At 28.5% G+C, this 57671-nt stretch carries 54 protein-coding genes, 1 rRNA gene and 2 pseudogenes (1 of these 57 running past the window's edge); 32 read left to right on the forward strand and 25 right to left on the reverse strand.

The window, feature by feature from the left end; genetic code table 11:
* Positions 1-10 precede the first annotated feature (10 nt).
* Positions 11-127: ribosomal RNA gene (gene rrf, locus HV819_RS09195) — 5S ribosomal RNA — on the forward strand.
* A gap of 367 nt (positions 128-494) precedes the next feature.
* A complete protein-coding gene (locus HV819_RS09200; protein WP_154542151.1) occupies positions 495-662 on the forward strand; it encodes a hypothetical protein in 168 nt (55 codons plus the stop codon).
* A 754-nt stretch (positions 663-1416) separates the two neighbouring features.
* Here the strand turns inward: HV819_RS09200 and HV819_RS09205 are convergent.
* The 3 genes from HV819_RS09205 to HV819_RS09215 all read right to left on the reverse strand — a co-directional run bounded on the left by HV819_RS09205 (position 1417) and on the right by HV819_RS09215 (position 4653).
* Complete coding sequence (locus HV819_RS09205) at positions 1417-2703, reverse strand: dicarboxylate/amino acid:cation symporter (protein ID WP_154542150.1); 1287 nt, start codon at positions 2701-2703, stop codon at positions 1417-1419.
* Between the two features lie 1471 nt (positions 2704-4174).
* Entirely contained in the window at positions 4175-4363 is a 189-nt protein-coding gene (locus tag HV819_RS09210) for a helix-turn-helix transcriptional regulator (RefSeq protein WP_154542149.1), read from the reverse strand.
* Positions 4363-4653: a DUF2178 domain-containing protein gene (locus HV819_RS09215; protein ID WP_176270035.1), complete on the reverse strand. Its 291-nt coding sequence runs from the start codon at positions 4651-4653 to the stop codon at positions 4363-4365. The genes HV819_RS09210 and HV819_RS09215 overlap by 1 nt, the downstream gene beginning before the upstream one ends.
* Positions 4654-5021: 368 nt before the next feature.
* On the opposite strand from HV819_RS09215, the gene HV819_RS09220 reads away from it, so the two are divergent.
* The 5 genes from HV819_RS09220 (at position 5022) to HV819_RS09240 (ending at position 9910) form a co-directional block, all read left to right on the forward strand.
* On the forward strand, positions 5022-6251 hold the full coding sequence (locus tag HV819_RS09220; protein WP_154542146.1) for a putative DNA modification/repair radical SAM protein: 1230 nt from the start codon (positions 5022-5024) through the stop codon (positions 6249-6251).
* A 3-nt stretch (positions 6252-6254) separates the two neighbouring features.
* Complete coding sequence (locus tag HV819_RS09225) at positions 6255-6986, forward strand: TIGR03915 family putative DNA repair protein (RefSeq protein ID WP_154542144.1); 732 nt, start codon at positions 6255-6257, stop codon at positions 6984-6986.
* A 28-nt stretch (positions 6987-7014) separates the two neighbouring features.
* Positions 7015-7281: an ion transporter gene (locus HV819_RS09230; protein WP_176270036.1), complete on the forward strand. Its 267-nt coding sequence runs from the start codon at positions 7015-7017 to the stop codon at positions 7279-7281.
* Between the two features lie 487 nt (positions 7282-7768).
* Entirely contained in the window at positions 7769-9127 is a 1359-nt protein-coding gene (locus tag HV819_RS09235; protein ID WP_176270037.1) for an MATE family efflux transporter, read from the forward strand.
* Between the two features lie 72 nt (positions 9128-9199).
* The gene (locus HV819_RS09240) at positions 9200-9910 is read left to right on the forward strand and encodes a transposase (protein ID WP_176270038.1); all 711 of its coding nucleotides are present in this window, start codon (positions 9200-9202) and stop codon (positions 9908-9910) included.
* A gap of 93 nt (positions 9911-10003) precedes the next feature.
* On the opposite strand, the gene HV819_RS09245 is transcribed toward HV819_RS09240, so the two are convergent.
* Together HV819_RS09245 and HV819_RS09250 are read right to left on the reverse strand one after the other, a co-directional pair.
* Complete coding sequence (locus tag HV819_RS09245) at positions 10004-10660, reverse strand: HAD family hydrolase (protein WP_176270039.1); 657 nt, start codon at positions 10658-10660, stop codon at positions 10004-10006.
* Between the two features lie 148 nt (positions 10661-10808).
* A complete protein-coding gene (locus HV819_RS09250; RefSeq protein WP_176270040.1) occupies positions 10809-11348 on the reverse strand; it encodes a GNAT family N-acetyltransferase in 540 nt (179 codons plus the stop codon).
* A gap of 120 nt (positions 11349-11468) precedes the next feature.
* On the opposite strand from HV819_RS09250, the gene HV819_RS09255 reads away from it, so the two are divergent.
* A complete protein-coding gene (locus tag HV819_RS09255) occupies positions 11469-12002 on the forward strand; it encodes a chromate transporter (protein WP_176270041.1) in 534 nt (177 codons plus the stop codon).
* A complete protein-coding gene (locus HV819_RS09260; protein ID WP_176270042.1) occupies positions 11995-12555 on the forward strand; it encodes a chromate transporter in 561 nt (186 codons plus the stop codon). The genes HV819_RS09255 and HV819_RS09260 overlap by 8 nt, the downstream gene beginning before the upstream one ends.
* Positions 12556-12873: 318 nt before the next feature.
* Here HV819_RS09260 and HV819_RS09265 read toward each other — a convergent pair whose 3' ends face one another.
* Together HV819_RS09265 and HV819_RS09270 are read right to left on the reverse strand one after the other, a co-directional pair.
* On the reverse strand, positions 12874-15552 hold the full coding sequence (locus HV819_RS09265) for a cation-translocating P-type ATPase (RefSeq protein WP_176270043.1): 2679 nt from the start codon (positions 15550-15552) through the stop codon (positions 12874-12876).
* A gap of 171 nt (positions 15553-15723) precedes the next feature.
* The gene (locus tag HV819_RS09270; protein ID WP_154542128.1) at positions 15724-16233 is read right to left on the reverse strand and encodes an LURP-one-related/scramblase family protein; all 510 of its coding nucleotides are present in this window, start codon (positions 16231-16233) and stop codon (positions 15724-15726) included.
* A 216-nt stretch (positions 16234-16449) separates the two neighbouring features.
* Here HV819_RS09270 and HV819_RS09275 point away from each other — a divergent pair, with 216 nt between their 5' ends.
* From HV819_RS09275 to HV819_RS09310, 8 genes and pseudogenes are all read left to right on the forward strand, one after another.
* Complete coding sequence (locus HV819_RS09275) at positions 16450-17805, forward strand: TrkH family potassium uptake protein (protein ID WP_154542126.1); 1356 nt, start codon at positions 16450-16452, stop codon at positions 17803-17805.
* An 8-nt stretch (positions 17806-17813) separates the two neighbouring features.
* Entirely contained in the window at positions 17814-18479 is a 666-nt protein-coding gene (locus tag HV819_RS09280; RefSeq protein WP_154542124.1) for a potassium channel family protein, read from the forward strand.
* 290 nt (positions 18480-18769) lie between these two features.
* Entirely contained in the window at positions 18770-19459 is a 690-nt protein-coding gene (locus HV819_RS09285; RefSeq protein WP_154542122.1) for a zinc metallopeptidase, read from the forward strand.
* A gap of 47 nt (positions 19460-19506) precedes the next feature.
* Complete coding sequence (locus tag HV819_RS09290) at positions 19507-20028, forward strand: CtsR family transcriptional regulator (protein WP_229771262.1); 522 nt, start codon at positions 19507-19509, stop codon at positions 20026-20028.
* A gap of 2 nt (positions 20029-20030) precedes the next feature.
* Positions 20031-20606 carry a UvrB/UvrC motif-containing protein gene (locus HV819_RS09295; protein ID WP_154542120.1) on the forward strand — a complete coding sequence of 192 codons (576 nt, stop codon included), beginning with the start codon at positions 20031-20033 and terminating at the stop codon, positions 20604-20606.
* The gene (locus tag HV819_RS09300) at positions 20603-21571 is read left to right on the forward strand and encodes an ATP--guanido phosphotransferase (protein WP_154542118.1); all 969 of its coding nucleotides are present in this window, start codon (positions 20603-20605) and stop codon (positions 21569-21571) included. The genes HV819_RS09295 and HV819_RS09300 overlap by 4 nt, the downstream gene beginning before the upstream one ends.
* Before the next feature lie 2 nt (positions 21572-21573).
* Positions 21574-24003 (forward strand): ATP-dependent Clp protease ATP-binding subunit, encoded by a 2430-nt coding sequence (locus HV819_RS09305; RefSeq protein WP_176270044.1) that lies wholly within the window; start codon positions 21574-21576, stop codon positions 24001-24003.
* Positions 24004-24085: 82 nt separating this feature from the next.
* A pseudogene (locus tag HV819_RS09310) lies at positions 24086-25221 on the forward strand (IS256 family transposase).
* 367 nt (positions 25222-25588) lie between these two features.
* On the opposite strand, the gene HV819_RS11800 reads toward HV819_RS09310, so the two are convergent.
* From HV819_RS11800 to HV819_RS09350, 8 genes are all read right to left on the reverse strand, one after another.
* Positions 25589-27124, reverse strand: a complete 1536-nt coding sequence (locus HV819_RS11800; protein WP_176270045.1) for an ATP-binding cassette domain-containing protein — start codon at positions 27122-27124, stop codon at positions 25589-25591.
* Positions 27108-27812, reverse strand: coding sequence for a S41 family peptidase (locus HV819_RS09320; RefSeq protein ID WP_176270046.1), 705 nt, complete (start codon positions 27810-27812; stop codon positions 27108-27110). Before HV819_RS09320 ends, HV819_RS11800 begins: the two co-directional genes overlap by 17 nt.
* Positions 27813-27965: 153 nt before the next feature.
* The gene (locus HV819_RS09325) at positions 27966-29417 is read right to left on the reverse strand and encodes a YcaO-like family protein (protein ID WP_176270047.1); all 1452 of its coding nucleotides are present in this window, start codon (positions 29415-29417) and stop codon (positions 27966-27968) included.
* Positions 29414-30601, reverse strand: coding sequence for a radical SAM/SPASM domain-containing protein (locus HV819_RS09330; protein WP_176270048.1), 1188 nt, complete (start codon positions 30599-30601; stop codon positions 29414-29416). Before HV819_RS09330 ends, HV819_RS09325 begins: the two co-directional genes overlap by 4 nt.
* 837 nt (positions 30602-31438) lie before the next feature.
* Complete coding sequence (locus HV819_RS09335) at positions 31439-32263, reverse strand: metal ABC transporter permease (protein WP_154541948.1); 825 nt, start codon at positions 32261-32263, stop codon at positions 31439-31441.
* Entirely contained in the window at positions 32257-32928 is a 672-nt protein-coding gene (locus tag HV819_RS09340; protein ID WP_154541949.1) for a metal ABC transporter ATP-binding protein, read from the reverse strand. Before HV819_RS09340 ends, HV819_RS09335 begins: the two co-directional genes overlap by 7 nt.
* Positions 32909-34249 carry a metal ABC transporter substrate-binding protein gene (locus HV819_RS09345; protein WP_176270049.1) on the reverse strand — a complete coding sequence of 447 codons (1341 nt, stop codon included), beginning with the start codon at positions 34247-34249 and terminating at the stop codon, positions 32909-32911. Before HV819_RS09345 ends, HV819_RS09340 begins: the two co-directional genes overlap by 20 nt.
* A 54-nt stretch (positions 34250-34303) precedes the next feature.
* Positions 34304-35008: a ZinT/AdcA family metal-binding protein gene (locus tag HV819_RS09350; protein ID WP_176270050.1), complete on the reverse strand. Its 705-nt coding sequence runs from the start codon at positions 35006-35008 to the stop codon at positions 34304-34306.
* A gap of 359 nt (positions 35009-35367) precedes the next feature.
* Here HV819_RS09350 and HV819_RS09355 point away from each other — a divergent pair, with 359 nt between their 5' ends.
* Positions 35368-35532, forward strand: coding sequence for a hypothetical protein (locus HV819_RS09355; RefSeq protein WP_176270051.1), 165 nt, complete (start codon positions 35368-35370; stop codon positions 35530-35532).
* Between the two features lie 45 nt (positions 35533-35577).
* On the opposite strand, the gene HV819_RS09360 is transcribed toward HV819_RS09355, so the two are convergent.
* The 4 genes from HV819_RS09360 to HV819_RS09375 all read right to left on the reverse strand — a co-directional run bounded on the left by HV819_RS09360 (position 35578) and on the right by HV819_RS09375 (position 38364).
* Positions 35578-36021: a hypothetical protein gene (locus tag HV819_RS09360; protein ID WP_154541953.1), complete on the reverse strand. Its 444-nt coding sequence runs from the start codon at positions 36019-36021 to the stop codon at positions 35578-35580.
* Between the two features lie 368 nt (positions 36022-36389).
* The gene (locus HV819_RS09365) at positions 36390-36839 is read right to left on the reverse strand and encodes a methylated-DNA--[protein]-cysteine S-methyltransferase (protein WP_154541954.1); all 450 of its coding nucleotides are present in this window, start codon (positions 36837-36839) and stop codon (positions 36390-36392) included.
* Between the two features lies 1 nt (position 36840).
* Positions 36841-37605: a hypothetical protein gene (locus HV819_RS09370; RefSeq protein WP_154541955.1), complete on the reverse strand. Its 765-nt coding sequence runs from the start codon at positions 37603-37605 to the stop codon at positions 36841-36843.
* A gap of 9 nt (positions 37606-37614) precedes the next feature.
* Positions 37615-38364, reverse strand: a complete 750-nt coding sequence (locus HV819_RS09375; protein ID WP_176270052.1) for a hypothetical protein — start codon at positions 38362-38364, stop codon at positions 37615-37617.
* 158 nt (positions 38365-38522) lie between these two features.
* Here HV819_RS09375 and HV819_RS09380 point away from each other — a divergent pair, with 158 nt between their 5' ends.
* The 3 genes from HV819_RS09380 (at position 38523) to HV819_RS09390 (ending at position 41660) form a co-directional block, all read left to right on the forward strand.
* Positions 38523-39833, forward strand: a complete 1311-nt coding sequence (locus HV819_RS09380) for a glutamate-cysteine ligase family protein (protein WP_154541958.1) — start codon at positions 38523-38525, stop codon at positions 39831-39833.
* Complete coding sequence (gene radA, locus HV819_RS09385) at positions 39826-41202, forward strand: DNA repair protein RadA (RefSeq protein WP_154541960.1); 1377 nt, start codon at positions 39826-39828, stop codon at positions 41200-41202. Before HV819_RS09380 ends, radA begins: the two co-directional genes overlap by 8 nt.
* A gap of 113 nt (positions 41203-41315) precedes the next feature.
* Complete coding sequence (locus HV819_RS09390) at positions 41316-41660, forward strand: FMN-binding protein (protein ID WP_154541962.1); 345 nt, start codon at positions 41316-41318, stop codon at positions 41658-41660.
* Positions 41661-42193: 533 nt separating this feature from the next.
* Here HV819_RS09390 and HV819_RS09395 read toward each other — a convergent pair.
* Genes HV819_RS09395 through HV819_RS09405 form a run of 3 tightly spaced genes read right to left on the reverse strand, consistent with a single transcriptional unit; the run spans position 42194 to position 44634 of the window.
* Positions 42194-42649 (reverse strand): hypothetical protein, encoded by a 456-nt coding sequence (locus tag HV819_RS09395; RefSeq protein WP_176270053.1) that lies wholly within the window; start codon positions 42647-42649, stop codon positions 42194-42196.
* Positions 42649-43446, reverse strand: a complete 798-nt coding sequence (locus HV819_RS09400; RefSeq protein WP_176270054.1) for a DUF3100 domain-containing protein — start codon at positions 43444-43446, stop codon at positions 42649-42651. Before HV819_RS09400 ends, HV819_RS09395 begins: the two co-directional genes overlap by 1 nt.
* Before the next feature lie 9 nt (positions 43447-43455).
* Complete coding sequence (locus tag HV819_RS09405) at positions 43456-44634, reverse strand: M20 metallopeptidase family protein (RefSeq protein WP_176270055.1); 1179 nt, start codon at positions 44632-44634, stop codon at positions 43456-43458.
* 160 nt (positions 44635-44794) lie between these two features.
* Between HV819_RS09405 and HV819_RS09410 the strand changes: the two genes are divergently transcribed.
* Positions 44795-45997, forward strand: coding sequence for a transcriptional regulator (locus HV819_RS09410; RefSeq protein WP_176270056.1), 1203 nt, complete (start codon positions 44795-44797; stop codon positions 45995-45997).
* A 10-nt stretch (positions 45998-46007) separates the two neighbouring features.
* Here the strand turns inward: HV819_RS09410 and HV819_RS09415 are convergent, their stop codons facing one another.
* Positions 46008-46445, reverse strand: coding sequence for a GNAT family N-acetyltransferase (locus tag HV819_RS09415; protein ID WP_176270057.1), 438 nt, complete (start codon positions 46443-46445; stop codon positions 46008-46010).
* A 376-nt stretch (positions 46446-46821) separates the two neighbouring features.
* Here HV819_RS09415 and HV819_RS11910 point away from each other — a divergent pair.
* The 8 genes and pseudogenes from HV819_RS11910 to HV819_RS09455 form a co-directional block, all read left to right on the forward strand.
* A pseudogene (locus HV819_RS11910) lies at positions 46822-46920 on the forward strand (hypothetical protein); the annotation flags it as partial.
* Between the two features lie 126 nt (positions 46921-47046).
* Positions 47047-48819 (forward strand): BglG family transcription antiterminator, encoded by a 1773-nt coding sequence (locus HV819_RS11805; protein ID WP_176270058.1) that lies wholly within the window; start codon positions 47047-47049, stop codon positions 48817-48819.
* A gap of 100 nt (positions 48820-48919) precedes the next feature.
* Complete coding sequence (locus HV819_RS09430; RefSeq protein ID WP_154541975.1) at positions 48920-49387, forward strand: PTS sugar transporter subunit IIA; 468 nt, start codon at positions 48920-48922, stop codon at positions 49385-49387.
* A gap of 3 nt (positions 49388-49390) precedes the next feature.
* On the forward strand, positions 49391-49669 hold the full coding sequence (locus tag HV819_RS09435; protein ID WP_154541977.1) for a PTS sugar transporter subunit IIB: 279 nt from the start codon (positions 49391-49393) through the stop codon (positions 49667-49669).
* A 24-nt stretch (positions 49670-49693) separates the two neighbouring features.
* Positions 49694-51037 (forward strand): PTS galactitol transporter subunit IIC, encoded by a 1344-nt coding sequence (locus HV819_RS09440; protein ID WP_176270059.1) that lies wholly within the window; start codon positions 49694-49696, stop codon positions 51035-51037.
* 204 nt (positions 51038-51241) lie between these two features.
* Positions 51242-52051, forward strand: a complete 810-nt coding sequence (rhaD, locus tag HV819_RS09445) for a rhamnulose-1-phosphate aldolase (RefSeq protein ID WP_154541981.1) — start codon at positions 51242-51244, stop codon at positions 52049-52051.
* Between the two features lie 316 nt (positions 52052-52367).
* A complete protein-coding gene (locus HV819_RS09450) occupies positions 52368-52826 on the forward strand; it encodes a hypothetical protein (protein ID WP_176270060.1) in 459 nt (152 codons plus the stop codon).
* Between the two features lie 14 nt (positions 52827-52840).
* Complete coding sequence (locus tag HV819_RS09455) at positions 52841-53650, forward strand: Cof-type HAD-IIB family hydrolase (protein WP_176270061.1); 810 nt, start codon at positions 52841-52843, stop codon at positions 53648-53650.
* A gap of 504 nt (positions 53651-54154) precedes the next feature.
* Here the strand turns inward: HV819_RS09455 and HV819_RS09460 are convergent.
* Together HV819_RS09460 and HV819_RS09465 are read right to left on the reverse strand one after the other, a co-directional pair.
* Complete coding sequence (locus tag HV819_RS09460) at positions 54155-54892, reverse strand: SDR family NAD(P)-dependent oxidoreductase (protein WP_176270062.1); 738 nt, start codon at positions 54890-54892, stop codon at positions 54155-54157.
* On the reverse strand, positions 54892-56334 hold the full coding sequence (locus HV819_RS09465) for a nicotinate phosphoribosyltransferase (RefSeq protein ID WP_154541989.1): 1443 nt from the start codon (positions 56332-56334) through the stop codon (positions 54892-54894). Before HV819_RS09465 ends, HV819_RS09460 begins: the two co-directional genes overlap by 1 nt.
* Before the next feature lie 120 nt (positions 56335-56454).
* Here HV819_RS09465 and HV819_RS09470 point away from each other — a divergent pair, with 120 nt between their 5' ends.
* Both HV819_RS09470 and HV819_RS09475 read left to right on the forward strand, forming a co-directional pair.
* Positions 56455-57105 (forward strand): HAD family hydrolase, encoded by a 651-nt coding sequence (locus tag HV819_RS09470; RefSeq protein WP_176270063.1) that lies wholly within the window; start codon positions 56455-56457, stop codon positions 57103-57105.
* Positions 57106-57573: 468 nt separating this feature from the next.
* Positions 57574-57671 carry the 5' end (the start) of a PTS sugar transporter subunit IIB gene (locus HV819_RS09475; protein WP_176270064.1) on the forward strand. 367 nt of this gene lie beyond the right edge of the window, so 98 of the gene's 465 nt are visible here — the first part of the coding sequence; its start codon is at positions 57574-57576; its stop codon lies off the right edge, out of view.

Raw genomic sequence — 57671 nt, forward strand, 5'->3', positions numbered from 1 at the left:
GTAAAGAAAATATGGTGACAAAAGCAGAAGGGATACACCTGTATCCATACCGAACACAGAAGTTAAGCCTTCTAACGCCGATGGTACTCGGAGGGAGACCTCCCGGGAGATTAGGAAGTTGCCAAACAATTAGATCAGCTAAGGCTGGTCTTTTTTTGTTTTTAAAAGTAAAATAAAAAGTAAAATAAATAGAAACACTAGTATTAGAGTAATAGATAGGATATTTATATAAATCTAGTTTTAGTCTATCTTTACCATAAAAATAAATAATGGAAGAGTTATTTTATTAAAGTCAGTAAAAATTGAAAAATTTAATATAGGTAATTATCATAACAAATTTATTATAAAATATAGAGAAAATTCAAAAATTGCAACTAAAGAAGTTACTGGAGATATAATACCAATTATAAAAAAGATAAAATTAGAAAATTTAATTGAAATTAATAGGAATAGGAAAGAGATTCAATTAGAAGATATTGTAATGGAGAAATTAAATGAAATTACTTAAGTCTGAATTTAACAAGATAAAAGAAGAAATAAAATTTTATTATCCAGATTATATAGTAGGTATTATAGTCGAATTGTTAATATTATTTATAATTCTTAAAGTAGGAAATGATCTAAATATATCTTATTTCTCTTATATATATCATGGGTATTAGTAAGTGGAATAATATCTGAATCTGTGATGTGTATATCTACAGAAAAACAATTAGGAACATTACAAAATTTAATGATTAAACCATATAATATATTTCAAATTGCACTTGCTAAAGTTTTTATATGGTATTTAATAAATCTTGTAAAAATTATACTTATGTCTATTATACTTAAGCTTTTTATTTTTAATGATTTGATTTTAAACTTATCAATAATATATACTTTGCTATTGGAAAGTATAGGTATTTTTGGACTATCATTTGTAATGTCTGCTCTTACTTTAATATATACTAAAATAGCATCTTTTGAAGTTATAATATCATATATTATATTATTTTTATCAGGTAGTATTATAAAATTACCTGAGTTTATACTTTATACTAATCCTATAAGTTATTGTTTTATAATTATACCTAAAATAATTAAAGGGGAAAAGATATATGTAAATTTAATAGTATTATTTGTATTATCTTCAATATTATTTGTTTTAGGATATTTATTATTTAAAATAGTATTTAAAAGAAGTAAAGATTTTTCTTGGAATTATTAAAAATCGATTAGAAAAACTTATTGATATTTTCAATTATATTGTTTGATTATATCATAGTAGTTATATAATAGGATAGCTTAAAGTGTAAAAAGCAAATCTTAAATTTTTAAATATGGATATAAGTTAGTCATTGAATTATATTTTTAATTTTAAAAAAGTGATGATAGGAATGATAAATTCATTCTCTACATCACTTTTTTAGTGGTCTAATTATTATATATAGATCTATCTATCTCATTTTCACTTGATGCAACTATAAGGGCAGATGAGGCTGCTGCTGTAACATTTGTTGCAGTTCTTCCCATATCTGCTAAGGATGATATAGGCGAAAGGATAACAACCATTTCTATAGGAAGTCCCATAGCTGCAAATACTGCTGTTGTTGTAATTGTTGCAGTTCCAGGAACACCTACAGTTCCCAATGACACTAATAAGGCTACAAAAACTAGCATAATATAATCTGATATAGAATAGTTTATTCCTAGAACATTTACAGTTAATAGTGCACTCATTACAGGCCAAAATCCAGCACATCCAGGCATACCCATGGTGGCTCCCATAGGAGCTACAAAGGATGCAACCTTTTCACTTACTCCCATATTTTTAGTTAGATTTTCAATATTTGCCCCAATTGATCCTACTGATGATTGAGTTGTAAATCCAATTGCTTGGACTGGCCAATTTTTCTTAAAAAACTTAAATGGGTTAAGTTTTCCAATAATTCCAATCATAGCTCCTGTTGTTATATAAGAATGAAATACGGAGGCTATATAGGTTAAAATTAGGATAAATAATAGTGGTTTTACTGCACTATAGTCAATTCTTCCTATAGAGCTTGCAAGAAGTGATAAAACAGCATATGGTGTAAAATCTGTTACAAATCCAATAAGCCTAAAGATTATTTCAGAAAATGACTCTATAAAGTCTACAAACGGCTTAACTTCTTTATCTTTTCCTCTTTCTATAAGTTGAAGAACACTTAGACCTATAAGAACTGCAAATACTATTATTGGAATAACTGATCCTTTTGAAGCATCAGCTACTATATTTTTTGGAAAAAAGTTTACGAAAGCATCAGCAAAGCCTGGTACTTCCTTAACTTCGTTTGAAGTTTCTATTGGAATATTTGCATTTTTTCCTATCTTAAATAATACTGCTAAAACTACACCTATAAGGGAGCCTAGAACATTGTGAAGACTTAACACACCAATAGTTTTAAGTCCCATAGACCTTAGATTTGCCAGGTTTTCTGTTGAAATTACTATTTTAATTACTGATGCTAGAAGAATTGGTATTACTAGGGCAAATAATAAATTTGCATAAATCCTACCAAAAACTCCTATATATTCTGTACTATCCTTAAATAAAAATCCAAGAATAATACCTAAAATTGCTCCAGAAATCACTCTAATTCCAAAGGAAATCCCCTTTTTTTTCATAAAGCTTAGGCCATAAAAAAGTATAAAGCCTATAAAAAGTACTAAAAATTTCATATAAACTCCTTTATTTTTTAGTTTAAAAGTGAAAGTATTAAAAGTAATTAAATGGCAAATAAAAGTTGGTAGCATAGCTAGAATATTTTAATAAATCAAAAACTACACTATCTATTCCACCTTTTACAAAATTTGATAGGTAGAAGTTTTAATCTTATCTTGGTAGGTTAATTATTTTAAATAAGAAATAAATTGAAGGCTTTGAAATATCCTATATCAATGAATGACTAACTTAGATATAAAATAATATAAAAACATGATTTCTGCCTAAATTATCCTATTATTTTTAGAAAATTTTCCAAAAGTATGGCTAAGCTAATTAACATAATTGTATTAAAGTTAAGTTATTCTTTCCTATATTATCTAATCTTAGCTTAATTTTACTATTATGAAATGGTAGGAATAAATTATGGTCTGGATATTATAATATTATGGCCTATATTTTAATTATTTTATTAATAAGTTTCTATGCTCACACCACTTGTTGGAAAATTTTGATAAGTAATTTTTATAAATTTTCTAAAAGAAAAATATTCACTTGCTTTTTCTTATTTCTACCAAGTTTAAAGTTTTTACTTACTAAGAATTATTTTATTTTCTTTCACTTATAAGATAATAAAAATGAGTAAAAAAAAATCCCGCCCCACAAAAGGACGAGTTACCGTGTTTCCACCTTTATTCGCTTTTTACTTTGTTTTTCTTAACTAATATAAGTTAAGCATAAAAAATAAAAAACCTCATCGAGGTCAATTAACCTCTAGCGCTATAACAGGCGCACCTGTTACCGACTACTTACTTTCGTCAGTAAGACTCAAAGATGCATAAACATAAATATTTTATAGTCTATCTCAGCTTAAAAGACTTCTCTGTAATAAAACTCTCTTATGTTCTCTTCTTTTTTACGTCATTTATATTACAAGAGTGATTATACAATCCAGACTAAATTAGTCAAGTATAAAAAATAAAAAAATTAAAAAAATTTTTAAAAAAATGTTTAATATCGTTTTCAAGGGGTATATTATAAATAAGAGAAAATAAAATCTCTATCCTACCGGCACAGTATTTAAAAAATACTGGTTACAAAACTTGGCTAAGGGAGGATTTCAAATAAGTGAATAGAAAAAGTGGTGGAAGATAATGTAAAGGTAAGGCCATCTGACATTTTTCTAAGATTTGAAATAAGAAGCTAGCAAGTTTTAACTATATAGGTAAAAGAAAAAAATAAAATATATGGTAAAGGAGTGGTTAGTTCACATAGGTATTAGATAAATTAAAGATAAAAAAATATGAGTGTATATAGACATATAGATATGTAAATATATGAAAAGAAAAATAAAAAATAGAGTAAACGCAAGTTTACAGAAAGGACAAAAGAGTGATAGAACCAAAATCAGAACTCTGTGCTGGTAGGAGAAAATAAATCGACCTTGTAAGTGTAAAAAAACTAAGGTCGATTTTTTTGTGCTTATTTTTAAGGAATAAAAAGTTCATCTACGCTAGTATTTAAAACTTTGGCAAGGTCAAAGGCAAGCTCTAATGACGGTGAATACTTATCATTTTCAATGGCGTTTATAGTTTGTCTTGAGACCTTACACATATTGGCAAGGTCTTTTTGAGATAGTTTTAATTTCGTTCTTAATTCCTTTATATTATTTTTCATTAAGAATATTTTCTCCTGAATTTCACAACATTAACTAAAAATAAAACTGAAAGTATTACAAGATCAATAAAATGATTAGATTTACCTATTTCATTTCCGATTTTTATACTTATCCAATTTGAAACTATATTTATTACAAGATATGCCATAAAAATAGTAAGAGTATATCTAGAAGCCTTATCCTTTATTTTATCATCTCTTTCATCGCCTAGCTTATAGATAGTAAATAGGCTTATAGAAACTAAAACTACCGATAAAAATAATATAAATAAAAATACAGTAAATAACATAATAACCTCCTTTATGTCAAACATCTTTTACACTGTTATAATACAAGAAAATCTTATAGATGTCAAATAAGTTTGACATATCAAAAAAATAATCCTTACACTAGTATAGATTATTCTTTATATTGTAAGGAAATTATATAGATATATTAATCTTATTTAACTTTCATATTGAAAAAATTTGATAGTACAAATAGATTATTATTTTTCCAATAAATAAAAAGAAATTTGAAAAGTAAGATTCTCTTAAAGTAAAGAGATAACTAAAATAATAATTTGAAATATATAGAAGTTATATTAGAAATTACTTGCAAAAATCCTCCTTTCTTATATAATTATAAGACAGTAAGAGTCTTGTAGAGGGAGGGGCTATGGATACTTTAGAAAAACTTAAAATATTAACTGATGCAGCCAAGTATGATGTTTCTTGTTCATCGTCTGGTTCAAATAGGAAAAATACATCCAAAGGTCTTGGTAATGGGCATGTATCTGGTATTTGTCACTCTTGGAGTGAAGATGGAAGGTGTATTTCTCTTCTTAAAATCTTATATACAAATAAGTGTATCTATAACTGCGAGTATTGTATAAATAGGTCATCTAATGACATAAAAAGGGTAGAATTTACTCCAAGAGAGGTGGCTGACTTAACTATAAACTTTTATAGGAGAAATTATATAGAGGGTTTATTTTTATCATCTGGAATTGTCAAAAACCCAGACTATACCATGGAGATGCTAATTGAAGTTGCAGATATTCTAAGAAATAAATATTTCTACAACGGCTATATCCACATGAAAGCAATCCCTGGCTCAAGTCCTGATTTAGTTAAAAAAATGGGACTTTTAGTCGATAGGATGAGTATAAATGTAGAACTTCCCACAGAAGAATCTTTAAAAATCCTAGCTCCTCAAAAGTCCATAAAGGCTATTGAGTCATCTATGGGCTTTGCCAAGGAGAAAATAGTCCAAAGAAAAAATGAAATACAATTATATAGGCACACTCCCAATTTTCTTCCAGCAGGCCAAACTACTCAGATGATTATAGGGGCAGCTAAGGAAAGTGATTTTGATATTATGAAAAGGTCAGAAAATTTATACAAGGACTATGAGCTTAAGAGAGTGTTTTATTCAGCCTTTGTCCCTGTTGTTAAAAGTGAGTTTACAAAAGATGTCAAAAAAGCTCCTCTTTTAAGAGAACATAGACTTTATCAAGCTGATTGGCTTTTGAGATTTTATGGATTTAAGGCAAATGACTTACTTAATGAAAAAAATAATAATTTTGATTTAAGAATTGATCCTAAGACTAGTTGGGCTATTAATAATATAGAGAAATTTCCAGTTGAGATTAATAAGGCAAGTTACTATACCCTTATGAAGATTCCAGGTATAGGGAGAGTTTCTGCAAGAAAAATTATTAATGCAAGAAAGTATAGAAAGCTTAAGTATGAGAACCTAAAGGATCTAAATATTTCAGTAAAAAGGGCTAGGAATTTTATAATGGTAGATGGAAAATATATGGGAGCGAGATTTAAAGATAAAAGTGATTTGAAGAATAGGATGAGTGATTCTAGCTCCTTTGAACAGCTTTCTTTTTTTGGGTGATTTATGGATATTATTGTATATGATGGTTCTTTTGATGGATATCTGACGGTTATTTTTGATTATTATAGTGACTTATTTAAAATAAAGATAGAAATCGAATGTAAGCAGATTTCCTTTCTTAAAATAAAAAAAGTTGAGACCAAGGTTGAAAAATCTAAGAAAGTCGAAGATTCTATAAAGAAGAATCTTTCAAATGAGTTTTTCTTTAAGATAAAAATAGCATTTAAAACGGATTATAAAAATAAAGATACTATTATTGCAAGACTTATTAAACTTGCATATATAAAAGGTCTTATGATTATAAATTCTAGCAACAAATATGGAATAGCTTTTAACAAGATGCTTAAAAATTATGAATCTGAGACCCATGATTTGAAAGGACTTTTAAGATTTAGGGAGATTCAAGAAGAATATCTTTTTGCGGAATATGAATCTCATAATAATGTTTTGGAAGATTTATCAAGGCATTTTTTAAAAAGAATGCCAAAAGAAAAGTTTATAATATATGATAAGAATAGGAGAAGGGCCTTTATATCCATATATGGTAACGTAGAAGTTGTTGATATTCTAGATTTAGATATTGAAGAAAGTGATAGGGAGAAGTTTTTCAAATCCTTATGGATTGGCTTTTATGATACAATAGCTATTAAAGAAAGAGTAAATAAAAAGCTTATGATTTCTAATATGCCAAAGAAATATTGGAAGTATTTACCTGAGAAAAATATGATTAAATAGCTTGTTTATTAATATATAAGGAAGTAATATGAAAGATACAAAAGTTAGACAATTAGGATTTCAAAATATAGGAGTAAGTCTTTCCTACACATTCTTGATGCTTATTTCATTTTTTAAGGATTTTAACACAAGTGGTATAACTATAATGTTTTCTACTATGCTTATATTTGGGATAATTGATAAAATATTTATAGAAAAAGACTTTGAATCTAATCTAAGTAAAATATTTGCTTGGATTTTACTTATAGCTTTTATAATTATAGTAATAGCAAATTTTGAATCATTATTTAAATAAAAAGATTGATGTTTGATAAGAAAGGGGATTAATATCTAACGGATTACAAACTTATATATAAATAAGGGGTATGATGAGAAGAAATGCTCAAAAATATGTTTCTTCTTAGGGTTTATATTCTTAACTATAGCTATTTTAATTCCTTATGATAATTTCGAATTTATATTAGGTCCTCTTAGAGCTGTGGGTTTTCTAACTATATATGGAAATCCTTTACTTGGAATAATAGGTTCTATATTTTCTATAAAAAGAAAGGACTTAGTATTTTTGCTTTTAAATATAGTACAAATTTTGGCTTTTCCACTAACAACATTCATAGGAGGGAGGATTTTTGGTCCTTAATAAGGGTCTTTTAAATTGCATAATAACAATATTGTTAAATTCAAGTAAAAATTAGTCTGTTTTTGATGAAATTCTTTAAAAAGCTTGGAAAAAGTATGATATTTTGATAAAATATCTAAAGTTAAATAAAAAGAAAGGATAGGCTATGGAGAAAAGAAGAGATATAGATCTTACAAAAGAAAATATTAGAAAATCCCTGATAAAATTATCAATCCCCCTAACCCTTACGGCCTTTGTTCAAATAGCCTATACCTTAGTTGATATGATATGGATTGGAAGACTTGGATCAGGAGCTGTCGCTGCTGTTGGAGTTTCATACTTTTTAGCATGGATTGCAGAAGCCTTAGGACTTATTTCAAAAATAGGAGGAGGAGTTTATGCATCTCAAGCTTATGGAAGAAAAGATATAGAACTTACATCTTTAATCCTTAAAAACTCCTATATACAGGGAGCTTTTATTTCAATAATATATATAATACTTATACTTATATTTAAAAGAGTATTTATAGGATTTTATAATCTTGGAAGTGAGGTATCAACTCTTGCTGATAATTATCTTACTATTACATCGCTTGGATATTTCTTTGTATTTCTTAATCCTATATTTTCCCAATCTTTTTATTCGATTGGAGAATCAATAACACCTTTTAAGATAAATACATTAGGTCTTGTCTTAAATATAGTACTGGATCCTATTTTTATCTTTGGTCTAGGTCCTATACCTGCTATTGGGATAAAAGGAGCTGCCCTTGCGACAGTTACTGGACAAGCTTGTGTATTTATTACATTTATATTTGTTATGATAAAAAAAGAAGGGATAGTAGCTGATAGCCTAAAAAATTTCACTTTTTCTAGAATATGGCAAAAAAGAATATTTATCTTAGGTCTTCCAGTTGCTCTGATTAGTGGAATCCATGCACTTATAACAATTGTACTTAATAAATTGATGGCAAACTTTGGTCCAAAGCCAGTGGCTGTATATTCTATAGGAAGTCAGCTTGAATCAATATCTTGGAAAACAACTGAGGGATGTCAGGTAGTCATACAGTCTCTTATAGCTCAAAACTACGGGGCAAGACTTATAAAGAGGGTAAAAAAGTCTGTTAAGGAAGGTCTTAGACTTGTTGGAATAATAGGATTTATTGCGACTTTGATTTTATTTATATTTAGAAACTACTTATTTAAGATATTTATACCAGATGATATGGATACTATAGCTCTTGGAGCTCAATACTTGGCTATACTTTCAGCAAGTCAATTTATGCAAGCTTTAGAGATTGGTTCTACGGGAATATTTCAAGGACTTTCAGATACGAGGACACCGGCTTTTATTTCGGTAGTATTAAATGCGATTAGAATTCCTTTATCATTTGCTTTTATTCCTTTTATGGGAGTGATGGGAATTTGGTTTTCGATGACAATATCATCAATTCTAAAAGGGATAATATCTTTGTACTTATTAAGAAAGAAAATAAAAAAGAATATAGTCTACATTAAAGATTAGTGCATTTAGGGACGTTCATTTTGTGCACTATAAAAACAATGGGTATAAATATAAAAAATTAAAGGAGTTTTTATGCCTAGACTAGCTAGATCTATCCAAAATTATAATTACTTTCATATTATGACTAAGGGAATAAACAAAGAAAATATTTTTTATAGTGATTTTTATAAAAATCAGATAATAAGGTATTATTTTGATGAAAAATATGATTGGGATATTTTGGCTTATGCTATAATGGACAATCATACTCATTTTTTGGTTAGAGTTGATAATACAGAAATACTTAGCAATATCATGAAAAGTATAAATATAAGGTATTCTATACTTTATAATAATATCGAAGATAGAAACGGACATCTTTTTCAAAATAGATTCAAATCATCTCCTATAAAATCAGAGAGACAATTATTTGAGTGCACTAGATATATTCATAATAATCCAGTATTTGCCTATATTGCAAAAAGTCCTAAAGATTATAAATTTTCATCATATAATGACTTTTTTATAGAGAATAAAGATAATATTTCAAAGTGTTTTATAAGGTTAATAAAAGATAATTTTAAAAATGAAAATGAATTTTTAAAATTTCATTGTGAAAGAATATTTTCGTTGCAATTAGATACAAAAGAAGATACAAGTATAGTAAAAAAATACATAATGGATAAATTGGAAAATAAATTGGATAGTAATGAGAAGATTAAGCTTTCTAAAAAATTAAGAGAGATGGGATTTACTAAAGTTGAAATAAGTAAAAAACTAAAAATATCTAGAAATAGGATATAAAACAAATTAATTTAATAATTTATAAGTGCAAATACTGAACGTCCCTTTATGCACTAAAAAGAACCTTGCGAGAATTGACAAGGTCTTTTGCTTTTATAGATTTTCAATTTTTTCTTCGTCTACTTCTGCTATATTATCTACAAATATATCAGAAATTTTCTTTATATCTTCCCATTCATTTTCATTATAAGGGAAGTCTTTTACTCCAACTGTCTTTATACCAACTTTTCCAGCAGACTTAACTGCATATAAGGCATCATCAAATAAAACGGCATCACTTGGACCTATTTTATACTTATCTAGGGCATATTGCCAATACTCACTCTCACTTTTTTTAAAGCCAGACTTATCTGGTGTATGGATGAAGTCAAAAAGCTCTATTATATCAAGTCTTTCTAGGGCATTTTTCAAATGCTTATAGTCAGTTGACGAACAAATACACATATCATAACCAAGTTTTTTGAGTCTTTTAAGGTAAGTTACAGTTTTTTCTTTTGGCATTAAGTTGTTTTTATAGCCATCTTCTATTGTGTGGTAGAAGTATTCTATAACTTCATCTTCACTCTTATCAGTACAAACATTAATATTAAGCCATTTCATTGTATCTATAAAGTTCATGGATTCTATCTCACCTTTTTCTTCTTTTGTAATTTTATAATTATATTTATCTAAAAGAGAATTTATAGGTTTAATCCATATATGCATGGAATCAAGAATTGTTCCATCGCAATCAAATAGTAATTTTTTCATCAAATCTCCTTATTTTCTATAAAAGCTTGACAAGAATTATTATATTATAACCCAAATCATGAAAGAATTCTTAGTATTCTTACTCATAAACAAAGATTCCCAAAATCTTTTATTTGTATGTCCATATTTTAAAATAATTATACAAAACTTAGGCAAGTTTTATATTTGAGTCTACATAATTTGCCGGGAAAATCGACTTCAATAGTCTAATATAATTATTAAAACTTATAGTCTTATTGAGACTCATAAGCTCAAGGTCTACTCCAAACCAAGATACTGTAATATCAGTTTGCCTAAATCCTAAATTTTTATAAAAATTCTTTCTTTTTTGCCTTTGAACTATGTTATTTGCTCCATCTGTACAAGCTTCTATTTCGATTATTATAGTCTTATTTTCTTGTTTATTTAATAAATCAATAGACTCTGAACCTATCTTTAATCCCCTATACCCGTCTTTTATAGCAAAGTAATCTATAAGTAGGGTATCATCTTTGTCTGAGTCGAGGGTTATAAACATTCCAACGAAATCATCGTTTAAAATTATAGGAATAATCCTACCTTGATTATTTTCACATACCTTTATAATTTGTTTTAATGGCTTTCTTTCTTCCTTCGGGAAGGCCTCTATATATAAATCTTTAATTTCACTCAGATAATTTAAGTAATTATCAGATAATCGTAAATCCATAAATATCCTTTCATAAATTTTAGAAATTTTGAATACAAAAACTAATATACCTCATCAAGGGCTTAATTTCAAGAATTTAGCTATGAATGCTATTGTGCTATAATAAAGATAGGAGGATATATGAAGATATTATTAGACCTTTATAAAACATTTTTTAAGATAGGAATCTTTACTTTTGGAGGAGGATATGCAATGTTGCCTTTGTTACAAAGGGAGCTTGTAGATAAAAAGGGCTGGATTACAGAAGATGAGATGCTTGACTACTATGCTATAGGTCAGACTACACCAGGTATTATAGCTGTAAATACATCGACTTTTTGTGGTTACAAAAAGGCTGGAAAGCTTGGAGGAATAATTGCATCCTTAGGTTTTGTTAGTCCTTCTATAATAATAATTATTATTATAGCAAATTTTTTAGAAAATTTTTCTCATTTAGCTGTCATAAACCATGCCTTTGCAGGAATTAGGATAGCGGTATCTGCCCTTGTTTTAAATACTGTAATTAATATGGTGAAAAAAACTTGCGATAGAAAGCTTAAATACCTTATATTTTTTCTTACCTTTATAAGCATAGGAGTTTTTTCTATCTCTCCTATAATAATAGTTATAAGTGTTGGAGTTTTAGGGATTATCTTAGGAGGAAGATATGCTTAGACTAATGTGGGAGTTTTTTAAAGCAGGGCTTTTTGCTATAGGCGGTGGAATGGCAACTTTTCCCTTCTTACAAGAGATGAGTGAAAAATATAACTGGTTTTCCCAAGAAGAGCTTTTAAATATGATAGCTGTATCAGAGTCAACCCCCGGAGCAATAGGGATAAATGTGGCAAGTTTTGCAGGTTACAAGGTTTATGGAATCACTGGAGCTATTCTTGCATCACTTTCACTTATAGCACCTGCCATTATTATAATTTTAATCATATCTAAAGGGCTTGAAAGCTTTAAAAATTCATTAATAATAAAAAATATGTTTGAAACAATAAGGCCAGCTACAGCAGGATTAATCTTGGGAGCTATGCTTAATGTTATGATCTTATCTTTATTTAATGTGGCTTTGTATGAAAAAACGGGAAAATTCTTAGACTTATTTCAAATTTTACAAATTATAATATTTGTATGTTTTCTTATAGTATTAAGAAAGTATAAAAAAATCCACCCCATTATAATCATTGCCATAGGAGCTGTTTTGGGAATTGTTTTTAAGTTGTAAAATCCCAAAGAAATTGTATATTCTAACTCTAATAAAAGTATTTTCGAAATATAAAATCGGAATATTCTACAGAAAAAAAGTTTGAATCATTAGAAAAATCAAAATTAAGATATATATTACATTAATATTAAAACTAAGAAAGCTTTAAAAAATTAGGATGCATGACCACGATTGAATATCGATTTTATGCATCCTAATATAAAAATTTAATAAATTAAGTATCAAACAAGCGTTGGTTTACTTAACTCTTGTTTTTTGTTTGAAAATCTTTATAACTTTAGTGAGTACATTTTGTAATCCAACAAAAGTTATAGTATTTTACTTATTTTTCCTAGCATTTATCTTGTGAACTTCACCTATTATAAGTGGTATAAAGGCGAGTGCAAGAATTATTAGCCATTGCCAAGTTATAAATTCAAGCTCGAATAGCTTTCTCAAAGGTTCAATATACATTACTATTAAAAGTAGACCAAAGGAGAATATAGTTGCCTTGATTAGTTGTTTGTTTGTAGAAAATCCTAATTCTTTTAAGGTATATTTTGTACTTCTTACTGAAAAAGATCTTAAAAGCTCACTTGTTATAAGAGTAGCAAATACCATGGTATGGGCTCCTTCTATATTTCCAGGGAAGATATATTTAAGTCCTATAACATAAGCAAGTAAAACAGACAATGTTATAGCAAGTGATTGAACTATAAGTGAGTTTTTTAATGCACCTGATATAATTTGCTCTTTTGGATCTCTTGGTTGTCTTTCCATTATGTCTTTTTCTCCTGGTTCAACTCCTAGGGCTAGTGCAGGAAAAGCATCTGTTACTAGGTTTAGCCATAATAGTTGGATAGGTGTAAGTGGGGAAGGTAGACCAAATAGAATAGATAAAAATACAATTAAAACTTCTGCTATATTACATGAAAGTAGGAATGATACAAACTTTCTAATATTTGAGAAGATTATTCTTCCTTCTTCTACTGCATTTACAATAGTTGCAAAGTTATCATCTACTAGAATCATATTTGCAGTATCTTTGGCAACATCTGTTCCTGTTATACCCATTGATATACCGATATCAGCATTTTTAATCGCTGGAGCATCATTTACCCCGTCTCCTGTCATAGCTACTATTTCGCCATTTTCTTGAAGGGCATTTACAAGTTGTACCTTATTTTGTGGAGAAACTCTGGCAAATACTCTTTTTTCTCTGGCAATTTCTCTAATCTCATCATCAGACATATTGTTAAGTTCTTTACCTTCTATAGCTTGATCCTTAGAATCGGCAATTCCTAAATCTCTAGCTATAGCAAAAGCTGTTTCAAGATAGTCTCCTGTAATCATTATAACATCTATTCCTGATGAGCGACATTCAGCTACTGCTTGTTTTGCCTCAGGTCTTGGAGGGTCTATCATTCCTGTAAGACCTACAAATACCATCTCTCTTTCGACATTTTCGCTTGTAAGTTCTTTGTCTTTTATAGATTCAAAGTCTCTAAATGAGTAAGCCATTACACGAAGAGCTTGTTTTGCAAGACTCTTATTTTCTTCAATAGCTTTATTTTTCAAGTCCTCAGTAAAGTCTACGATTTCTCCATTCAATAGAATCTTTGATGAATTTTCTATAATAATATCAGGAGCACCTTTGGTCATGGCCCTGTATTTTTCATCTACATTATGGAAAGTTGTCATCATTTTTCTAGTAGAATCAAAAGGGATTTCTTTAAGTCTTGGAAATTTTTCTTCCATTTCTTCTTGGATTATGCTCCATTTTTCTGAAAAAGTAAGCATAGCACCTTCTGTAGGGTCTCCTATAATTTTGTACTGTTCGCCTTCACGAGTAAGGTCTGCATCATTACAAAGAGTTGATATTGTCATCAGAAGCTTGATTTGTTCATCATCTTCTATCTTTTTATCATCAAGTTTTATATCCCCTTTTGGAGTATAACCGCTACCTTCTACTTCATATTCATTTTCGTTTGTCCAAATCTTTGTTATAGTCATCTCATTTTGTGTGAGAGTACCAGTCTTATCTGAACAAATTGCAGTAGTTGCTCCAAGTGTTTCTACAGAAACAAGGGATTTTACTATAGCCTTTCTTTCAGCCATCCTATTCATTCCTATAGATAAAACTATAGTTACAACTGCAGTAAGTCCTTCTGGAATAGCTGCAACTGCTAGAGATACTGCAATCATCAAGTTTTCAAGTAAGGTGTCACCTGTTCTAAAATATCCTACTATAAATACAATAATACACACAATAATAACAAGTATTGCTAAAAGCTTTGAAAGCTTATTTAATTGTTTTTGTAAAGGTGTGTCCTTATCCTCTACTTTTTCAAGACTTGAAGCAATCTTACCCATTTCAGTATCAGAACCTGTTTGGGTTATAATACCCTTGCCATGACCATAGGTTACTATAGTTGATGAAAAGGCAAAATTTTCCCTATCACCTATACCTACTTCACTTTCATATACTACTTCGCTATCTTTTTCTGCAGCTACTGATTCTCCTGTTAGAGATGATTCATCTATCTGTAAATTTGATGATTCTAAAAGTCTCATATCAGCTGGAACTATATCTCCAGTTTCAATTACAACTATATCACCTACTACAAGATTTTCTGCCTTTAGCTTTTGTTTTTTTCCATCACGAATTACGCTTGCCTCAGGTGAAGACATTTTTTGCAAAGCTTCTACAGAATCTTCTGCCTTACCTTCTTGTAGAATAGACATTATGGCATTAATAACTACAATTGCGATAATTATAATAGCTTCAACCTTATCTCCTGTAAAAGCTGATACTACAGATGCAACTATAAGTAAGATTACCATAGGGTCTAAAATTTGTTCGGCAATTTTTTTAGCTAAAGACTTCTTAGCCTTAGATTCGATTTTATTTGGGCCATTTTCTTCTAGTCTTTTTTGGGCTAAATCATTATTTAAACCACGTGCCGCGTCAGAATCATATTTTGATACGATTTCTTTTTTTTGACCTAAATAGTCCATTTATACCTCCTAAAATTTTTCAAAAAAGAAAAGACTTTTGGCTTATTTGCCAAAAGTCTTGCTACCAAATGGTTTATTCAACCGGGATAAACCGTAATGACGATTGAATAATTTAGCTACTCCCTTTTGTTATAATAATTATATATCAAAAAATAGAAAAATCAAAGTATTTTAACAAGTAGAACAAGCAGCATCAGCAGCTTCATCATCCCTATTTTTCATTTCATTTATACAAAGACAAATCGCAATTAGGATAAGGCTTAAGTCTTCCCTATAAACGGTAAGCTCATATTGGTCTGTAAGGGCAAAAAACTTCTTATTCATATCAGCAACTATCTCATTTTCACGATATATTTCGAAGTCGTGGTCTATTATAGAACCTTTTAAATGAAGTTTTATACCTTCATAGTCTATATCGACCTTTCTTTTTAAAAATGAAAGTTTTTGGTCGATTTCCATATGACTTCCATCATTAAAATCTACGAAATATTTTTGCAAAAATGACCATATCTTTTTACTTATAGTAAATAAAACTTTTCCATCTGAATCCTTAAGTTTTGCACTATAGCCTATAAGTTTAAAATCTTGGTCAAAGAAAAAAACTTCCTTGCCATTTTCATCAAGGACAGGGTACTTATCTGTAATTTTAAAAAATTTTTCCTTAAAATAGTATTTTTTCATTTAAACATCCTTTTTTATTTTATTTTATTTTTATTATATACTATAATTTATTTTTTGTACTTTAGAAAAATTTATAAATTTAGGAAAATCAGCAATAAAGTAAAAGTTTTGACAATTTTTTTTTAGGGTGTAAAATTAAGTAAGTATATGCCCTTTGATATAATAAATCACAGGGCCTTAAATTTTGGATGATTTAAGTTGGAGAAAGAAGATATTATGCAAAAAAATAAAACTCATATGGAAAAATTATCATACAAAATAAGTTCCAATCCACCCCTTTACCTTACTATAGGTTTCATGGTTTTAATTTTAATAGGTGGTTTTATCCTATCCCTACCTATTTTTACAAAAAGTGGAAAGCCAACACCCTTAGTTGACTCTATCTTTGTTGCTGCATCTGCCTCTTGTGTTACAGGTCTTACTACTGTAAATACATTTGAGCATTGGAATACTTATGGACACATCGTTATTATACTCCTTATCCAAATAGGTGGACTTGGGGTAATGACTTTGGCAACTCTTTTTTCTTTAATTTTAAGAAAAAAAATAGGTCTTAAGTCAAGAAAGATTTTAAAGGAACAATTAAATATAGATACTCTCAAAGGTATTATGAAGCTATTTAAATATGTATTAACCTTTACCTTTATAGTAGAGGGAATAGGAGCTATGATTCTTGCTACAAGATTTATTCCAATTTATGGAAGACTAAGAGGGATTTGGTATGCTATATTTCACTCCATATCAGCCTTTTGTAACGCAGGATTTGACTTGACTGGAGATTCTATGTATCCTTTTAGAAATGACCTAGTTATAAACTTTACCATAATGGCTCTAATAGTTATAGGGGGTCTTGGTTTTATGGTTACAGCTGAGATTTTAAAAAAGAAATCCTTAAAAAAACTATCAGTCCATGCTAAGCTTGTTTTAATAGTAAGTTTGAGTCTTATAGTAGTTGGAAGTTTGGTATTTTTCTTTATAGAAAATCAACCTGGTGGAGTAGTTTATAATGAAGGATTTTTAAATTCTTTAGTCCAATCGACCTTCCAATCAATTTCCGCAAGAACAGCAGGTTTTTATTCAGTTAAACATGATAAAATAAAGGATGCATCGGCTTTATTCTTGATAATACTTATGGCAATAGGAGGCTCTCCTGGTTCGACAGCAGGTGGAATTAAGACTACAACCTTTGGGGTTTTGATTCTTTCAACTATTTCTATTATTAAAAATGAAGATGAGGTTGTAGTATTTAATAAACATATAGATCCAAAAACTATAAGAAAGGCCTTAGCCATTATAATGGTATACATAGGACTTATATTTATAGTTATATTCTTGCTATCTATTACGGAAAATTTTTCTGTAATAGATATATCGTATGAGGTTACATCAGCCTTTGCTACAGTAGGGGCAAGTAGGGGAATTACTGGACATCTAACAAGTATAGGAAAGATTTTACTTACTTTAAGTATGTATCTTGGAAGAATTGGTCCAATAACTATGGCCTATTCATTTGGGCTTAAATCAAAGACAAAATATATAAGATACCCAGAAGCAAATATTAGTATAGGTTAGGAGATATTATGGCAAAAAGTGTAATAGTATTAGGTCTTGGTAAGTTTGGAGTAACAGTAGCTGAAAAACTTTACCAAGCAGGAATTGAAGTTATGGCTGTAGATAAAAATTATGATATAGTTCAAAATATGAGTGATAAGGTAACAAGTGCAGTTCAATGTGATCTTTTAAATGATAAGGCACTAGAAGAGTTAGGAATAGGAAACTTTGATATTGCAGTAATAGCAAGTGGGGAGAGTATTGAGGCGTCAATTTCTGCTACCCTTTTTGCAAAAGACCACAATGTAGATAGGATTATAGCCAAGGCTACAAGTAAAAACCATGCAAGAATCTTAACAAAGATTGGAGCGGATCAGATAATTTTTCCGGAAATAGACATGGGAGAAAAACTTGCAAGAAGTATAGCAGGATCAAATTTCTTACAATTTTTCCACTTTTCTGATGATTATTCTATGATTGAGCTAAAGGCATATGATGAACTTATTGGAAAAAGTTTAAAAGAGATAAACTTTAGAGATAAATATAAAATGATGGTTATAGCTTATAAAAGGGATGGAGATTTAATAATAAATCCTGAAGCAGATTGGAGAATAAAAGAGGATGATACCTTAGTTCTTATAGGAGATAGTGATAGTGCTGACAAACTTCAAAAGGCTGCAGATAGATATAAATAAAAAATATAAACTTAGGAAAACGAATAAAATGATTTGAAATGTTGAAATTTAAATAAGAAAATAAAAGTAAAAAAAAGTTTGCATTTTTCAAAAATCATGATATAATATAATCAGCTAGTAAATAGCTAGGTTTTTCATTATTAATTCCTTATAGTTTTCCCTATAGAAAACTAGGACTAACTTATTCTTTTCTATATTATAAAAAGGCCCTTAAGGGTCTTTTTATTTACCTAATTTATTTGAAATATGATATAAGTATAAGTATATTTAAGAAAAAGAAAGGAAAGAAAATGCCATTTTATTTTGATAGAACCTATATCTTGGTTCTTATTGGACTTCTTATATCTATGCTTGCTCAAGCAAATATTCAAAAAAAGTTCGATAAGTACAAAAGGATTAAGACAAAAAAGAATATAAGAGGATTAGATTGTGCAAGGTATATACTTGATACTTATAGCTATGATGATATATCTATAAAAAAGACAGGAGGCGCACTTTCTGATTACTTTAACCCAGTAAGTAAGGAAATAGCTCTATCTGATACATCTTTAACTGATATATCTATAGCCTCAGTTGCAGTAGCAGCCCATGAGTGTGGTCATGTTATTCAATATAAGGAAGGTTATATCCCTCTAAGGTTAAAATCATATATAGTTCCTGCAGTAAACATAGGGTCAAAATTATCAATCCCCTTAATTTTACTAGGAGTATTTTTATCAATAGCAAATCTTATTACAATTGGAATATTTCTGTTTTCTTTTGTATTAATATTTCAACTTATAACACTTCCAGTAGAATTTGATGCATCAAAAAGAGCCTTAAATGTCCTTGAAAAATCAGGAATGCTTGTGGGAGAAGAAAATGATTTTGCAAAAGATATGCTAAAAGCTGCAGCCTTAACATATGTTGCTGCAACACTTTCAACAGCTCTACAATTTCTTAGACTTTGGCTTTTATTTGGAAATAGACGTGATGATTAGCTTGAATGTAGACTATTTTAGTGTACAATAAATATAAGATTCTTAAGATGAATCTTTATTTATTAGGAGAAAGGTCAGAGAAAGTCAAAGAAAAAGAGGAATTTATGGCAGGACTAACATCTGATATAGAAAGATTCTTAAAGGCTCTTTTAGAAAATACCACAGATGGATCTTTGGAGATAGGTAGAAATGACCTTGCAACAAGATTTGAATGTTCACCTAGTCAAATTAACTATGTGCTTTCAACAAGGTTTACCCCATATAATGGTTATATTATAGAAAGTAAACGTGGTGGTAATGGCTTTATAAGAATTATAACTATTGTAGAAGATGAAGATGATTATATAAAATATATTATTAAAAATTTAGATAAAGAACTTACAGAAGAAAGAGCTAAGAGCTTTTTTAAGGAACTTTTCAATAAAGGATATATGAATGAAAAGGAGCTTGGCATAGCAGTGTATGCTATCTTAGATAAATCCTTGATAAATGTTGAAAAGAAAAAAAGAAATTTGGTAAGACATGATATAGTAAAAAATATCCTACTAAGTTTTTTGATAAGGAGTTAAGTATGAAGTGTGATAGATGTGATAATGAGGCTGAAGTTACGGTAAAGGCCATAGTAAATGGTAGAGAACATAACTTTCATTTATGTAGTGATTGCGTAAATAAACTTTCCAAAGAGCCATTGGATGAAATAGATGGTTTTAAGGAAATAAATATCAATAATTTCGATTTAAGATCATTAATGGATAAACTTATCCCATCACTGGATGAGATAATAAATTCATATTATGAGTACAAATATAATAAGAACAACTATAGCTTTGACTATTTTACTTCACTTAAGCAAGAACATTGTCCAAAATGTGGAAATAGTGAGGCAAATATTAAATCAGGTATATTCGGTTGTGAATATTGTTATGAAATAGATTCTAATAATACTGACACACTCTTAAAGCAAATAAATAACTTTCAAACATATGAGGGAGATTATCCTAATAAACATAGAAATTTTAGAAAGATTGCTATAGAAATAAGGGATTTACAAGAAGAGTTACAAAAGTCAGTTGAATCCGAAGATTTTGAGAAAGCTCAGGATCTTAAGGAAAAAATAGATGAATTAAATATGAAGGTGAGAAATTGATAGATTATTATAAAGATATAATACTTGAAAGTAACTTATCTTTGAAAAGAAATATTGAAGGATATAATTTTCCTATTAGTCTATCAGAAGAAGATTCTCTTTTAATTATAGAAAAGTTTAAAGAAATCTACGAGGATGAACTCATTCTTTTAGAAGAGGTAGACGAAAATACCCTAAATAAACTTATAAATTCGGGTGTTTTATCAGAAGATTGTAAAAATAAGCAGGCAATAATAGGTCTAGTCTTCAAAGATGACTATATTATAGTTATAAATGATACAGATCATATTTCTATAAATGCATCAAACTTTGGTCTTGATTTAAAGAGCTCTTTCGACATATTATCAAGTGTGGAAAAATTCTTAGATAAGAAATTTGACTTTGCTTTTTCTGCAAAATATGGTTATCTTACAAGTTTTGCAAGAAATACAGGAAATGGAATAGAGCTTAAACTTAAGATGTTTTTATTTGCTTTAATAGACAACTCTCAATCCTACCTTGCCCTTAAATCAAATCTTGCTCATGATGGCATATACTTTACAAGATTTCTCCCATACTATTTCAAAAAATACAACAAAGATATCTACTTATTAAAAAACTATGGTAATTATAGAAAAGATATAAAATCCCAACTTGAAAAAATAGAAGAGATTGTAGATACTCTTGTAAGAAATGAAAGAAGATTTAGGAGAGACTACCTTATTATAAATGGGCTAGTTGATGATGATATAAAAGATAGGGTAAAGATTTTAAAAGAAAACCTAAAAAGTGAAAATTTAAAGTCACTTACAGATATGCTAGAAGTCTTATATGATTTAAAAAAATACAATATCTTAGGCTTTAATACAGGTCTTAGTGATGTTGAGATAGACTATTTAATATTCAATCTTACAAAGAATAAGTACAAGGGTAACAGAGACAGTGAAAGATATGAGTTTTTAAACTCATATATAAAGGAGCAGTAATAATGGAAAATAATAAGTTAAATAGACTAACAGGTCAGGCTAGAAGAGAATCTTATTCTCTAAGCCATGATTATATAGGTACTGAACATCTGCTTTTGGCCCTTATGAAAACAGGCTCTATAGCAACCAAGGCACTAGAAGAAGCTGGTGCAAACTATGAGCTTTTAAGGTCAATTGTTATAAATAACATAGGAAAGGGTTCTGCAGTAAGACCTGCCAAGGAATACTCCAACCAAGTTAAGAAAATCCTTGACATGGCAAGGAATTTTGCCCAAAAGAGAAAAAAGATAGGGGCAAGCGAAGAAGACGTCCTACTTGCTATCTTAAATGATGATGATTCATTTACCAACCTTATGTTTATGTTATCAGGTCTTGATAAAAAGACTATAAGGGATAATTTAATAAAATTACAAAAAGAAGATGAAAAGACAAGTTTTAAATCCAAAGAACTTGGAGAAAATATAGAAAAATTCGCCAAAAACTTAAATGATTTGGCTAGAGATAGAAGAATAGATCCAGTCATAGGAAGAGATAAAGAAATTGAAAGACTTATCCAAATTCTTATGAGAAGGACCAAAAATAATCCTATCCTCATAGGAGATCCAGGAGTAGGTAAAACTGCCATAGTAGAAGGTTTGTCTCAAAGGATTGTAATCGGAAAAGTTCCAGCCATAATGGAGGATAAAACAATAGTATCTCTTGACCTTGCATCAATGATTGCAGGAACAAAGTATAGGGGAGACTTCGAGGGAAGGCTTAAAAAACTATTTGAAGAACTTGAAAAAAGAAAAGATGTAATATTATTTATAGATGAGTTTCATATGGTTCTGGGAGCTGGAGCTGCAGAAGGAAGTATGGATGCAGCAAATATCCTAAAACCAATCCTTGCCAAGGGAGATATTCAAATAATAGGTGCTACAACTATAGATGAGTATAGAAAACATGTTGAAAAAGATCAAGCTCTAACAAGAAGAATGCAGCCAGTATACGTGGAAGAGCCATCTATAGAAGATACAATTGAGATAATAAAAGGACTTAAGGATAAGTATGAAGCTCACCATAAGGTGGAAATCAAAGATGAAGCAATTAAGGCAGCAGTAGACTTATCCAAAAGATATATCCAAGATAGGTTCTTACCAGATAAGGCCATAGATGTAATAGATGAAGCTTGTTCAAAACAAAGAATCCTAAATTACAAAAATAATAAAGATGATAAGTCTAAAAAAGATATTTTAGATGATTTAATTGCTCAAAAAGAAGAGGCTATAAATAATCAAGATTTCGAAAGAGCAGCAAATCTTAGGGATAGGATAAATGAAACAAGAGAAAATCTTGAAAAAGAAGAAGAAAACAAAAACCTAGACCTTGCTATAGGATTTGATGAAGTAGCAAAAATAGTTTCGGACTGGTCTAAAGTTCCTATAACAAAACTTACAGAAGATGAAAAGGAAAGGTACAGAGACCTAGATGTCGATCTTAAAAAAGAAGTCATAGGTCAAGATAAGGCAATTGATGAAGTATCTCACGCTATAAAAAGAGCAAGAGTTGGCCTTAAAGATCCAAACAAACCTATAGGATCATTTATCTTTGTAGGACCAACTGGAGTAGGTAAAACCTACCTTGCCAAATCTTTAGCCAAAAACCTATTTGGAAATAGCGAAAATCTAATAAGAATGGACATGAGTGAGTACATGGAGAAATTCGCAGTCTCAAGACTAGTTGGATCTCCTCCAGGATATGTAGGATATGAAGAAGGTGGACAACTTACAGAAGCTGTAAGAAAAAGACCTTACTCAGTAATACTATTTGACGAAATCGAAAAGGCCCATCCTGATATCTTTAACCTTCTTTTACAAATACTTGATGATGGAAGACTAACAGACGGTCAAGGAAGAACAGTAGACTTCAAGAATACCATCATAATCATGACAAGTAATGTAGGAGTATCAAGCCTAAACCAAAAACAAACTATAGGATTTGGAACAGGTGATGAAGAAGAAAAACAAAAAGAAGATAACAAAGAAATTATAGAAAAGGCTATAAAAGATACCTTTGCACCAGAATTTATAAATAGACTTGATGATATCATTATGTTCAACTCTCTTGATAAAGAAGCTATCAAGGAAATCACAAGAATAATGTTAGATGAAAGCAAAGAAAGACTTGAAAAACTTGGTATTGAGATAAACTATAACAAGAGAGTAGTAGACTATCTTTCTGAGGGAGGATTCTCAAAAGAATATGGGGCAAGACCACTTGAACGCCATATAACAAGAGAAATCGACAACAACCTAGCAGAAGAAATCCTTGATAACAAACTTTCCAAAGATATGGTAATAAACCTAACGGTAAAAGAAGGAAAGATAAATTTCGCCAACAAAAAAGAAAAAAAGACAGAAGATAAAAAAGAGAAAGCTTCTGTAAATTCATAAGATAAAGTGCGAGACTGTGTAAAGTTTTGTGTATAGAAACCTCCTGATTAGGGTAAAGAAAAACTAACCAGGAGGAATTTTTATGCCAAGAAAAAGACCAGAAACAAAGTTAAACAAAATATCTAAGATGTTAATTGAAGAATATCAGCCTCAAAGTGCACAAGATATTTAAGAAGCACTAAAAGATCTTTTAGGCGATACAATACAAGAGCTTTTAAAAGCAGAATTAGATGAGCATTTAGACTATGAATATGGTGAAAAACCACTTTCCCTAAATACAAGAAATGGAACAAGTAAAAAAATAGTTAGATCATCTTACGGAAACATAGAATTAAACATACCAAGAGATAGAGAAAGAACATTTGAACCACAATCATTAAAAAAATACGAAAAAGACATATCAAACATAGAAAATCAGATAATATCAATGTATGCCAAAGGAATGACAACAAGAGACATATCAAGTCACATCAAAGATATCTATGGTTTTGGAATATCAGAAACAATGGTAAGTAAAATAACCAATAAAATACTACCAACCATAGAAGAGTGGCAAAATAAACCACTAGAAAAAATCTATCCTATGGTCTTCTTAGACGCCATACAATATCACATAAGAGAAAACAACATAGTAGTCAAAAAAGCAGTATATATAGCCCTAGGCTACAATCTAGAAGGCTTTAAAGAAATACTAGGAATGTGGGTAGGAGAAAACGAATCAAGCAAATATTGGCTCTTAGTATTAAATCAGCTAAAAGAAAGAGGGATAGAAGATGTATTAATATTCTCAACAGACAACCTTCCAGGATTTAGCCAAGCCATAGAAGCAGTATACCCAAAAGCAGAAATCCAAAAATGCATAATCCAGCAAATAAGAAACTCAACTAAATATGTATCCTACAAAGATATAAAAGAATTAATGAAAGACTTAAAAGCAGTATACAAGGCACCAACAGAAGAACTAGCTTTAACAAACCTAGAAATATTTGAAGAAAAATGGGATAAAAAATACCCATATATACAACAAACGCGATGGAAAACTTCAATAGACAACTAAGAAAAGTAACCAAAAATAAAACAATATTTTCAAATGACTACGCACTACAAAAAAGCTTGTACCTTGCAATGGTAGATGCCTCAAGCAAATGGACAAGTAGAATTCGTGGCTGGGATCAAATCTTATCCCAATTATCAATATTTTTTGAAGGGAGGTTTTAAAAACAGGTAAAAAAACTATAAAAGCAGCTGGAAATTTTCATGAAAATTTGACAGTTTATTCAGTTCGTATAAAATTAAAATAAGCTCCATCCTATAGGAATGGACAGATATTGATACATAAAAAATTGTATCAACCCTTACCCATTGATCAGGAGTCAGGTTGATACACAAAACTATTTACAGACCCTAAAGTGCCATCCCATATGGGATGGCTATCTTTATATTATTTTAATAAAACTTTACATAACTTACTTTAACGGCAATAATAAGCAGTTCCCTTTATCTATATAAGCTATAATATCTTACTTCAAACAATTATAAAGAGTTATAGATGGATTAAGATTATAATGCTCTTTATTATAATTTATCAAATTTCAATAATCCTATTATAAAATTTATTATCTAAATTATCATGGCTTATTATAAAGATTATTTTATCATTTGATAGTTTAATAATACTTTCAAGTATATCATTTGAGGATTTCTTATCTATATTACTTGTCACCTCATCTAATATTAATACATTGCTGTTATCCTGTAATGCCCTAGCTAGCGCAATTTTTTGCTTTTCTCCTCCTGAGATATTAGAAGCGTTATCGCTTATTTCTTGGTCTAGTGATTTATATTTTAATATTGATCTTAGCAAAAAATTATCTGTAAATTTGATTTTACTAGGATCATCAATAAGAAGATTATTTAAGAGGCTAGTATTAAATATACTTGCTTCTTGAGGTATATATGAAATTAAATTTCTCAGGTCGTTTTTATTAATTTTATTTATATCTATGCCATTTAAATATATATTTTCAGGCTCGAATATACCTATTAAAGATTTTGCTATAGTTGATTTTCCCTTACCACTTTTTCCTTTAATCCACACTATATCGCCTTTTTTTATATTTTCATTTATATTATAATCTATATTAACATCAGCATTTATTTTTATAGAATTAAGTTTGATTTTTATTTTATCTATTTTATCTATTTTAATGCCTTCTTTATTTTCTTTATTATTATCTAAAAAAGAAATAAAGTCATTAGATGTATTAAAATCTACCTTAGATAAATTTATACTTGTTATAGTAGATAGAGATCCAAAAAACAAAGGTGTTATTATAGTAAAAAATAAAATGTTAGATTTTATATTACTATCACTAGATATGAATAGTATAAAAACCATTATTAATATTTTTACAATATTATTAAATGAATCTATAAGGTTTGATGTTGATTGAGCATATATATTTAAATCAGATATGGATGAATAAACATCAAGAACTGGTTTTTTAACTAAATTTTTTACTTTAGTAAAAGAAGATTGAGATTTTATAAAATCTGGATTTTTAATTATAGAAAGTACATTTTGCCATCCTTTAGAACTTGTTTCTTGCATATATTTAGACCTATGTTTTAAAACCTTGTTAATATGCCTATAGCTATATACATTAATTAATACAGTTAAAAGCAAGATTAAGAAAACATAAAAATTAGTAAATAATACCATAAGTAAAATTAATAATATTGTAATAATTGAAGAGAAAATTCTTACATTATCTCCTGTCATATAAGAATACCAGCTATTCACACACATTATAATTCTTTCAATAATATTAGTTGATCCTTCCTTTACCAATACTTTGTAATCTAAATCAATAAATTTAGAAAATAAATTCATAAAATTTAGAACATTATAGTCTTTAGCAAACTTTTCTCTCTTATAAATTAATGAAAGATTAACAATAACAGACAACAATAAAGTTATCAATATAATTGTAAATTGGTACTTATTAAGAGCTTTAACTTGCCAAATTGATAAGAGTATGGGTACTAATAACATTGTAATAGATTGCAAGATTATTAAAATTGCTATTATTAGTATAAATTTTTTATAATTTTTTTTCACTTTTACCTCTCTTATTTATTAAATTCAAATCAAATCGTAAAACTGGTATACTGTACGATATTCCCTTATAGGAATAAATAATCTGTGATATATTTTTATTAGATGTTTTCTCTCCATATATAATAACGTCATCATTATTAGCACATAATGTATTAATAAATAATTCTGCTGAGCTAGAAGTATTATTATTTACTTTTATAATTATTTTTCTTTTTTTAGTATAATCATAGGCATAAATATTTTTAATGTAAGTTTTATCTTTTGAATAGAATCTTATTAAACTATCCTTTTCTAAAAAAATAGATAAATAAGGAAATATATCATACAACTTACCACCCATATTATCACTCAAATCTAAAACTATATAATCTTTATTATTAACTTCTAAAAATAATTTTATATCTCTTAGATCAGAATTGTTAAAATTATATAAGTATATAATATTATTATCCTCATCAATTATATTCTTTTTGGTAGCTTTAATTATATTAGGCATCATAATAGATGTTGAATAAGTTATATTTGCTTTATCTTTAAGTATTAATTTATAGGTGTTATAATTATTATAAAGTAAATCAGATAAATAGTTAAAGTTATCATTTATACATTGTACTTCATCTCCAGGAGCTATAATTTTATAGTTTATATTATTGTTTTCATAAATTACTAATTTATTATTTTTAAGCATAATTTCTATTCCAATCATATGTAATTGATATATATTCCAGTACATATTTGAAGCCATTTATCTTTATTTGAGTAAAATAATGTAATTAAATCTTCAGATTCTATATTAAAATTATTAATATATATTTTACCTATTAAATTTTTAATTTTAATGCTATTCAGAATATTTATCCATTTCTTTTACTAGTTGAATTTTATTATAATCCAAACAATGTTTAGTATTTTTTGCAGGACAGATTACACAATAATTTAAATGAAAATTTTTATGATTTATTGAATCATTAATCCATATGGATTTTAATTTTCGTATACTTATATTATTAAGATATTGTTTAGCTATTGTACATTTATCAAATCCGATTAAATCTAAAGTAGTATTATTATCAAATTTATCGAGAAAATATTTAATAGCATTCTCTTTATTGCTATAGATTAAATTACTAGCTTTTATTTTAATTAGAATATTATTTATTGTTTCAGTATTTAGATTATCTATCAAAGAAAGTTTTGGTATGTAAATCTGTAAACTTTTAATATCCATTAAGTAATTAGAGAAGATATATACATTATTTTCTTTACTCTCAATTAATTTAACAACTTCCTCATTATTATATAGATTTAAATTTTCAGTTCTTTTAAAAAATTTGGAATTTTTAATATTTAAAAAGAAGTTATTATTTACTCTGCTAATATTTCCTGTAAAAAATCCTAAAAAATTATTTTTAATGGTATTAAAATCTTTTATGGAAAACCAACTGTATTCGTCATATAGTGTACTGCCTTGAAGTAATTCTGTTATACATCTTTCTAAAGCAGTATCAAAATCAAAATGACTTCCAAATTTAATTCGATATTTTCCTTTATAAATAAGTAAAATACATAAAGATTTAATATAATTATTATCATTCCATTTAAAAATATAAATATCACCTTTAAAAAAATTTTTTAAATTAATTAATAGATTATTATTTATGTAGTCTAAAGAGTAACACACTAGATTACATTTTTTTGATAATATATTTTTTATGAATAATCTTTCTCTAATTTCAGAATATGCTTGAACATAAGCCTCATAATAAGTATTTCCAGCAGCCATACCATTTGTGCCTAAAAAGAAATCTAATATGAATGTTGGAATATAAATAAGCTGTTTTGTTTTAGTATTAAAAAAAGGAACAGATATGTATGAATTTTTATAATACTCCTTACAAGTTTCAATAATTAAATTATATAATTTAGTTTCAAACTTATCTTCTAAAATAAGAAAAGTATATATATCAGATTTCAACTCATCAAATGTTCTTTTTTTATATTTTTTAGGTATTATATGCTGTTTTAATAAGACATCAGAATTAATTCTTATAAAAGAATAATTCATAATTCTTTCTAACATTTCGGACTTTCCACTACAAATGGCATCAATTTTTGATTCGCCTTTCCCATTACTTATTAGACCGATATCTCTACATAGGACTTGGTTAGAATAAGAAATACATCTATCCTTTGAAAAATTAATTTTATATTTTAATTTAAGACATCTGAAAATTTTATCTATATTATTATTAGTTTCATAAAAATCTTTATCTTTGAATTTATTATTTTTCATTTGTATTCCTTAACTTTAGCTTTAGTTAGTATTTTTAGAAATGTACACATAAAATCAATATTATCATAAATACTTCCGTATACCCTATATGATATAGCACGACAACCTGATCCGCAGAAATATTTAATATTACAATTATTACATTTATTTATAAAATTAACATTTAAATCTAGAAAGGAATTGACCACTTTACTCTCTTTATAAACATTATTAATATTCTTATCTAAGATATTACATATTTTCATATTTGGATCTATTAAATTTTGACATGGATATATATCTCCGTTAGGATCTATAGCAATTATATTTGAGCAAGCTCCACAGTTTGATAAAACTTGAGTTCCCTCGAAGGTGTCAATATTTTCAATATTATTAGTTGATGGATAATATTTAATTTCGCCTATATTATTAGGTATGCGGGGAATCCAAGTAAATGAAACACCTAAATTCTCACTTAATATTCTATTTGTTTTGATATTGTTTTCTTCACCTTTACTTATTACAGATCTTAATAAAATTTTATTTTTTATTTTTGTTGGTAAAGCGTTAATAGTATTAATTAATTTAATGCCATTCAATCCAACTCTATTTATGGATTTATCTGAATCTAAGCTTATTATAATCAAATCAACTTTATCTATTACACTAACATATTTATGTATTAAAGTTCCGTTTGTTAATAAATGAACAGTAATTTTGTTATCTTTTAATATATTTATTATTTTCTCTACATTAGGGTGTAAAAGAGGTTCACCACCAGTTAAAACAACCCTTTCAACTTTATTTGATTTTATAAACTCTATTATGGAGCTCATTACTGTTTTATCTAAATATTTATTAGAGAAGTTATTTTTGTCATAACAATATGTACAATTTAGATTACAATTATGTGTTAGATGTAGGTAAATTTCTTTTAAAGATATTTGCTTCTTTAAGTATTTATTTTTATCTTTATAAATTATTCCAGAATTATATAATTTTTCAAATGCTGAAGTACTTTTTATTTGAGTGATATACTTATTGTTCATGTTAATTTCTTTATTTGAATATTTTTTAGTTAAATTTTCGAGTATATTCAATAAGCTAGAACTAACATACAAAAATTTATGATGATTGGGTGAATAAATTAAATGTATATTTTTATTTTTATTAATTTCAATAAAATCATTTATAAATAATTTCATAATATCTCCTTTAAATTATAGAAACTATATACTGAATTGTTATATTACTGCTGAAAATTAATTCAGTATATAGTTTTATAAGTATTTATTTAGTTTTATTTAATTCCTATTATGATTCCTCCTCCACCACCAGATCCTGATCATGCTTGTAAGCCACAAAGGCATTGGCATGCTTCTAATTCTTTAGTTAAATCGAAATCAGGTTCAAACGCTAAAATATCATCTAATTTAAATTCGTTTTCATATTATAAATCATTAACATTTATTGACTTTAATTCTTTATTTATATTTTCTACTTTAATGCAGTAATATATATATATATCAAAATTGTTTTAAATTGTCAAATATAAATAAAAATGGTATAGTGTTTTCAACAGTTGAAAATGAGAAAACTTTTACCTATTTAAATGAGATGATAGAAGAAATGACTTATGATTATATTCTCATAATAAAAAATATTAAAAATTTGATAAATAATGACAAGGACAAAACTATTAAACTTTCTATATTTTATAGAAAATAAATTTATACTTAGATGGGATAGACTTATCTAATATAAGCAAAAGTCCACACAATCCAAAATTAAATTTCAGAAGAAATAAGATAGAACTTCTAGAAAATCGGGACATACTTTATGAAAAAAGAGATAGGGGTGAGATAAGATAAAAAGACTTTATCAAAGAATTTAGACTTAGAAAAGCTACTTTTTACAATATGTTAACTGAATATAAGAAAATTAGGAAAATTAATAGAAATTTAAATAAAAAGTTAAAGTCCATTTAAATAAAATTGCTCCTGAATCTTTAAAAGGGGGGATGAGTTCAGGAGCAATTTTATTTATACACTTTGTTGAGTTTTATTGTTTTGACTTTTCTTTTTTAATTTTTTATAGGAAGCAAAAAGTAGCATACCAACTATTGCATTTACAACTATGGCTCCACCTGGTTTTATATCAAATTGATAGGAAAGTATTAAACCTAGCATCATATAAATAACACCAAGGGTGATAGTTATAAAAAATGTTGCCTTATAAGATTTTGCAACTATTAGACTTGTTGCAACTGGAAGGACTATAAGACTTGTTACCATCAAAGCGCCTATAACCTTTACAGATAAAGCAATAGTTATTGCGGCTAGGAAGGTAAAGACAAAGTCTAAGGATTTTACCTTAACTCCTGAAAGTCTTGCGGTATTTGGATCTATAGCTATGGCAAGTAGGGATGAGTATCTTGATATAGAAAGTGCAAGGACCAAGACAAAAACAATAGATGTATTTATAATATCCATTGTTGTAACAGATGATATTGAACCAAATAGGTAGGATTCAAAAGAGTTACCACCTGGGGCAAAGTCTGAAAGTATGGCTGCGATTCCAAGACCTGTACTCATGATGACTGCCGTTGCCATATCACCATATTGGGGGAATTTCTTTCTAATTAATTCTATTAAAAAAGCTGCAATTACACATATTATTGCAGATCCTAAAAGAGGATCAAATCCAAGTATAAGTCCCATACCAACACCAGCAAGTGCAGTATGTGATAGGGCATCACCTATCATTGATGTTTTTCTATTAACCATAACTATTCCTATTATAGGAATCATTATAGATAATAAAAATCCTAAGATTAGGGCTTTTCTCATAAAGGCAAATTCTAACATTTTACAAGACTCCCTTCTATCATTTCGTAAGTTTTCATATCTATGTCTAAATTCTCCATTTCTTTTAGTTCATGAGTTACCATTATTATGCTTATATTAAATTTTGTTGAAAGAATATTTACAGTTTCAAAGAAATGTTTTTTGCTATCCTTATCAACTCCTGCAGTAGGTTCATCAAGGATTAGAAGTTTAGGTTCGTTTATCATAGCCTTACATATCATAGCTCTTTGGGCAAGTCCACCCGATAATTCGTTTACAGGCGTATTTATATATTTTTCCATGCCCATCTTTTCGATAATTTCACGAGCTTTTTTGTAGTGTTCTTTCTTAGGTATTTTTATAAAACCGAAATCCTCATATAAGTTTAAGGATACAAGTTCTAGGCAGGTTATGGGAAAGGCAATCTTATTTACAATATTTATTTGGGGTACATAGCCTATGTCCCTAAAGGATTTGTAGTCTTCTATTCTTTTACCTAAAATTTCAATAGATCCTTTCAAAGCTTTAATTTCTCCTAGCATAAGCTTTATAAGTGTTGATTTGCCAGATCCATTTCCACCAATTATTATTGTAAAATCACCCATACCAACTTCTAAATTACAATTTTTTAAAACAGGGATTTCATTATAGGCAAAATACAAGTTTTTAATTGATACAGCTTTCATTATTATTCTCCTTATACATTGACTTATAAAGATTTTCTAAGTTCATCTTCATAAGGTCAATGTAATTTAAATTATTTTCTTCTTGCTCTTTGGTTACATATTCCATAGATGCCAAAGGAGATGTTTCGGCTCCTATTTCTTCAGCTAGAGATTTTGCTTGTTTTGGATTTTGTCCATATTCATAAAAGACTGTATTAATATTTTTATCTTCTGAAAACTGAATGGCCTTTTTTATAGTCTTAAGACTTGGACTTTCAAGACTTGTTAGTCCTTGAAGTGGGTATTGAAAAAGATCAAAGTCTCTTGCTATATAAGCATAAGCATAATGAAGGACTAAAAAGTTTCTATTATCCTTATCGATATTTGAGAATTTTTCTTTATATTCAGCCTCAATGTTAGTTAATTGATCTACGTATTTTAGCTTGTTTTTTCTATAAATTCTTTCATTTTCTGGATATTTTTCAATTAACTTTTCATTTATAGCATTTAAATATTTTTTTGCATTTACAACTGAAAGCCAAGAGTGGGGATCATAGGTAATCTTATCAAATCCTGATGAAGAACCCTCCATCAAAGATTCTTCCTTACCTTCATCTTTTAAAAATTTTCCATCACTTCCTACAATATTGTATGGAAGAAGGTCTTCTGTTATCCTATCTGATATAAAAATCCACTTTCCAGATTTTGGAACATTAAAGAAAATTTCTCCATATTCATGTCCCATCTCAAGTCCATATACTTTTCCTTCTTCAAGGTCTATGGTTTCTTTTTGATGAATTAATTCACCTTTCTGGCTCATTACTTCCTTACATTTTTTGATTAAATCTTCACCAGTAATCCCTTCGTCTTTTATAAAGGCAACTCTCATCATATCCTCATGAGTATGACCAAAGTCAATCTTATTTTTACCCTTATCTAAATCAATTCTTGCCATATATTGGAAATCTCCAATACTTGCAGCACCCTTATAAGTTATAAGTTCTGCGGAATCAGATAGGGTTAGGATATCAAGATTAGGTAAGTTCTCTCTAACCTTATCAACCCAAGCTTCCATATTGGCTCCATTTACAACTAAAAGATCACATTTGGCAAGCTTTTTCATATCCCTTGGACTAGGTTCCCAAAGATGAGGTTGTTTATCAAGTGGCATAAATGATTTGACCTCTGCAGTATCTCCTACAATCATCTCAGTCATATTATTTACTGGATAAAAAGAAGTATAAATCAAAGGCTTATCAGTTTTTTTATTAGAATTTTTACCACATCCACTAGCTATAAGAAGAAATATAAATAAAATAGCAAATATATTTCTTTTTTTCATTTTATCTCCTTAGAAAAAGAGCTGTTGGAAATTAGATCCAACAGCTTTTACATATTATTCTGTAATTTCATCTATTATTTGTTGGTCTGTTGTACTTGGTTTAACAAAAGTTGGATACCAGCCTTCTTCTTGTAATAGTTTGTCTTTGTCATTACCATATCTCATGTGGAAATGGGTTAGACTTTCTTCACCGTGAATTGGCATCATAAGAAGGTATTTGTAAGGAGCATCTTCATTTTTTGCTTCAAAAATATCCCATTCCATCTTGTATCCACCATGTTCTACTTCTTGTTTTCCTACGAACTTATAAACGCCTTTTCCTTTAAGCTCAGGGTTCTTGTCAGGAAAATCATTTAAAAATTCTACTTCATCTCCCTTAATTCTAAGTCCACCAAAGTCACAGTGTCTTTTTTTAAGATAGTTTTCCTTCGCTTCATTTTCATCGATTTTTTCATTTTCAGCTAAAGTTTTGAAAGCTGGTTGGATTTCTTTCTTGTCAAGATATCTCCCCATATCATTCCATTCGCCCTCCCAGTCTGATAGAGATACTTCTGTTTTCTTTTCACCTTCTTTTTCATCTTTATCTTTATTACTTTTATTATCTTCCTTTGATGTACTTGATTTATCTTCTTTTTTAGAGCTTTGTGTAACAGAAGGTTCATTTGAAGGATTATCCTTACTTGTATTATTTTGACATGCAGTCATAACAAGCCCTAAAGATAGGGCTGCTATAAGAGCAAACTTCTTTTTATTGTTCATAAATTTTCTCCTTTTTAAAAATAATATATAGTTAACAAATGCAATTGTTATGTTCAAGACTATATTACCAAGGAAAAAGATAATTGTCAATAATGATTTGCATTATCATATAAAAATTAATTTTTAATTAATTTTTATATTGAGATAAAGATAAAAGTAAATTAAAATAACAAAATTATTTAAATACTTATAATATAAGAGCTAATATTAGCAATTTATTTTGAAATAATAGTGAAAAATTATTTTTTTGATAATTTAAAAGTGTATAAGTATGTGTTATTATAAAATCAAGTGTTAATATATATTTAAATAGCTAAATATAAAGGAATAAAAGTATATTTAAAAACTAAGGAGGAGATATGGAGAATAGAAAAATTTTTAGATCTTTAAATATATTATTTGTAATATTAGCCATATTTTTATGGTTTTATCTTGCAAAAGTAGGTAAAAATAGAGAACTTGCCTTTCTTCCTTTAATACCAGTTTTTGCATCTTTCATATTTTTGAGAAAATATAAGGATTAAGATTAATGGATTTAGTTTGAAGATAATTAAAAAAGGTTTGGAAGCTTAACTCTCCAAGTCTTTTACTTTAGACATAAAGTTTTTTATTTTCTCTAGCTCATCTTTTTTAAAATTTAAATCAAAATAAGTTCCGTAAGCCCTTATTCTTAAAATAAGATAGGATTTTTTATCAATTATTTCAAAATTTTTAATATCCCTGTATTCTATAAATTGACTAAGAAAGGGTGATCCCTTTATCACATAAAGTCCACCAGAACTGAGGCCTTGAAGTTTTATATTCAATTGAAAAAGTATGGATATTAAACTTACTATTAAAAAATCTATGAATGTAGGAGAATATTTATAGATTATCAAAAGTAAGATTAGAAAAAGTCCCAGGCTTATAATAGAAAATATATACCTTGAAAAGGCTAATAATTCAATCTTTTTTCTTATCTTCATAAGGTAAATAATACCAAAAATCAAAAGACAAATAATTATATATTTCATAAGAACTCCTCTAATCTTTAATACTTTTTATTTATATTTACTATATAATAAAAGCCTTATAAGTTAAAAGCGATATAAAGTGACCACAAAAAGTTGGACTTTTTATCAGAGATATTTAGAAATATTTGTATTTGTTTTTTTATATCCTAAATATCTTTCTATAGGAGAAAATTGTAGCTATACTGCATTTGGTTTTCCGAACTTAAATATCTAAGTTTTATCTTTATTCTTTCCTTAATTTATATTACTAGTTACTTCGTCCAATATTATCAAACCACTATCACGAATAATGCCATTCTATAACAATTTTTTGTTTTTTTATTCTGATATTGGATGCATTATCGCTTATATTTTTATCTAAAGATTCGTTATATATAAAAGTTTTTATTTTCTAATTTGAGTAATTTTCTTTTTAAATCAAGTCCGTAAAGATATCCTCCAAGTCCTTTTTGAGAAAGAACCCTGTGGCAGGGTACTCTTATTACAAGTGGATTTTTGCCACAAGCAGAACCTATAGCCCTATAGGCTTTAGAGTCTAAAGACTGCCCTATTTCTTTGTAGGTTATAGTTTTTCCATAGGGAATTTCTAAAAGTTTTTCCCAAACTCTTTTTTGAAAATCAGTCCCCTTAAGTTTTATAGGAAAGGAAAATTTTTTTAATTTTCCATCAAGATAAAGGGTGATTTCCCTAAAGGCATAGTCAGATACAAGGGAGGGTTTGTTGTCTTTTTCAACCTTTTCTACTAATTTTATCTCATTAACTATATCCTCATATCCTATTTCAAAAATAAGGTCATCTTTTTTATAGTAGGCTCTCATTTTACTTTACATCCTCTAAGAAAGGAAAAATTGAATCATTGTTTACAAGAATAAATATTCTAGATTCATAATCATCTATATACTTATGTCCTCCACGACGATTTATCCATTCATTTACTTGATTACTCATTTCACTTCTTTTTCTTTTTGGAAGATATAGGGTAAATTTTTTACTTAGCTTATCATCATTATCTTTTGCTTCTAGACCATGAGGCATTTTATAATACTCGATTTTTTTATCCGCTTTAGAATCAACTTCTCCAGTAGGGCTGGTTACTTTAAAATCTTCCAAGTTAAGAATATAAGTTGTATCATTTACTTTTTTATCTAGGCTAAATCTACCCTTTCCTTCTGAAATATACCTTACACTAGCATCATCGTCTAAATATTTTATGGTAAAATTTCCTTTATTGTCTGTAAATATAAGTTCTGTTGACCAGTCACCTGTCCCAGAGCTTAGGATGAATTTCTTTTGGTCTAGTTCTTTTATAATAGCAGGTGTTTTATTAGAATTTTCATCCCCTTTATCATTGGCATCAATATAGATATTATTGTTAGTGTCTATATTTATCCCATATTCCTTAGGATCTATCCCATATTTTTTAAACTCACTTATATCTATATGCATATTGATATTATCAAGCATAAGGTCTTGGAAGTAGTTTTTTTCTCCTCTTATATCTTTTATATCTTCTAATTTACTAGCCTTTGAAATAAAAGGTACTAGTAAAAGAAGACTTGTTATTAATAATTTTTTATGTTTCATTATTAGCTCCTATTTCTCAAATTCTAAAAAGTAAGTAGAACCTGGTTTATCATTAAGTTTATGTCCTATTAGAAAAACTCCTATTTTTTCGTTTGAATCAAACTTTGTTTCAGAGTTTTCTCTTCTCATCATTTTTATAAAACTAATGGCATCTTCACTCAAATCAGAATATTTTGTTTCAGGTAGATAGAGAGTATAATCACTTCCTACATCTTCTTTTGGCATAGCTATAGAATCAGTATAGTGGAAGGTGTTATCATAGCCATTTATTTTAATATTTTTTTCTTCTCCCACATTTATATCAGAATCTAGTCTTTGAAGAGTTAGGTTGTAAGAAGTATCTGATAGTTTTTTTGTAATATCAAACTTTCCATTATAAAGAGCGATTGATACGTGTCCACCATTTCCACCCTTTTCTACGCCATCAAAGTATCCATCCCTATAAAAGTAAAGAGCTTCTACCATAGACCCACCTTTTATATTGAATTTTACACCCTTTAGCCTATCATATATATCTTGGTATTGACCATTTCTTTTTATATCACTTTTAACTTTTTTATCTTGTTTTTCATCCTTATTAGATACTAATCTATCATTGATATCTTTTTTATCAGTTTTTAACCTATCTTTTATATCTTTCTTGCTAGAAATATCATTCTTAACTTCAATAGAAGAATCATTATCTATTTTGTTTTTATTCCCCTTACAAGAGCTCAGAACAAGCCCTAAAAAAAGGATTGTGAGTAATTTCTTTCTCATAAGTCACTCCTTTTATTTCTTTCTTATATTTTAAGGCTTATGTGAGATTTTTACAAATATCTTTAAAATTATAGGAAAATTGATAAAATAATTAATTATTGAAATAGTTTGGGTATAATTATAGTTAGTAGTTTATAAGGATTTTGGAGGATAAGACCATGAATTATTATGAAAAAAGAGATTTAATAATCTCCTATATTAAAAAGGGAGAAAAAGGAAAAGATGAGTATAAAACTGGTCTAGAAATGGAACATTTTACTATAGATAAGGAAAGTCTTGACTCTTATGATTATTTTGGTGATAAGGGAGTAGGGGATACCTTAAAAAGACTAAAAGATATGGGCTTTAGTGTAGAAAGCGAGGAAGAAGGTTATATACTAGGACTAAGACATGATGATGTTGCTATTAACCTTGAGCCAGCAGGTCAATTTGAACTTGCTATAGATGCAAAGAAAAGTCTAAAAGATTTGGATGAATCTTATAAAAAAATAATGAAAGATATTATCCCTATATATGAACAAAAGGGTCAATATCTTTTAACTTTAGGCTATCATCCAAAAACTAAGGTAAGAGATTTAAATATAATACCTAAGGATAGGTATAGGTATATGCAAGAATACTTTTTAAAATATGGAGGAAAGACTTCAATAAATATGATGAGAGGGTCTGCTAGTGTCCAAACAGCCATTGACTTTTCTGATGAAGAAGATTTTAAAAAGAAATTTTTCGTAGCAAATGCGCTATCTTCATTTATGTATACTCTTTATGATAATTCTTATATATTTGAAGGCAAAGCTTATAAATATAGAAACCTTCGCCAACAAATATGGGAATATTGTGATCCACAAAGGACAGGAGTCTATGACTTTGCCTTTGATGATGACTTATCATATGGAAAATATGCAGATAAGATTTTAAATACAGATATTATCTTTATTAATAAGGATGGAGAAGATATATACAAGGGTGCTACTAAGTTTTCTGAAATATTAGATGAAGATTCATCAGATAAGATGATATTTCATGCCTTATCCATAGTATTTCCAGATGTAAGAACCAAAAGATATATAGAAATAAGGATGCCAGATGCTGTGCCTTACCCATATAATCTTTCATTTGCAGCCTTAATGAAAGGACTTTTTTACAATGAAGAAAATTTAAATAAGTTAAGAGAAGAATTTTCAAATATGACCTATACAAAGTGTGAAAAACTTAAAAAAGATACAAAATATAAGGGATTTTTTGCGAAATATGATGGTAAAAAGGTTTATGAATGGCTAGATTACCTAATAGCTTTAGCCTCAAATGGACTTTCAGATGATGAAAAATCTTACCTTGATTGTATTAAAAATTTAGTGGATGAAAAAGAAAGTCTAAGAGATAAGTTTAAAAAAATATATGATGAAGATCCAAAAAAGGCAGTAGAAAGATTTTCTGTAAATTACAGATTAGGAGATATTGATGCCTAAGCTTAAAAAAGCTTATGAATGTAAAAACTGTGGCCATGTTCAAAATGTATGGGCAGGAAAGTGTCCTGAGTGTGGCAAGTGGGGAAGTCTTATAGAAAAGACTGTTACAAAAGAAAGTCAAAAAGCTAAAAATACTTCCTTAACCCTTGATGATTCGAATCAGGCAAGGCTTTTATCTGATATAAGGGTAGACGAATCTGAAAGGATAAAATCATCCTATGATGAGTTTGACAGGGCAATAGGTGGTGGTCTTGTAAAAGATTCTGTATCAATTCTTACAGCAAGGCCAGGTGCTGGTAAATCAACCCTTTTATTGCAACTTTCAGCATCTTTTGCCAAAAAGGGAATAAGGGTTATGTATATATCAGGAGAGGAATCTGAAAGTCAAATTAAATCAAGGGCGGATAGGATAATAGGAGATATCTCCAAAAATATTTGGATTTTATCTACAAACTCTATGGATCTTGCTATAAGGGAGATTGAAAAAAGAGATGTTCAAATTATTATCCTAGATTCTATTCAAACTTTCGCCTTGGCTGAGTTTGACAATAAACAAGGTTCTCCTACTCAAAGCGTAGAGTGCGCCAATAAGTGTGTAGAAATTGCCAAAAATCCTGAAAATAAAAGGGCTTTTATAATGGTAGGACATATGAACAAAACAGGTGAGATGGCTGGCCTAAGAACACTTGAACATTTGGTTGATACAGTATTAGTTCTTGATGGAGAAAGCGAAGAGGACTTAAGGATGCTTACTGCAACTAAAAATAGGTTTGGGCCAACCGGTGAAGTTGGACTTTTTTCGATGCAAGAAGAAGGCCTAATAGAGATAACAAACCCATCAGAATATTTTATAACAGAAAGAGATGAATCTATAGAAGGTTCTGCAATTTCAGTTATGAAAGAGGGTACGAGGCTTCTTGAAGTTGAAATAGAATCTTTAGTTTCAAAGTCTTTTATGCCATATCCACAAAGGATAGGAGATAGTCTTAGGAAAGATCAGCTTAATACCCTAATTTCAATCTTACAAGAAAGAGCAGGAATAAATCTTTTTGATGAAAATGTAATAATAAAGGCAACAGGAGGACTTAAATTAAGAGAGCAATCAGTAAATCTTGCTATAATGGTTTCAATTGCATCATCTTATCTTAAAAAACCCATAGACAATAAGACAGTCTTTATAGCTGAGGTTGGTCTTACAGGAGAGCTTAAAAAAGTTCCTCAAATAAGGTCTAGGTTAAAAGAGCTTGAAAGATTGGGCTATAAAAGAGCATATATTGCAAGAAATTCAGTTGATAAGAAAGATTTTAAAACTTTAGAGATAAAAGATATGAAAAATATTAGAGAAGTTATAGGAGATATTTTTTCCTAATATTTGTAAAATAATGGCGTAAAATAGCCTCTTTTATTGTATTAAAAATAAAAATATAGTATAATTTTTATGAAAGTACTTAACTTAAAGATAATTATAAAGGAGATAAGATTATGCATATAAAGAAAATAATTGCAGTTGGGGTGCTTGCCCTTGCCCTTACAGCTTGTGGAAAGAGTAAAGATAGTGCAGAAGCAGCAAAAACTGGCACAGCTTCAGCTGAAGGATATGGTGGTAATATTGAAGTTACAGTAAAGCTCGATGATGCTGGAAAAATTGTAAATATAGAAAGAAAATCTGAAGAAACAGATAAAGTAGGAGAAGTTGCCCTTGATGAGTTAACAGAAAAATTAAAGGGAAAAGATTCTACAGCTGATATTGAATCAGTATCTGGAGCTACAGTTTCATCTGAGGCCTTTCTTAAAGCAGTAGATGAAGCTATCGCAAATGCAAAATAATATAGTATAGAAAAAGTAGCTGTTGCAAAATCATGAATTTTTATTCTTGTATAATTTTAAATAAGTCCTAAGGCTTTTTTGAGATTTTGAATTATATTTAAAGGATTAATTCATCCTGCAACAGCCTTTTTTGTGGATCTTTGTCAAATAGTGTTGGTAGATAAAATAAACACAATCATTCACAAGGAAGTAGAACTACTACTTCCTTGTTTTTAATTATCTACTTTAGTAAGTTAAGCGAGCGGATTCGAGTGAAACAAAAATCCACCTGCTATGCAGCAGGTGGGGGAAAAACTTTAGCTTGAAGTAGCAAAAAGCCTCCATAAATTATAATTGTGATATTCTGAGCTGACCTTCCAAGTTGTTTTTTCGATTTTTGGGGTCAGTTTCATTGTCTAGTAAAGAGGGGATATATCAAGTTTGGGATAGTCTTATGTGACAGAATAATCAAAGCCCCGATAGGGTGCAGGTATATGTTTCTTATAGGCGCTTGTGCAAACTACAAGATGAACAAGTGATTTTGATTAATATTTTTAGAATATACCCATAAAGAAGTCACCCATAAGTGATGATATTAGGAAAGTTCCTATAATTACAAAGATTGAAACAATAATACCCTTAACTCCAACTTCTTTAAAAGCTCCCCAGTCCTTACCTATGATTATTCCAGCATAGGCTAAGATTGGTGTTGTTATTGCATTCAGATTTATATTTCCAACATATTTTATAATAAGTTCTGATATTGGGGATATAGGACTTGCTAGAAATATGGCAAGAATTGATATCCACAATACTGAGGATATTTTTTTGATAGGAACTATAAAGGATAGGGAATAGCCAGCTATACATAAAGCTGCAAGTATAATCATACCTGGGAGAGATTGCATAATATTAAACTCATATCCTACTATGTTACATATAGTAGATACAACTACTGTAAAGGCTAGGGCCATAAAAATATTTGGCATTTCAGTTTTTATTTTTTCCATTATTTCTTATCCTTTCTTCTAAAGAAGTTAAGTTTATTATATAAAAATTCTGTCAAAGGAAGTCCTATGAAAGCTCCAAGTGGTAAGGCTATGACTGATGAAATCAAGTTTGAAAGTCCAGCAAAGGCTGTCATCTGTGCTTCAAGTTCTGGATGGTTTGCAATTAAAGCTCCAAGTCCTGCTGTCATCATTGATGCAGAGCCTGCTCCTGTTCCCATCGCGGCTGCAAGTGGAGATACCACATTAAGTGAAATTGTTATAGATGATAGGACACTAAGCACTATAGGTCCAAGAATTGTTCCTATGATATAAACTGCCATTACTCCTCTAAATTCAGCTGATTCTGCTCCGTAAGTATCTTGAATAAGACCAACGTTTGATTCTCTTGATAGGGCATGGCACATACCAATTGACTCTCTTTTAAGACCTAAAATTAGGGCTATTGGAAGAGAAATTATTATGGTACCAAGATTACCAAAGTTTTGTAAAACAAGAGCAAGACCCGCCTCTTTTATAGCCTCAATTTGGGCTCCGCTTGTTACTCCAAGTTTCGCTATCAAAACTGCAAGCATAATACTCATCATGTTATTTGCAGAAGGGGCATCTTCTCTTTTTACAAGCTTTAAAGGAGACATAAATATTAGAAATACTATAAGCATAGACCATATTAATGGTGAGAATACTATATTTATTCCTCTTATAGATAAAGTTTTTGCGCCTATAAGTTCTGCAAGGATTGCAACTGCTATAACAACTACATGCATCCTGTAGTCTTTTTTAAGATTCATTTTTTCCATTACTTACTCCTAAGATAAAAATTCAAAGGCTGTTTTTAAAAATATTGAAACACCCTTATAAAATAGCGATTCGTCTAAGTCAAACTTAGGATTGTGGTTAGAGTATTTTTCTCCGTCTGCTGCTTCTTTTAAGTTTGATAAAAATAGGAAGGTTCCTGGGACTTCTTTAAGGTAGAAAGCCATATCTTCTCCACCCATGGTTGGTTTTTCAAGTTCAAATATATCATCTGGAAAAATTTTCCTAGTATTTTCCTTAACAAAACTGTTAAACTCTGGGTCATTTTTAAGAACTGGGTAGAATCTCTCATAAAAAGTCTCAGCACTAGCACCATAAGTTTTTGCTATACCCTCAGCTATCTCAGAAATTCTTTTTTCTATTTTATCCCTTATATCTTCATCAAGGGCTCTTGCTGTACCAAGCATATTTACTTCGTTTGGAATAATATTTTGTGTATATCCACCTTCAATTTTACATACAGATACAAGACCAGAATCTACAGGAGCTATTTCTCTTGATATGATTTTTTGAAGGCCCATAAGGATTTCTGCAGATATAATTATTGGATCTATAGCGTTTTGAGGATTGGCACCATGCCCACCTTTTCCCTTAACTTTTATAGAAAATATATCCATAGATGCCATAAGCTCATTATCCTTAAATCCTATCTTCCCATGAGGTATATCTGATAGCCATCCACCATGCATACCTATGATATGTTCTACTTTTGGATTTTCAAGACAACCTTCTTCAATCATAGGTTTTGCACCACCTGGAACTTCCTCTCCTGGTTGAAAAATAAATTTAACGACTCCCTTGAGTTTATCCCTATTTTCATTTAAGATTTTTGCAGCTGTAAGGGCTATGGCTGTGTGTGAATCATGACCACAAGCGTGCATTTTCCCCTTGTGGGTTGAAGCAAAAGGAAGGCCAGTTTCTTCTTGGATTGGAAGAGCATCGATATCTGCCCTTATTGCAAGACATTTTCCTTCACTATCACCATATATATTTGCTACAAGAGCATTTCCATTAATCATTTCAGTGTATTTGATGCCAAATTCATCAAGCTTTGATTTGACATACTTAACAGTCTTTGGTAATTCAAGCTCAAGCTCTGGAATCTTGTGAAGTTCTCTTCTCATTTCGATACATAAATCTTCATTTTCTTTTGCAAGTTTAATTACATCCATTTTTTCTCCTCTCTTGGATTCGTTTTCACAGTGTAAAAATAAATTCTTAATAGACTTATATTAGGAAGTTCTATGTCCTAATCATGTCTTAAATTAATTATAAATTAATTCACTAAAAATTGCAAATTATTTTTCAAAAATACTATGATATAATAAAATCATGAAAATATTAATAGTAGGTACAGACGAATCTTTAAATAAAATTAAAAATATCATTGATGGAATAGATTCTATAGAAACAAAAGAGATTATAATAGATGATACTACCCTTATAAAGCAGGATATAAAAGCATTGCCTGATGATATAGATGGAATATTTGCAACAGGTATAGGTGTTTTTTATGAGCTTAGTAGAAATTTTTCTATAAATGTTCCTATGACTTATGCTCATAGATCTGTTGTGAGTTTAAGCGAGGCTTTCTTTAATTATGTAGAATTGGGAATTAAGTTTAATTGTCCAAGTTTTGATGTAGTTGAAAAAAGTTTAGTCGATGACTTGGTAGAAGAATTTGAATTAGATTTTGAAAGATACTATGTTCTAAAAAATAAGCCAAAATATGACGAGGACTTTTATCTATCAAATCATATAAGACTTTTTAAGGAGGGAAAAATTGACTGTGTTTTTACAGCTTTTGGTTATTCTTATAATATCCTAAAAAAGCTTGAAATACCAGTGTTTAGACTAAGAGTTACCAAGCTTGATATAAAAAATGACCTTACTTATCTTATAAATGATATAAAAAGTAAGGAGGCTTCTAACAAAAGCTTTATAGTTCACAATTTTAAAGGGGAGGATAATGACTATAATAACAAGCTTATTAAAGATTACTCTATCTTAGTTGATGGAATATTATTTAAGCAAGATGAAGAAAGAATTATTATTTCAAATAAGGGACTTTTAAGAAAGTATACTCTCAATAATGCAAAGACCTTTTTAAGGAATCATCAAACAGACTTATCTCTTTTGCTTTCTGGTGGAGATACAATAAATCAAGCCATTAAAAATTCTCAATATGCCAAGAAATTCATAGATGAAACTTATAGGATAATTTACTATGATGGAATTTCTCTTGAAAAATATGACCTTATGAAAAATAAAAAAATATCAGCATCAGGTGATATAAATAAAATATCAGAAAATACAGGGATTTTAAAAAAGCACCTTTATAATATATCGACTTTTGTATGCAATAAGAGTGATAAGAAGATAAGATCTAGTGAAATGGCAAAGCTTCTTTCCCTTACAAGAAGATCAGCTGTAAGAATTATGGATATATTGGTCGAAAAAGGTTATGCTAAAGATGCAAACGCCAATTCTCAAACAAGCGGAAGACCACAAAAGTGTATAGAAATATTATTTTAAAAAAGGACTATTAATAGTCCTTTTTAAGTATCATATCAATATGATTAATACCAGCATAATCATAGGGTTTTGATGTTTTTTCAAAGCCTAGTTTTTCATAAAAACCCATAGCTTGGACCTGTGCTTCTATAAAAATTTCATTAAGTTTTAAATCATCAAAGGCAGTTTTTATAGCAATTTCACATATCTTTCTTCCATAAGTTTTTTTTCTTGAAATAACCCTCGCAAGTTTTCCTATCTTTTTATTTTTATCCTTCTCAATTAGTCTTGCATAGGCTTTTATTATTCCATCATCTTTTATAAAAATATGAATAGCTTCTTTATCAAGATTATCCAAGTCTGTATATTGGGAATTTTGCTCTATTTTAAATACTTTTTCTCTTAACTTTAATATCTCATAAAGCTCATCTTTTTCTAAATCTTTATATGCTTTTACAAATGATTTCATAGATTTCTCCAATTTAGTATAAATTAAATATCTTCTCAAATTTCATAATCAAAATGGGACATAGATTTTGATATAATTAGAAGAAAATTTGAAAGATGGTGAATGCTTATAATATCTATTAATAATAGAAAGCTTAATTTAAATGATTATATCACAAATAATGGAAATTTAAAATTAATATTCTAAAGTAGATAACTTAATAAATAGTAGTAAAAAAATAGAACTTTTGAAGTATTGTAATTTATTACATTTACAATAATTAACTTCGTACATTTAACTTCCAACGTCGGAAAACTTTTGTACTTGTTAGTTTTTCAATACTATTATATTATTTAGTTGGAAGGAAGGTGATAATATAAATAAACGAAGATTAGAGATATTATCTATAATTTTAGATACAAATGATCCTATTTCACTACATTTTCTAAAAGACAGATATAAGGTAAGTGAAAGAACAATAAATGATGATATCAAATATATTAACACACATTTCCTTTCAGACTCTATTGAAAAAATTGATAGTCAAGACGGTTGTTTAAAAGTTAAAAATAAAGAACAGATTAGTAAAGTTATTAAAAATTTAAATTTTTACACTTATACAATGGATAAATCAGAAAGATTATTAGTTGAATCACTTATATTATTTCTATCTAATGATTATATAACAAAGCAAAAATTGGCTGATATTATGATGATATCTCGTTCTACAATTACATCCGACTTAGACGATTTAATTAAGTTTAATAGTAAAAATAATTTAAAAATTGTGAGTAGATCAGGTAAGGGAATTAAGTTAAGTGGGAATTCATATAACAAAAATATATTTTTTATTGATAGTTTAATAAAAAGCTATTATTTATTTATAATATTATTAAATTGGATCAAAAAAAACTATAATGATATAGCTTTAAAGATAGAAGATGATAAGAAAACTATTCGCAATATAATCGGAGAAGCAGAATATAGGCATAATATTATATTCTCAGAAAATTCGTTCAACATACTATCATTATATTTATTGTATATTTCTTTAAATATTAATAGTGAAAAAGAAAAAAATAAATATTTTAAAGGAAATTCAGTAAGTGATTTGTCAATTAGTTTATACAGGCATATATGTGAGTATTTTGATATTAAAAATAAAACTAATGAAGTTAATTATTTAGATATATTAATATCAAAATTACAATATAAAGTTGTTAATAGCAATGCAAATGATTCCATAAGTGTTCAATTTATGACCAGAGAATTAATTGATGTAATATCTAATGAGTTATCTATACCCTTCTATTTAGATTATAAATTATTTGAAAGTTTATCGCTTCATGTTGAAAGAATGACTCTACATGGAGGAGCAGATATAATAGATTATCCAGAGCTAAGATCAATTATTGAAGAAAAGAAGGATTTATTTGAAAAAATCAAAAAAAATTCTTATATTCTTTCTAAATACTTAGAAAGAGATATAAGTGATGTAGAGATTTCCTATATAGTTATCTATATTTATGCTTCTTTTGAAAGGATAATAGATCAAGTATGTAAAAAACTAAGGGTTTTAGTTGTCTGTAATTCAGGTATAGGTACAAGCCAGTTATTAAACAATAAATTAAGGGATTTATTTAATTTTAAAATAATTGGAAACACTACTAGCCACCAATTAAATTGTATAGATTTGGAATCAATAGACATAATCATAACTACAGTTGATTTAAGTAATATCACTGATGACTATCTTAAAGTTTCACCTTTGATTAATGAAGTAGACCATAAGAAAATATCTGATTATATATATGAAAAAGGAAGATTACTAATTTCAAATTATAATTTTAATTCAAATGATTCTAAATTAATAAACAATTATGAATATAATAATAAAATATTTTTAGAAGATGTAGATATACAGGAAGGTCAAAGCTTGGATGATTTGCTAACAGAAGATAATATAGTTTTAGATATTTGTCCAAAAAATTGGAAAGATTCTATAAAAATGGCTAGCCAGATTTTATTAGATAAAAAATATATAAATGAAGAGTATATAAATGAGATGATTGAAAATATAGAAAAATATGGGCCATATATTGTAATAAGTGAAAACTTTGCATTACCTCATGGAAATATTTCTGAAAATGTTATTAAAACATCTCTATCACTTGCTAGATTAAAAAAACCGGTTAATTTCGGCTCACCAAGATTTGATCCAATTAAATACGTTTGTATTCTAGCAGTTGATGAAAATAAGGATCATTTAAAAGCACTATTTGAACTTATAAATCTACTCAAAGTTAAAGAATTTAAGAATTCATTAGAACTTGCTAGAACTAGAAAAGAAATGAAAAAAACAATTGTAAAATATAATTATTTGATAAATAAGTAAACAATTAATATTTATCATAATAAATTTTATATGAAAAGTGAATAAGAAAGAAAGGAAGGGATATATAGATTTGTAATTTTATTATAAATTTATGCAATATATGGAAAATCAGATAGAAATTAGAGAAGATTTGATATTTTTAAATTGTAAATTTAAAGATAGAGACGAATTATTGAAATTTATGTCAGATAAAATGATGGAATCTGACAAAGTGAATAAAACATTTTTTGATGCGGTCAGGGAGAGAGAATTAAAGTATCCTACAGGACTTAACACTGGTGAAATAAAAGTTGCAATACCTCATACTGACCCAAAACATGTAAAATCAGCTGCTATAGCAGTAGCTACCCTATCGAATAAGGTTGAATTTAAAAATATGGAAGATCCAAATGAAAATATAGGAGTTGATTTGGTATTTATGCTTGCTGTAGCTGACCCCAAATCACAAGTGCCATTATTAGTTAAATTAATGAGTATATTTAGTGACAAAGAATTGTTAAAGAAAATAAAAAATTCAAAAAGCGGTAATGAAATAAAAGAAGAATTAGAAAATTTAATAAAGGAGTAAAGAATGAAAAGAATTATAGTAGCATGCGGTTCAGGAGTAGCAACAAGTCAAACGGTTGCTTCAAAATTGGAAAGAGAATTAGAAAAAAAAGGAATTAGAGTAAAGGTTGATGCAGTAGATATGAAATCTTTAGATTATCATATAAAAAATGCGGATGCATATGTATCAATAGTTAAGCCAGAAAAAGATTATGGAATACCTGTATTTAATGGAATTGCATTTTTAACAGGTATTGGTATGGAACAAGAATTAGAAAAAATAATAGATTATATTAATAAATAATAAATAAATTTATGGGAGGAAAACATGGATCTTTTAGCTAGTGTAATCAATTACATACTTGATATGGGCGCAGCTGTATTTATGCCATTATTAATGTTTGTTATCGGATTGATTATGAAAATGAAAGTTAAAGATGCCTTTAAAGCTGGACTTACAATTGGTATAGCTTTCACTGGTATGAGCTTACTTATAGACTATATGGGATCAACAATGGGTGGTGCAGCTAAAGCTATGTCACAAAATACAGGTATTTCTTTACCTGCAGTAGATATTGGTTGGCCAGGGGCAGCATCTATAACATGGGCATGGCCTCTTGCATTTCTAGTATTTCCATTACAGATTTTTATAAACATAATAATGCTAGTTACAAAACAAACAAAAACTTTAAATGTAGATTTATGGAATGTATGGAATAAAATATTTAGTGCTATTTTAGTATCATATTTTACAAATAATGTAATATTGGGTTTTGTAGCAGCATCTATATTAATATTCTTAGAGTTAAAATTAGGAGATGCTTGGCAACCTGAGATTGAAAGATTAACAGGCATACCAAATGTTACAGTGCCGCACTTCATATCACTATTTGCAGTAATAATGTACCCGGTTGATGAATTGCTAAAAAAAATACCCTTATTAAATAAGGAATTAGATTCAAGTGCAATTAGAGAGAAGATAGGAATTTTTGGTGAAAATTCAGTAATGGGTGCCATAATAGGTTTGGGTTTAGGAGTATTGGCAGGATATGGAATTAAAGATTCTTTAATACTATCAGTTCAAGCCGCTACAGCGCTTACTTTATTTCCAATGGTATCAAAACTATTTTCAGAAGCACTTTCACCTATATCCGAAGCAGTTTCTGATTTCATGAAAAAGAAATATGGACAAGATGCAGATATATATATTGGACTTGATTGGCCTATTCTTGGTGGTAGAAATGAGTTGTGGGTATCAGTAATAATTACAATACCATTTCTTCTATTGTTCTCATTAATTTTACCAGGAAATAAAGTTTTACCATTCGCAGGTATTATAAATTTATCATTTGTAGTTGCTGCTTTATTACTAACAAATGGAAATGTTCTTAGAATGATAATTCATGGTATATGGACCGCTCCAATATTCTTATATGGAGCAACATATTTTGCACCTTACATGACTAGGTTAGCTGAAGAAACAGGTACTCTAGCAGCTGGTCAACAAATGATAGGTTGGAGTACATTCGAAGGACCGATTTTAAGATATTTATTAGTTAACGGATTTAATGGAGATGTAATAGCTATAATTGGTTTTGTAGTATTCATAGTTTTATATATATTACTAATAAAGAATAGAAAGAAATATAATTTAGAGTTAATGAATGAGTAGAAAAACTATTTGGAAGATTCTATTGGTTTTAAGTTTAATCTTGTTTTTTTACGGATTATTTAATAAATCTATAATTGCAACAATTATATCATTAATTTTAGCTCTTGTAGTTAATTACAAAGGAAAAGAAACTTTGTTTTTAGATTTTGACAAGAATCAAAAAAAGGATTAATAACTTAATTAATAAGTAAAAAGGAGTTAATTTTGAAAAATAATTTTATTGAATCAGAACCTGTTAGAGGAATTGCTGATATAACTTATGATATGTGGAAGAGGGGATGGGATGAATACAACGGTGGAAATGTAAGCTATTTACTTTCTGATTACGAGGTATCCAAAATAAAATTAGATAAATCTTTAGAACGTAACGTTGAAATTCCTAATATGCCTGATAATTTAGTTGGTAGATATATTTTGATAACAGCTAGTGGAAGCCATTTTAGAACGTTAAAAGATAATTTAAGAACAGATATTGGAGTTGTAAAAATAACAGAAAAAGGATATACCATAGTATGGGGGTTTGAAGAAAATAATAAACCAACGAGTGAGTTTTATTTGCATACTTTATCCCATAGCTCAAGATTAGAAATTGATCCAAATCATAAAGTTATACTTCATAACCATGCTACAAATATTGTTAAGTTAGGTTTAGTTTTAGAAGCAACTGACAAAGCTTATACACTTCCCTTGTGGAGGGTTTTAACAGAAGGTGTTTATGTATTTAATGATGGAATAGGAGTTGTGCCTTGGCAACTACCTGGAACAGAATCTATAGGAAGTGCAACCGCAAAAAAATTGAAGACTTCTAGAATAGTAGTTTGGGATAGTCATGGAGTAATGGCATCTGGCAAAAGTTATCAAGATTGTTTTGGATTAATAGAGACTGTTAACAAAGCAGCAGGAATTTATTTAGATACATTAACTATTAGAAAGACAGAGGGACTTTCAGATCAACAAATAAAAGATTTTGCTGAGAGTCTAGGTCTTAAAGCTAGAGAGGATATATTTAACTAAATAATTATTAAGATACTAATGCTGGTAATAGTTATTTAATATAAGGGGTCGTTGCAAAATTATGAATTTCTAACGTTAATCATTACAAGTTACTTATATATTATTTTGAGAATAGCATGTCACTCATAGAGGTCAAATTGTCAAAAAGAGGCTTGTAATTATTTTAGAATGATTAATTCATTTTGCGAAAGCCCCCTTTATTAATTTGTAAGTATTGTTTTGAAATAATTAATATTTTACAGAGATATTAAATTTGTATATAAATTTATTTAAAATACAAAATAACTTATATACAAATATAGAATTAGGAATGAATATGAAAAAAATTATTAACAATCCAGAGAATTATAGGAAGGAATTAGTCGAAGGGGTTAATAAAACTCATGCACATAAATATCAATTACTAAATTATTATTTTGGAATATCAAGAAGAAAAGATAGTCTAAAAAAAGATAAGGCGGAAATATTAATAGCAGAAAGTGGTAGATATTTATCACTTTTCTTAGAATATATAGAAGATAAAATACTTGATGGTTGTGCGATAGAAATTGTGTTTATACTACATTTATCATCTAAGAAAGAAAATTATAATCATATAAAAAAGGATATTGGAAAAATATTTTTAAAAATGGGAATAGATTTTAATGAAAGTGTACTATCTTTTTTAGGGACAAAACTATCCTTTGTAAAAACAGGAAAGGCAAAAGTAAGTAAGGCATTTGCTGAATTAAATAGTAAACAGCTATATGAAGCGTTAAGCTCCTACTACAATTAAAAATGTATGATACAATGAGACCTATAAAGTTAATAGCCTTTGATTTAGATGGAACTTTGTTAGATGGAAATAGGGAACTATCCAAAGAGAATATAAACTCTATCAAGAAATTATCAGACAGAGGATTTCAAATAGTAATATGTACTGGAAGACCATATCAAGGATTTAAAAGGTTTTTAGTAGATCTTGATTTGATTGGAAAAAATAATTATTCTATAACTAATACGGGTTCTATAATAAAGCCTAATGTAGAAAGTGAATATATAAAGTTAAATGCTTTGACTGTTGAAGATTATAGTAAATTGATAAATTTAACTAAGCCTTTTAAAGATTTACAAGTTGCATTTTATACTGACAGTAAATTATATAATGATAACATTATTTATAATGAAGCATTTATTCATGACCAAAAAATTTTAAAAATGGAAAGTGGAAAACTAAAAGAATATAATAACGAACCCATTTGTAGGATAAATATAATGGGAAAAAAAGAAGAAATTGATAGGTTTGAAAATTATAATTATCAAAGACTATCTAAGGAATATAAGCTAATGAGAAACGAGACTTTTAGCTTGGAAATTCTTAATAAAAACTCAGGAAAGGGTCAAGGTTTAGTAACTTTATGTAAGTATTTAAAACTAAAAAGAGAAAATGTAATGGCCTTTGGTGACAATATTAATGATATTGAAATGCTTGATTTTGCTGGAGTATCAGTAGCAATGGGAAATGCAAAAGAAATTTTGAAAAGGAAGTCAGATTATCTAACTGATTCTAATTTGAATAATGGAGTTTCAAAATTTATAAATAAATATTTTGAATTATAAATTAAAAAGCTTTATTAATGTATTCCTAAATTTAAATTAAAATAAACTAATAAAGTGAGTTTTTTTAAGGATATATAACAAAAATTTGAAAAGATCTATTATAAAATTAGTAAAATAGATGATATATTGTCTATATATTACAAAGATTAAAAAGGCGTATGGATAACTAGCTAGGGTGAGATAAAATTATATAGAAGAAATTAAATTTATTTTAATTAACTTGAATCTAACAAAATAAATATTTTATCAAATCCTAGCTAATAAATTAAGTAAAAAAGTAAATTGAAGAATAATAAAAGAAAAATATAGCAAAAAATTCTACCCCTAGGGGTAGAAAAGTAGATACTATATAAATTTGTGTATTAAAAGCTTCTGATTAGGATAAAGAGAATGCAATCAGGAGGAATTTTTATGCCAAGAAAAATACTTGAAACAAAATTAAACAAAATATTAGATGATTTATTCAATATTAAATTTTCATTCTTTAAATTCAAAAAAAATCAATTAATACATGCCCAGCATCTTCTCAAATTTCATAATCAAAGAATGGGGTATAACTTTTGATATGAGAAGAAGAAGTTTTGAAAGAGGGTGGGGGCTTATTATATCCTTTTTTCCCATTTGCTTTAAAGCTTTTCTTACAAGCTTTTTAATATCTTCATTACCCAAGTCTTTTATAGTTTTTTTATCATCATCTTTTATAAATTCTGTCATAACTCTATTTGGACATAAAACTGAAACTTTTATATCCTTAAATTCTCGTCTTATAGCCCTTGAATAGTAAAGGACGAATGCCTTACTTGCCCCATAGATTGCAAACTTTGGTTGAGGAATGAAACTTGCGGATGAAGAAATATTTAAAATTATTCCATTTTTTTTGAGATATTTAAGGCTTATTTTGCTAAGGCTTATTAAGGCCCTAATATTTAAGTCAATAGTCCTTAAATCATCTTCTAATGAAGTTTTTTTATAATAGTCATTAATGCCTACCCCTGCAGAGTTTATCAATAGACCTATCTTTTTGTCTGTTTTTTTAAGCTCATCTTCAATTATTTCAAAAGACTTTTCCTCACACAAATCAAGGGCAAGTATTTTTGCCCTTGTTTTGAGGATTTTTTTTAAATGATTAAGCTTTTCAGCTCTTCTTGCTATAAGCCAGATTTCTTCATAATTCTTATCGTCAATTTGTTTTGCAAATTCAAAGCCAATACCAGAACTTGCTCCACTAATTATAGCTATCATTATTTACTCATTGCTTTCATAATGAGATTTTGCTTTAAGTTCCATAAGTCATGTGATAGGTCTACATAGTAGTTATGAGGTTGGTCAAATCTTTTTACTTCATCCCATAAGCTTTTTACTTCTGCTTTGCAATATTCGTTGATTTCTTCGATTTTTGGAGATTTATAAACTCTCTTACCATCTTCAAATATTGGAATTTGCATCTTTCTTAATTTATAGTTTTCCATTCTCTTCATTTTCCAGGTGAAGTGAGGATCAAATATTACCAAAGGCTTGGTATCATCAACTTCTTCGTCCTTTAAAGTTATATAGTCAGCCTCAGCCTTGCCTGTTTTTTTATCATAGAGTCTATATACTTCTTTAAGGCCTGGAGTTGTTATTTTTTCAACATTCTCACTAACTTTGATTTTATCTTTTTTTCCATCCTCATCTTCTATTTGAGAAAGTTTATAAACGCCACCAAAAACAGGGTCACTTTTTGCAGTGATTAGTCTTTCCCCTATACCAAAAGAGTCTATTTCCGCTCCTTGTTGAAGTAGGGATTCAATTTTATATTCATCAAGTGAGTTGGATGCAACTATTGTGGCTTTCTTATAACCCGCATCATCAAGCATCTTCCTTGCCTCTTTTGATAGGTATGCTATATCACCAGAATCAATTCTAATTCCACCTGTTAGACCTAGTGGATCTAAAACTTCTTTAAACACTTTTATTGCATTTGGGATACCTTGTTTTAAAACATCATATGTATCCACAAGAAGGATACAATTGTTAGGATAAAGTTTGGCATAGGCTAAAAAAGCCTCATATTCTGAGTCAAATGATTGAACCCAAGAGTGAGCCATAGTTCCTCCTGCTGGATAAGCATACATTTGACTTGATAGGGTATTTGATGTGATAGGCGCTCCTGCTATAAAAGCAGCTCTTGCTCCTTTTACAGAAGCATCAGGTCCTTGGGCACGTCTTGCCCCAAATTCCATTACAGTTCTTCCCTTTGCAGCTCTTACTATCCTATTGGTTTTTGTTGCAACCAAAGATCCATAGTTTAAAGATAATAGTAGGTAGGTTTCTAATATTTGTGCCTCTATTATTGGAGCCTTTACTGTAATAATAGGCTCTGATGGAAACATGGCAGAACCTTCTGGAAAGGCCCAAATATCTCCTGTAAACTTAAAGTCTTTTAGATAAGCTAAAAATTCTTCTGAAAAGTTTGTATTTTTTCTAAAATATTCAATATCTTCTTCATCAAAATGAATATTTTCTACATATTCTACTATATCCTCGAGTCCTGCAAATATGGCAAAACCTCCATCATCGGGATTTTTCCTGAAAAATGCGTCGAATACAGCAATAGTATCTTTCATTCCGCTTTCAAAGTATCCATAAGCCATAGTGAATTCATAAAAATCACTTAACATGGATAAATTTCTTCTTTTATTCATAATTTCCTTTCTTTTTTTCTTTTTAACTTAAAGTATTTCTTTTATTATACCATGGATAAGTGGTATAGTAATACTGGTTTTTTATTATTGAAATTTAAACAAAGATATTAAGGAGATAAAATGTATATTTTTGATATAGATGGAACATTGTTATATACAATTGATTCCATAGCCTATAATATAAATGAATCTTTAAAAGATTTTGGATTAGAGGGGCTTCCTAAAGAAAAGATTAGAGAGTTTGTTGGAAATGGTCCTGTTGTATTGATAAATAAGAGCCTAGATTATATAAATTTTGAAAATAATGTAGAGAAAAGACTTGAGATTCTAAATCATTACAATAAAAAGTACGATTCTAATCCATCCTACCTAACAAAACCTTATGATGGGATTGTAGATCAACTTAATAAGCTTAAAGAAAGTGGGGAGATTATTGTAGCCTTTTCTAATAAGCCAGATTCTACTTGTAAAAAGGTTATAGAAGAGATTTTTGGTAGAGGATATTTTGACTATGTTTTGGGCTATAGGGAAGATATAAAAAGAAAACCTTCGCCTGAGGGTATGTTTATAATAAAGGAAAGATTTGGTGTTGACTTTACTGATATTATTTATTTTGGGGATAGTGAAGTTGATATAGAATGTGGGAAAAATGCTGGGGTATTTACAGTAGGCTGCTCTTGGGGATTTAGGGATAAGGATTTTCTTCTAAGTTATAATCCAGACCTTCTTATAGATAGCCCAACAGAAATAAGCAAGGTAAGAAGAGTATAGTTTTTAATCTATAGTGTTAGATATTATCTGACTTAAATGATAGATCCATAAGCTTGCAAACATGATGATAAATAGGATTCTTTAATATATAGAGATTTGCATTAGACATTTTATGTATTTTATAGAATTTATTAATGCAACTGCAATGTTGTTATCTAATGGGATAAGATGTATATATAAATCATCCTTATAATCACTCTTTTATATGTTATGAGAATTAAGATGAGGAATCGATTGAGTTTTTAAATTTCTTAAAGAAATAGGATATTCTTTCTCATCAAAGCTAAGAAATAGGTATAAGAGGAGAGATTGCTTTCACTTGCAAGATTAAAATATATAGAGAAAGTCAAAAGTGTTTTCATAAAAATATAGGGAAAAGGCATTGAAATTTCAGTGCTTTTTCTTGTTTTCACTTGATTTTCTATGTTTTTTTGGTATACTTAAAGCGAATAAAGAAAGGAATATAAGATGATTGTAAGGATAGATGACAGACTTAGAGATCCTAATATCGTATCTAGTTGGGCCAATTTTTTGAAGGTTGATAAGGTAATTGTATTAAATGACAA

It is taken from the genome of Anaerococcus faecalis, assembly GCF_013371425.1.
GTDB lineage: Bacteria > Bacillota > Clostridia > Tissierellales > Peptoniphilaceae > Anaerococcus > Anaerococcus porci.

Coding starts and splice junctions, on each gene's coding strand:
- HV819_RS09200 (WP_154542151.1), top strand. CDS start 495: ATGAAATTACTTAAGTCTGAATTTAACAAGATAAAAGAAGAAATAAAA.
- HV819_RS09205 (WP_154542150.1), bottom strand. CDS start 2,703: ATGAAATTTTTAGTACTTTTTATAGGCTTTATACTTTTTTATGGCCTA.
- HV819_RS09210 (WP_154542149.1), bottom strand. CDS start 4,363: ATGAAAAATAATATAAAGGAATTAAGAACGAAATTAAAACTATCTCAA.
- HV819_RS09215 (WP_176270035.1), bottom strand. CDS start 4,653: ATGTTATTTACTGTATTTTTATTTATATTATTTTTATCGGTAGTTTTA.
- HV819_RS09220 (WP_154542146.1), top strand. CDS start 5,022: ATGGATACTTTAGAAAAACTTAAAATATTAACTGATGCAGCCAAGTAT.
- HV819_RS09225 (WP_154542144.1), top strand. CDS start 6,255: ATGGATATTATTGTATATGATGGTTCTTTTGATGGATATCTGACGGTT.
- HV819_RS09230 (WP_176270036.1), top strand. CDS start 7,015: ATGAAAGATACAAAAGTTAGACAATTAGGATTTCAAAATATAGGAGTA.
- HV819_RS09235 (WP_176270037.1), top strand. CDS start 7,769: ATGGAGAAAAGAAGAGATATAGATCTTACAAAAGAAAATATTAGAAAA.
- HV819_RS09240 (WP_176270038.1), top strand. CDS start 9,200: ATGCCTAGACTAGCTAGATCTATCCAAAATTATAATTACTTTCATATT.
- HV819_RS09245 (WP_176270039.1), bottom strand. CDS start 10,660: ATGAAAAAATTACTATTTGATTGCGATGGAACAATTCTTGATTCCATG.
- HV819_RS09250 (WP_176270040.1), bottom strand. CDS start 11,348: ATGGATTTACGATTATCTGATAATTACTTAAATTATCTGAGTGAAATT.
- HV819_RS09255 (WP_176270041.1), top strand. CDS start 11,469: ATGAAGATATTATTAGACCTTTATAAAACATTTTTTAAGATAGGAATC.
- HV819_RS09260 (WP_176270042.1), top strand. CDS start 11,995: ATGCTTAGACTAATGTGGGAGTTTTTTAAAGCAGGGCTTTTTGCTATA.
- HV819_RS09265 (WP_176270043.1), bottom strand. CDS start 15,552: ATGGACTATTTAGGTCAAAAAAAAGAAATCGTATCAAAATATGATTCT.
- HV819_RS09270 (WP_154542128.1), bottom strand. CDS start 16,233: ATGAAAAAATACTATTTTAAGGAAAAATTTTTTAAAATTACAGATAAG.
- HV819_RS09275 (WP_154542126.1), top strand. CDS start 16,450: ATGCAAAAAAATAAAACTCATATGGAAAAATTATCATACAAAATAAGT.
- HV819_RS09280 (WP_154542124.1), top strand. CDS start 17,814: ATGGCAAAAAGTGTAATAGTATTAGGTCTTGGTAAGTTTGGAGTAACA.
- HV819_RS09285 (WP_154542122.1), top strand. CDS start 18,770: ATGCCATTTTATTTTGATAGAACCTATATCTTGGTTCTTATTGGACTT.
- HV819_RS09290 (WP_229771262.1), top strand. CDS start 19,507: ATGAATCTTTATTTATTAGGAGAAAGGTCAGAGAAAGTCAAAGAAAAA.
- HV819_RS09295 (WP_154542120.1), top strand. CDS start 20,031: ATGAAGTGTGATAGATGTGATAATGAGGCTGAAGTTACGGTAAAGGCC.
- HV819_RS09305 (WP_176270044.1), top strand. CDS start 21,574: ATGGAAAATAATAAGTTAAATAGACTAACAGGTCAGGCTAGAAGAGAA.
- HV819_RS09320 (WP_176270046.1), bottom strand. CDS start 27,812: ATGCTTAAAAATAATAAATTAGTAATTTATGAAAACAATAATATAAAC.
- HV819_RS09325 (WP_176270047.1), bottom strand. CDS start 29,417: ATGAAAAATAATAAATTCAAAGATAAAGATTTTTATGAAACTAATAAT.
- HV819_RS09330 (WP_176270048.1), bottom strand. CDS start 30,601: ATGAAATTATTTATAAATGATTTTATTGAAATTAATAAAAATAAAAAT.
- HV819_RS09335 (WP_154541948.1), bottom strand. CDS start 32,263: ATGTTAGAATTTGCCTTTATGAGAAAAGCCCTAATCTTAGGATTTTTA.
- HV819_RS09340 (WP_154541949.1), bottom strand. CDS start 32,928: ATGAAAGCTGTATCAATTAAAAACTTGTATTTTGCCTATAATGAAATC.
- HV819_RS09345 (WP_176270049.1), bottom strand. CDS start 34,249: ATGAAAAAAAGAAATATATTTGCTATTTTATTTATATTTCTTCTTATA.
- HV819_RS09350 (WP_176270050.1), bottom strand. CDS start 35,008: ATGAACAATAAAAAGAAGTTTGCTCTTATAGCAGCCCTATCTTTAGGG.
- HV819_RS09355 (WP_176270051.1), top strand. CDS start 35,368: ATGGAGAATAGAAAAATTTTTAGATCTTTAAATATATTATTTGTAATA.
- HV819_RS09360 (WP_154541953.1), bottom strand. CDS start 36,021: ATGAAATATATAATTATTTGTCTTTTGATTTTTGGTATTATTTACCTT.
- HV819_RS09365 (WP_154541954.1), bottom strand. CDS start 36,839: ATGAGAGCCTACTATAAAAAAGATGACCTTATTTTTGAAATAGGATAT.
- HV819_RS09370 (WP_154541955.1), bottom strand. CDS start 37,605: ATGAAACATAAAAAATTATTAATAACAAGTCTTCTTTTACTAGTACCT.
- HV819_RS09375 (WP_176270052.1), bottom strand. CDS start 38,364: ATGAGAAAGAAATTACTCACAATCCTTTTTTTAGGGCTTGTTCTGAGC.
- HV819_RS09380 (WP_154541958.1), top strand. CDS start 38,523: ATGAATTATTATGAAAAAAGAGATTTAATAATCTCCTATATTAAAAAG.
- radA (WP_154541960.1), top strand. CDS start 39,826: ATGCCTAAGCTTAAAAAAGCTTATGAATGTAAAAACTGTGGCCATGTT.
- HV819_RS09390 (WP_154541962.1), top strand. CDS start 41,316: ATGCATATAAAGAAAATAATTGCAGTTGGGGTGCTTGCCCTTGCCCTT.
- HV819_RS09395 (WP_176270053.1), bottom strand. CDS start 42,649: ATGGAAAAAATAAAAACTGAAATGCCAAATATTTTTATGGCCCTAGCC.
- HV819_RS09400 (WP_176270054.1), bottom strand. CDS start 43,446: ATGGAAAAAATGAATCTTAAAAAAGACTACAGGATGCATGTAGTTGTT.
- HV819_RS09405 (WP_176270055.1), bottom strand. CDS start 44,634: ATGGATGTAATTAAACTTGCAAAAGAAAATGAAGATTTATGTATCGAA.
- HV819_RS09410 (WP_176270056.1), top strand. CDS start 44,795: ATGAAAATATTAATAGTAGGTACAGACGAATCTTTAAATAAAATTAAA.
- HV819_RS09415 (WP_176270057.1), bottom strand. CDS start 46,445: ATGAAATCATTTGTAAAAGCATATAAAGATTTAGAAAAAGATGAGCTT.
- HV819_RS11805 (WP_176270058.1), top strand. CDS start 47,047: ATGGATAAATCAGAAAGATTATTAGTTGAATCACTTATATTATTTCTA.
- HV819_RS09430 (WP_154541975.1), top strand. CDS start 48,920: ATGGAAAATCAGATAGAAATTAGAGAAGATTTGATATTTTTAAATTGT.
- HV819_RS09435 (WP_154541977.1), top strand. CDS start 49,391: ATGAAAAGAATTATAGTAGCATGCGGTTCAGGAGTAGCAACAAGTCAA.
- HV819_RS09440 (WP_176270059.1), top strand. CDS start 49,694: ATGGATCTTTTAGCTAGTGTAATCAATTACATACTTGATATGGGCGCA.
- HV819_RS09450 (WP_176270060.1), top strand. CDS start 52,368: ATGAAAAAAATTATTAACAATCCAGAGAATTATAGGAAGGAATTAGTC.
- HV819_RS09455 (WP_176270061.1), top strand. CDS start 52,841: ATGAGACCTATAAAGTTAATAGCCTTTGATTTAGATGGAACTTTGTTA.
- HV819_RS09460 (WP_176270062.1), bottom strand. CDS start 54,892: ATGATAGCTATAATTAGTGGAGCAAGTTCTGGTATTGGCTTTGAATTT.
- HV819_RS09465 (WP_154541989.1), bottom strand. CDS start 56,334: ATGAATAAAAGAAGAAATTTATCCATGTTAAGTGATTTTTATGAATTC.
- HV819_RS09470 (WP_176270063.1), top strand. CDS start 56,455: ATGTATATTTTTGATATAGATGGAACATTGTTATATACAATTGATTCC.